Source organism: Clostridioides sp. ES-S-0006-03 (assembly GCF_020662275.1).
Taxonomy (GTDB): Bacteria; Bacillota; Clostridia; order Peptostreptococcales; family Peptostreptococcaceae; genus Clostridioides.
Window position 1 is genome coordinate 115,343 of record NZ_JADGMM010000004.1, and the last position, 57,671, is coordinate 173,013.

Sequence of the window (57,671 nt, forward strand, 5' to 3'; positions counted from 1 at the left end):
TAAAACTTTAGAACTATTTAAATAAAATTCGCAAATTCTCAAAACAAGAATTCTCAAGTTGGTAAAATTCCAGATATGAGAAAAAAATTAGTACTATAAAAAAACTATTTTCGGATTATTTTTTATGGAAAGGTTTCAATTTAGGTGTTTTAAGTGGTTCTATAAAGTTTTATGAATAAAAAGAAATTGGCATGCTAATTGCTTTAATAAATATTAACATGAACACAAATAAATATAATAATCTGAGTATTGATTATTTGAAACTTTGGACTTGATTTCTTGTCTAGAGGTTCATATTAATATTGGTGTTTAGGAAATTTTATTTTCCTGTAAATATAACTTAATAATAGGAGGTGAAATCATGTCAAAAGTAGTAATAGCTACAGAGAAAGCTCCAGGAGCAATTGGACCATATTCTCAAGCAATACAAGTTGGAAATATAGTTTCTACATCAGGTCAACTTCCAATAGACATGAAGACAGGCGAGTTAGTATCTGACCCAAAAGAAGCAACAAAAGCTTCTTTAGACAATGTAAAAGCAATACTAGAACAAGCTGGTACAACTATGGATAAAGTATTTAAAACTACAGTTTTCGTAAAAGATTTAAAAGATTTTAATGATATTAATGAAGTGTACGCTACATATTTTAAAGAAAATCCACCAGCAAGATCATGTGTACAAGTTGCTCAATTACCAAAAGATGCAGTTTTAGAAATTGAAGCAATGGCAGTATTATAATAATAAAACCAATGACAAAACTAATGAAAATTAAAAACTAATAAAAAAAGTCTACAATTAAAAAGTTTATATTAAAAAAGTCTATATAAAAATCTATCTAAATATTTAACTATTGAGCTTTTCTTATATAACATATATTTTTGTGCCAAAAATATATTTGTTATAGGAGGAAAGCTTTTTTTATTTTATTATTTGTGTATTATAATTAAAGTAATCCTAATATAAAACAATCTTTTTATAATTATTATTATGTATTTCAATGTAAATATATAAATAAGTAATGTTTTATATATATTTTAAAAATTAACTATATGTTAAAATATAGCTAAACTGATAATTTAGTAAATTAAATTCTAATGGGGGAAACTATGGTAAGTAAATTAAAAGAATTTCAACAGGAAATGATAAAATACACTGAAACAGTAGCTAGCGTGTTAGATGTAGATATTGAAATAGTTGATGATAGATTAATAAGAATTAGTGGCACAGGTCTGTATAAATCAAAAATAAATGAAAGCGTTGTTACTGAAGGTTTTCTTTATGATAAAGTTATACAGACAGGTCAGGAATTAGTCGTATTAGATATATGTGATAATCAGCTTTGTATAGAATGTTCCCATTACATGAAATGCCTAAATAAAGTAATAATAGCAGTTCCAATAAAATATAATAATCGTACTATAGGAGTAATTGGCGCTATTAGTACAGATAAAACTAAAAAAGTAGAAATAAGTGCAAAAATAGATAATTATTTGAAGTTTGTCAATCATATATGCGATTTAATTTCTATGAAGATAGAAGAACATGAAGTGTCAAAAAGTAGCAGTAGAAAAATGAACATGATGATAGAAATAATTGAAAATGTTGAAAAAGGTGTTGTTATATTAGATATAAATAGCAAAATATCTTATATAAACAATATTGCTTTGAAAAAATTAGATATTGGAAAAGATATAATAGAAAATACAGTAAAAATAGTATCTGTTGAATCTTCTTCAAATGGACATGAATTACTAGAAATTGATATTGATAACAAAATTTATAATATAAATGCCAAAATAATTCCTGTATATCCATATATAAATCAATATGACAAGATAATTATATTTGATAAGACATATATAAACCATAAAGGACATGGGAAAGTCAATAGTGGATGGGGAAATAGTGATATAGAGTCTATAATTGGGAACTCAGAATCAATGGTGAAAGTTAAAGAGAGAACTAAGAAATTAGCAAAGTCAAATTCAACAGTTCTTATAACTGGTGAAAGTGGTACAGGGAAAGAGCTAATTGCTAGAGCTATACATGCTGAAGGAAGTAGATGGAATAAGCCATTTATTGCTATAAACTGTGCTGCTATTCCAGAAAACCTTCTTGAAAGTGAGTTATTTGGCTATATAAAAGGTGCATTTAGTGGGGCTAGTAGTGGAGGTAAGGTTGGTAAGTTTGAACTTGCAAATGAAGGGGTCATATTTCTTGACGAAATGGGAGACTTATCTATGCCTTTACAAGCAAAGTTACTTAGAGTTTTGCAGGAAAGAAAATTTGCAAGAATTGGTTCAAATAAACTTATAGATTTAGATATAAGAGTAATTGCTGCAACGAATAAAAACTTACTTAAGTTGGTGAATGAAGGTAAGTTTAGAGATGATTTGTACTATAGGTTAAACGTAATTCCTATAAATTTGCCACCTCTTAGGGAAAGAAAAGATGATATTGAAACTATAATGATGAAATTTGTTTCCAAGTATTCTTTAGAATTAGATATAAAATTGAATCAAATAGAAAAAAATGTAATGAATATGTTGGTTAATTATAATTGGCCGGGAAATATAAGAGAATTAGAAAACGCAGTTGAATATATGATGAATTTAGTTGGAGAAGATGGAATAATCTATAAAGATATGCTTCCATTAGATATTTTGAACTATTATAATATTGAAGGGAATAGTTTTAAGAGTAATAATGAGGTAACAAAGTTTGAAGATGATATAGTCAGGGGAATAGTAGAAAACCAAGAAAAAATACTTTCAATTAAAGAATTGGAGTTAACTTACATACATAAGTTGTTAAATAAATATGGAAGAGATACAAAGACAAAAAAGAAAATAGCAAAAGATTTAGGGATAGGTTTAGCTACATTATACAGAAAACTAGAAGAGGAACAACAATAAATTAAACATAGAAAATAGTTTTAAATGTATGGCAATGTGATTTGTAGGTCAATAAAAATAAAGCCTCTATAATAGAAGTGTCACTAGAAGAGACTAATATAGTAATAATACTATATAAAAATAAAATTATAAGCTTGTAAGATATTGAGTCAGTATAAATAATAGAAAATAAAAGTTTGAGCTTATAAAGTACAAATATGTAAAACATAAAAATAACAGTATTATAGAAAGCTAAAATAAAAACATAAAATATAGAAGGTTATAACAATATAAATATAGAAGGTAAAAATAGTAATATACAAGACAAAATAACAGACATATAGAAAAGTAAAAGCATAATAAAGGAAAATAAAAACAAAGAAACGGTTTCTCGAAATGATAATTCTCGTATTGATAAAAATTTCCCAATATGAGAATTTTTTCTTTTATAAATCTTATTTTTCACACTCAGATTTTACAACGTTTAAATAAATTTGAAAAAAGTATGTAATTCCAACATAAAAAAAATGTTTTTAGAATAAATAATATTGGCACAGTAATTGCTTTATATAAAGACACAAAGATAAAAAATTAATAATGACATCGAAAAATTTGAAAGGGGAATATAAAATAAATGAGAGAAATAAAATGGAAATTAAATAACTTACCTAAAGCAGAGGAAAAAGAAAAAGGAATTGAATTTTTAAAGGACGAAGAAATTGCAAAAGCTAAAGCATTTCATGAGAGTTTTCCACAATATGAAAAAACTCCTTTAGTTAAATTAGATAACTTAGCAAAATTATTAGGAGTTAGCGGAATATATGTTAAAGATGAATCTTATAGATTTGGATTAAATGCATTTAAAGTTTTGGGTGGTTCTTACTCTATGGGTAAATACTTAGCTCAAAGATTAAATAAAGATATATCAGAGTTAGGATATGAAAAATTAACTTCAAAAGAAATAAAAGACCAATTAGGAGAAATAACTTTCTTTACAGCTACAGATGGAAATCATGGTAGAGGAGTTGCTTGGACAGCTAATAAATTAGGTCAAAAATCTGTTGTATTAATGCCAAAAGGTTCTTCTGAATTTAGATTAAATAAAATCAAGGGAGAAGGTGCAGATGCTAGTATAACAGACTTAAATTATGATGATGCAGTAAGATTAGCTAATGATTATGCAGAAGCTGATGACCATGGAGTAATGGTTCAAGATACAGCATGGGACGGATATGAAGAAATACCAGCATGGATAATGCAAGGATATGGAACTATGGCTAAAGAAGCTATAGAACAATTAAAAGAATATGGAGTAGATAGACCAACGCATGTATTTGTGCAAGCAGGAGTTGGTTCGCTTGCTGGTGCAGTTCAAGGATATGTTGCTTCAATATATGACGAATGCCCAATAACAGTAGTAGTAGAAGCTGATGAGGCAGATTGTTACTATAAATCAGCAGAAGCAGGAGATGGAAAACCAAGATTTGTAGGTGGAGATATGCCAACTATAATGGCAGGTCTTGCTTGTGGAGAACCAAATACTATAGGATTTGAAGTATTAAAAAATTATTCATCAGCATTCGTTTCAGCACCAGACTGGGTTTCTGCTAAAGGTATGAGAGTTTTAGGGAATCCTCTAAGAGGAGATGAAAAAGTAATCTCTGGAGAATCTGGAGCAGTTACAACTGGAGCATTAGTTTCAATACTTGAAAGTGAAGATTTAAAAGATTTAAGAGAGGCTTTGAAATTAGATGAAAACTCTAAAGTATTATTAATAAGTACAGAAGGAGACACTGACCCAGACAAATATAAAGATATAGTTTGGAATGGAGAATACCAAAGTAAATAAAAAATTTAAAATAAAAAATAAATAAAAGTTTAATAAGTTAAATATTAATAAGTAAATAAGTAAAATACCAATAAATAAAGTGAAGCATCAATAAATTAAAAATTATATGGGGGAATATCAAAATGTTAAATGAAATAAGAAAAAAACAATTAACTGAAGTATGCCAAGATTTAATAAGAAATGCTAGTTATTCAGGTCAAGAAGAAAATGTAGTAAAGGCAATTGAAGAAAATTTTGCTATGCTAGGTTTTGACAGCTGGTCAAGAGATAGATATGGAAATATAATAGGATGCATAAAAGGAAACAAACCAGGGAAAAAAATATTATTTGATGGGCATATAGATACAGTTCCAGTTCCAGATGCAAGTAAGTGGAGTGTTCCTCCTTTTGAAGCAAGAATAGTAGATGGGAAAATATATGGTAGAGGAACTTCTGATATGAAGGGTCAAGTAAGTGCTATGATGGCGGCTGTTTCATACTTTGCAGAAGATACTAATAAGGACTTCGAAGGTGAATTATATGTAGCAGGAGTTGTTCATGAAGAAATATTTGAAGGAGTTTCAGCTAGAGAAATAAGTAAAGCTGTTAAACCTGATTATGTTGTAATCGGAGAATCTTCAGAACTAAACTTAAAGATTGGTCAAAGAGGTAGAGGAGAAATAGTTGTAGAAACTTTTGGTAAACCAGCTCACTCTGCTAACCCAGAAAAAGGTGTAAATGCAGTTTATAAAATGGCTAATGTAATTCAAAGAATACAACAATTAGTACCTCCAACTCATCCAGTTTTAGGTGATGGAATATTAGTTTTAACAGATATAAAATCTTCTCCATATCCAGGTGCATCAGTGGTGCCAGATTATTGTAAAGCTACTTTTGATAGAAGATTATTAGTTGGAGAAACAAGAGAAGGAGTACTAGCTCCAATACAAGCATTATTAGATGAAATGATGAAAGAAGACTCAGAATTAAATGCAAAAGTTTCTTATGCATCTGAAAAAGCTGAATGTTATACAGGGAATACTATAGAAAGTGAAAGATTCTTCCCAGGTTGGTTATACGATGAAGATGATGAATTTGTTCAAGCAGCATACAAAGGATTAAAAGAAGCTGGAATAGATTCAGAAATAACTCAATACTCATTCTGTACAAATGGAAGCCATTATGCAGGTGAGGCTGGAATAAGAACTATAGGATTTGGTCCTTCTAGAGAAAATCTTGCTCATACAATAGATGAACATATAGAGTTAGACCAATTATTCAAAGGTGCAGAAGGATATTATGGAATATTAAAATCAGTTTATAAAAAATAATTAGGAGATGGTTTTGTGAGAACTTTAATAAAACATGGGCTTATAGTAGATGGAAATAAAACACCAGCATATGAAGGGGATATTTTAATAGAAAACGAAAAAATATTAAAAATATCACAGGATTTAAACGAAGAAGCTGACAAAGTTATAGATGCAAAAGGTAGAGTTATATGTCCAGGTTTCATAGATACTCATAGCCATTCAGACCTAGTGATTTTGGTTAATCCATATAATGAGGTAAAGATTAGACAGGGAATTACAACAGAAGTGTTGGGCCAAGATGGAATATCTATGGCCCCTCTACCTCAAGAGCATATATCTTCTTGGAGAAAAAATTTAGCAGGCCTAGATGGTGAAAGTGATGAAATTGATTGGAAATATGAAACAACAGAAAACTATTTAAAAATGATGGATGAAAATGGGGTAGGGTTAAATGAAACTTATTTAGTACCTCATGGAAATGTAAGAATGGAAGCAATGGGGCTTGAAGATAGACCTGCCACTAAAGAGGAAATTCAAAAGATGTGTGAAATCACAGAAAGAGAATTAAGGGCAGGAGCTATAGGATTATCAACTGGACTTATATATATACCTTGTGCGTATTCATTGACAGAAGAAATTATAGAGATGTGTAAAGTAGTAGCAAAATACGATGGAGTATTTGTGGTTCATCAAAGAAGTGAAGCAGATACAATTTTAACATCAATGGAAGAAATTATAGAAATTGGAAAGCAATCAGGAGTAAAAGTTCACTTCTCACACTTTAAGGTTTGTGGTAAATCAAATTGGAAGTATATACCTCAAGTTATAGAACTTTTAGAAAAAGCAGAAAAAGAAGGTATAAGAGTATCATTTGACCAATATCCTTATGCAGCTGGAAGTACAATGCTTGGAGTAGTTTTACCTCCATGGGCACATTCGGGAGGAACTGATAAATTAATAGAAAGATTAAGTGATGAAAACGAAAGAGCAAAAATGAAAAAAGATATAGCAAATGGAATCGAAGGTTGGGATAACTTTATAGAATTTGCTGGAATAGACCAAATTTTTGTAACAAGTGTAAAGACAGAAAAAAATCAAGATACAATTGGTAAGAGCCTGCTAGAAATTGGAAAGATGAGAGGTAAAGACCCATTAGATGCAACGTTTGATTTATTAAAAGAAGAAGAAAATGCAGTTGGAATGGTAGATTTCTATGGATTGGAAGAACATATAATAGGTTTTATGAAAAGAGACGAGCAAAATGTATGTACAGATGGTCTTTTAGCAGGTAAGCCACATCCAAGAGCATATGGTTCTTTCCCTAAAATACTAGGAAGATATGTTAGAGAATTAAATGTACTAACAGTTGAAGAAGCTGTTTATAAAATGACTAAAAAAGCAGCAGTAAGCTTTAGTATAAAAGATAGAGGTGAACTAAAAGAAGGATATTTTGCAGACTTAGTTATATTTGACAAGGATACTGTTAGTGGATGTGATGATTTTATCAATTCCATGCAATATCCGACAGGTATAGATTATGTAATTATAAATGGAAATTGTGTTGTTGAAGAAGGAAAATACAATAAAATTAAAGCAGGAAAAGTACTTAAAAATTAAATCTTAGCTTTAAGGAGGAATAAATTTATGATTTTAGTGGGGAATGGGAGGCTAATAAGCCAAGATTCTTTAAATCCCTATATGGAAGATGGATGTGTTGTAATAAATGACAATCTGATTGAAGATATAGGTACTACTGAGGAAATGAAAGCGAAATATCCAGGACATGAATTTATAGATGCAGGCAAGAAGATAATCATGCCTGGTCTAATAAATTCACATATGCATATATACAGTTCATTTGCTAGAGGTATGGCAGTTCCAGGAAAACCATCTGAAAATTTTTTAGAAATATTAAACAATTTATGGTGGAGACTTGATAAACAACTTACACTAGAAGATACAAAATACAGTGCATATGCAACTTATATAGAATGTATAAAAAATGGTGTCACAACAGTTTATGACCATCATGCAAGTCCAAATGCAATTGAAGGTAGTTTATTTACAATATCAGATGTTGCAAAAGATTTGGGAATAAGAACATGCCTTTGTTATGAGGTATCTGATAGAGATGGTGGAGATACAATACAACAAGGTATCAATGAAAATGTAAATTTCATAAAATATGCTCAAAAAGATGATACAGACATGATAAAGGGAATGTTTGGTCTTCATGCTGCATTTACATTGTCTGATGATACATTAAATAAGTGTGCCTCAGAAATGGCTGGTCTTGATACAGGTTATCATGTACATGTTGCTGAAGGATTAGCAGACTTACAATATAATGTAGATAAATATGGAAAAAGAGTTTTAGAAAGATTTAATGATTTTGGTGTTCTAAAAGAAAAGACTATAGCAGTTCATTGTATATATATAAGTACAGATGAAATCAATCTTTTAAATAAAACAAATACATTTGTAGTTCATAATCCAGAATCTAATATGGGAAATGCAGTTGGATGTTCTCCTGCAATAGAATTACTAAAAAGAGGTGTTACAGTAGGTCTAGGAACTGACGGATACACTAGTGATATGTTTGAATCGTTAAAGGTTGCTAATATAATTCATAAACACCACTTAAGTGACCCAAGAGTTGGATTTGGAGAATCACAAACAATGTTATTTGATAACAATAAAAAAATAGCAAAGGCTTATTATAAAAATGACCTAGGCATACTTAAAAAAGGTGCTTATGCGGATGTCATAGTAGTTGATTATACACCACATACTCCATTGACAGAAAACACAATAGGGGGACACATCATATTTGGAATGAGTGGAAGAAGCGTGGATACAACTATTATAAATGGAAAAGTACTTATGAAAGACAGAAAATTGGTAAACATTGATGAAGAAAGTATTCTAGCTAAGAGTAGAGAACTAAGTCAGAACCTATGGAATAGAATCTAAATAATTGATAATGACATACAAGTAAGAGAGAAGAATATAAGTGTTAAAAATAAAACTTAGACAAAAGTAGAATTTAAATGAAGTATATAGATAAAAAATATATGGAATAGAATATTAAACTAAATATAGAAGGGAGACCCAACATGTCTCAAAATGAAAGCCCTAAAATAGCTCCAGTAGATGAAAGGTTACCTGTATCCAAATCCTGGGTATTTTCACTACAGCACGTTTTAGCAATGTGTGCAGGAGCGGTAGCAGTTCCTATGATGATAGGAAGTGCTGCACGACTAGATCATGCTAGTATTGTTTTTTTAATAAATGCTTGCTTGTTTATGGCAGGTATAGGAACACTCATACAAAGTGTTGGTATAGGAAATATTGTAGGCGCTAAAATACCAGTAATTGAAGGAACTAGTTTTGCCGCTGTGGCAGGTATGACAGCAATAGCCTCATCATATAGTGATTCTCAAGTTGCAATACAGACAGTATTTGGCTCTGTAATAGTAGCTGGACTATTTTGTATATTACTTGCTCCAGTATTTGAAAAACTAATAAGATTCTTCCCTAGTGTAGTTACTGGAACAGTTGTTATGGTAATAGGTATTTCACTATTCCCAGTTGGGATAAAGTGGATAACTGACAACAAATTGGAAGCGGTTGAACCAAACTCATTAGCATTAGCTTTAGCAGTATTGGCGATAACTTTACTTTCATTTAAGTTCTTAAAAGGAATTTGGAATAGTACAGCGATATTGGTAGGTATAGTACTTGGTACATTACTTTCTATGGCAGTTGGAATGGCTGATTTTAGTGCAGTAAGTGGAGTTGGTTGGCTTAACTTAAATGTACCTTTAAAATTTGGAATGCCTAGATTTGAACCATCTGCAATATTATCATTATGCTTAATTATGTTAGTACTTATGACAGAATCAGTTGGTAATATGATAGCTATTCACGAAATGGTAGACAAAGAGGTAACTGGTAAAAATATTAAAAGAGGTCTATTTGGAGATGGAATATCTACAGCTTTATCTGGAATATTCAATTCATTTCCAATAACTCCATTTGGTCAAAATACAGGAATTGTTGGACTTACAGGTATAAAATCAAGATTTATTGCAGTTTATGCAGGGGTAATATTGCTAGTACTTGGTTTCTTACCAAAGTTTGCAGCAATAATAGGAGCAATACCTAAGCCTGTTCTTGGTGGAGTAGGATTTGCAATGTTTGGAATGGTAATGGTTGGAGGAGTAAAAACTCTAAGTAAAGTAAAATTTGATGGAACTAAAAATGGAGTGATAGTAGCAGTTAGTGTTGGGTTATCTATGATACCACTGACAAATCCTGATTTCTATCATAATTTTCCAACTTGGGTGCAAACGATATTCCACAGTGGAATAACAACAGGAAGTTTATCAGCAGTACTTTTGAATATCTTCTTCAATGAATTAGGTTCAAAAAAGGAAAAAACTTCTAAGACTGAAGAAGCAAAATAAGAAGAAATAAATGAAAAGCAACATAGACAAAAGAGTATCTAAGCTAAATATTAAAAAATATATTTAATTAAGGGAGAGATAATAATATGGCTAATTTAAAAGTTAATTTATATGGAATGGAATTCTTAAATCCAGTTATGACAGCGGCAGGTCCTGGAGCAAAAGATGGTGATCTCTGTCAAGAGGCAGCAAAAGGTGGAGCAGGAGCTATATGTACAAAAACTATATCTGTGTTACCAGCAGATGTACCAAGACCATGTATGGCAAAAACTAACAGTGGTTTCTTAAATACAGAATTATGGTCAGAGCTTCCAAAAGAACAATGGATAGAAGAAGAATACAAAAAAGTAAAAGCAGCAGGTCTTCCAGTAATAGTAAGTATGGGATATTCAGCAGAACAAATAGCTGAGGTTGCACCTTTAGTAAAACCTTACGCAGATGCAGTTGAATTATCAACTCATTATGTAGGCACAGATGTTGCTCCAATAGTAAATGCTTTAAAAGCTGCAAAAGCTGTTTTAGATGTACCAGTATTTATGAAAATGAGTCCTCATACTGATATTCAAACTATTGCAAAAGCTGTTGAAGAAGCAGGAGCAGATGGACTTGTAATGATAAACTCATTTGGACCATGTATGGCAATAGATGTAAACACAGGATACCCTATAATGGGAAGTAAAGCAGGATATGGATGGTTATCAGGAGCTCCTATAAGACCATTAGCAATAAGATGTATATATGAAGCTTCTCAAGTTGTAAATATACCAATTATAGGTGTTGGTGGAATAACTTGTGGAAAAGATGTAGCTGAAATGATGATGGCAGGAGCAAGTGCTGTTCAAGTATGTACAGAAGCAATCCTTAAAGGGCCTTCTATATATGGAAAAATTGCTAAAGAATTAAATGATTTCTTAGATGAAAATGGATATGCTGATGTTAATGAAATCAAAGGATTAACTCATAAGAAAATGGCAGCTAGAGGATTTAGAACTCATGCAGTGGCTCCAGTTGTAGATGATAATAAGTGTATCAAATGTAAACAATGTGTAACAAGCTGTGTATATGAAGCTTTAGAAGTGACAGATAAATTAAATATAGATGTGGATAAGTGCTTTGGTTGTGGATTATGTGTAACTAGATGTCCAAAAGGTGCTTTAAGTATTTGCTACAATCAAGTAGAAGCTGTTAATGAATAATAATTATATAGAATTTTAGTAATTAACTTAGAGTAATAAATATATTAAGATAATAAAATATATTAGATAAGCAAGTTTATACATTAATAATACAACGTGAAGTTAATAATCTTATGACGTTGATTTAACTAAACATTAGTTTAATTAAATATCATTTTAATTAAATATTAATTTAATTAAATAATGGTTTAATCTAAATATAAATTTACTGTGTATAAGTGCTCTAATCAAATTACTTTAAGTTAATTTCTTCAGATAAAATAAATTGATACGTTATAAGTAAGGTGGAGTCTATATGGGAATTGTTTTAAAAGGTGGGAAAGTAGTAACAAGTGAAAAAACTTACTGTGCAGATGTAAGAATAGAAAATGAGAAAATAGTTGATATAGGTGTTGATATATCAAAAGAAAATGATGAAGTAGTTGATGTTAGTGATTCTTATATTATACCAGGAGGTATAGATACACACACTCACTTTGATTTAGATACAGGAACTACTAAGACAGCAGATAATTTTGAAACAGGAACAAAAGCTGCAATAGCTGGAGGTACTACTACTATCTTAGATTTTGCTACACAATCTAGAGGTTGTTCTTTAAAAGAAGGATTAGATGAATGGCATGAAAAAGCTAGAGATAAATCTTATTCAGACTATGGTTTTCACATGGCTATAACAGATTGGAATGCTTCAGTTTGTAATGAAATGGAAGACATGGTGAAAGAGGGAGTATCTTCATTTAAATTGTATATGGCATATAAAGGAAGCCTTCAAGTTGATGATGGTGTCATCTTTGAAGCTTTGAGAAAAGCAGAAGAGGTAGGAGGGATTATTGGATTCCATTGTGAAAATGGGGATATAATATGTGAACTTGTGGATAAAGCAAAAGCAGAAAATAATCTATCTCCAAAATATCATCAATTAACTAGACCAGCTATATTAGAAGCAGAAGCAACTTCAAGACTGATGAAGATAGCAGAAGTGGCAAATTCTAAGGTGTACGTTGTTCACCTAAGTTGTAAAGAATCTTTGGAAGAAGTTCTAAAAGCTAAACAAAGAGGAGTAGATGTGATAGTTGAAACTTGTCCTCAATACCTTCTATTAAGTGATGAATTATATGATTTAGAAGGATTTGAAAGTGCTAAATATGTAATGTCACCACCTTTAAGGGATAAAGAAAATAATGAAATTTTATGGAATGCTATTTTAAATAATCAAATAGATACTATAGGTACAGACCACTGTTCTTTTAATTATAGGGGGCAAAAGGAACTTGGAATAAACGATTTCAGTAAAATTCCTAATGGTTCGCCAGGGGTGGAACATAGGATGAGTCTTTTATACACATATGGAGTCTGTAAAAATAAAATATCTATCAACAAGATGGTAGAAGTAACATCGACTAATGCCGCCAAATTATTTGGAATGTATCCTGAAAAAGGAACTATAGAAATAGGTAGTGATGCAGATATATTAGTTTTAAATCCAAATAAAAAATATAAAATAGAAGCAAAAAAACAATTACAAAATGTAGATTATACGCCTTATGAAGGTTATGAAGTAAATTGTCAAATAGAACATGTTTATTTAAGAGGAAAAGAAGTTGTTAGAGAGGGAGAATTAATTTGTAATACTCCAAGTGGGAGATATATAAAAAGGCGTCTAACAGAGGGGGCTAGAGAATGGTAGAATTTATATTAAATGGAGAGAAAGTTGTTGCAAAAGAAGGCAAAAAACTTTTAGACTTCCTTAGAGAAGATATGAATATAACTTCAGTTAAAAATGGATGTTCAGAAGGTGCTTGCGGAACTTGTATGGTCATAATAGATGGTAAAGCAACTAAAGCATGTGTATTTAAAACTGATAAATTAGCTGGGAAAAATATAACAACTATAGAAGGATTATCAGAAAGAGAAAGAGATGTTTTTGCATATTCTTTTGCCAGCCAAGGAGCTGTTCAATGTGGATTTTGCATCCCAGGTATGGTAATTAGTTCAAAAGCGCTTATAGACGTTAATAATAATCCTACTGAAGATGACATAAAAAAAGCTTTAAAAGGTAATATATGTAGATGTACAGGTTATGTAAAAATAATTAAAGCTGTGAGTTTGGCAGCAAAGATATTTAGAGAAGATATAGATGTGCCAAAAGTAAACTGCAAAGGTCTAGTTGGTGAAAGTCTTCATAGAGTTGATGCAGTAGGCAAAACACTTGGATACTCTGAATATGTAGATGATATAAGATTAGAAGGTATGATTTATGGTTCAGCAGTTAGAGCCAAATATCCAAGAGCATTAGTTAAAAAGATAGATATAGAAGAAGCAAAAGCTTACCCAGGAGTTGTTGCAGTTCTTACAGCTAAAGATATTCCAGGAACTATAAAAGTAGGTCACTTAAAGAAAGATTGGGATACTTTAATTCCAGAAGGTGAAATAACTAGATACTTAGGAGATGGAATAGTTTTAGTAGCAGCAGAAACTAGAGAAGCATTAGAAGAAGCGAAAAAACTAGTTAAGATAGATTATGAAGAATTGACACCTTTAAGTACTACAGCAGAGGCTCTTAAAGAAGATGCTCCAAATATACATGAAACAGGTAATGTACTTGTTAAGGAACATTTAGTAAGAGGAAATGCTGAAGAAAAAATAAGGAACTCAAAATACGTTGTAACTAAAAAATACACTACACCTGCAACAGAACATGCATTTTTAGAACCTGAATGTGCAGTAGCAGGTCCTTATGAAGAAGATGGAGTAATAATTTACTCAACAGACCAAGGTGTGTTTGCTACTCAACATGAATGTGCAGATATGTTAGGATTACCACATGAAAAAGTAAGAGTGATAAATAAGATGGTAGGAGGCGGATTTGGTGGAAAAGAAGATATGAGTGTTCAACACCATGCAGCCTTACTTGCATACCACACAAAGAGATTTGTAAAAGTACAGCTTACTAGAAAAGAAAGTATAATTGTTCATCCAAAAAGACATGCTACAGAAATGGAATTTACAACAGCATGTGATGAAAATGGATATCTAACAGGTATGAAAGCAACTATAATATCTGATACAGGTGCTTATGCATCTCTTGGAGGACCAGTATTGCAAAGATTATGTACTCATGCAGCAGGACCATACAATTATCAGGATATTGATATAACTGGAACAGCAGTATATACTAATAATCCTCCTGGAGGAGCATTTAGAGGTTTTGGAGTTACACAAAGTTGTTTTGCTACAGAATGTAATCTAAATTTACTTGCTGAAATGGCTGGAATATCACCTTGGGAAATAAGATATAAAAATGCAATAAGACCTGGTCAAGTTTTACCAAATGGTCAATTTGCAGATGAAGGAACAGCAATGGCAGAAACATTAGAAGCTGTAAAAGAAGAGTATGAAAAACACCCACGTGCAGGTATAGCTTGTGCAATGAAAAATAGTGGTGTAGGAGTTGGGATACCTGATGTGGGAAGATGTAGACTGGTAATAAAAGATGGTAAAGTTCATATAAGAACAAGTGCCTCTTGTATAGGTCAAGGTCTTGGTACGGTTATGACTCAAGTAGTTTGTGAAACTGCAAATTTACTACCTGAAAACATAGTGCATGAAGTTCCAGATACTCACTTGACACCAGATTCTGGTAATACTACAGCTTCAAGACAGACAGTATTTACAGGGGAGGCTACTAAGGTTGCATCAATTAAATTAAAAGAAGCTTTAGCAACTGGAAAAGCATTATCTGATTTAGAGGGAGAAGAATTTTACGGAGAATATGCAAGTGTTACAGACAAAATGGGTTCTGATAAAGAAAATCCAGTAAGCCATGTAGCTTATGGATATGCAACACAAGTTGTAATGCTAGATGAAAATGGAAAATTAGAAAAAGTAGTAGCAGCACATGACGTAGGAAGAGCTATAAACCCAATCAGTTTAGAGGGGCAAATAGAAGGTGGAGTTGTTATGGGTCTTGGATATGCCTTAACAGAGGATTACCCAGTAGTAAACTCTGTACCTACAGCTAAATTTGGTACATTAGGCTTATTTAAATCTACAGATATACCAGAAATACAAGCCGTAATAGTTGAAAAAAACAAAGATTTATTGGCATATGGTGCAAAAGGAGTAGGAGAGATTTGTACAGTTCCCACTGCACCAGCAGTGCAAAATGCCTATTATGTATTTGATAAAGAGTTTAGAACTGAACTACCACTTCAAAATACGCCATATAGTAAAAAAAAATAACAAAAAAATAAATATTAAATAAAAAAAATCAATTAAATTGTAAATAAAAAAAACCCTTTTGCATAAGGTATATTTTAAATGATAGAATATACATATACAGGAGGGTTTTTCTTTTATAAAATAAGTTTAATAAAATTGAGAGGTGAGCAAAATGAATTTTAATAATAGTCTAGAGTTAACTCAGTCTCAGAAGCTAATCATGACTACACAACTTAAGCAATCATTATCAATATTAAATATGAGTAAGTTGGAGTTAGAAGAAGAGATTAAAAGGGAAGCAGAGAATAACCCATTAGTCGAAGTTGAGAAAAGTGGGGAGATAAATTGGGAAGAATATATAAAAGATATGGAAAAATCAAGACGTTTAGATAGAACAGAAATAAGTTATAACCCTGACAATGAAGTTAATCTAGAAAATTTAGTTAAATATTCGTCAAATTTATATGAGGATTTGAAGTTTCAGATAAGCTTATATAAGCTAACAGATAAACAAATGGAAGTCTGTGAGTATATAATTGATAGCTTAGATGAGGACGGATATTTGAGAACTGAGGAAAAAGTAATTGTTGATACTTTAAAGATAGATGAAGAACTTTTTGAAAAATGCTTGATTAGTGTTCAGCAGTTGGAACCTAGTGGAGTAGGTGCAAGAAGTCTTTCAGAATGTCTGATGATTCAAATGGCAAGCTTAGGAATATATAATGAAATTTTAGAGGAAATCGTTACAAAAGACTTAAATTTAATTGCAAATAATAAATATAAAGAGATAAGCAAGAAGTACAATATGTCACTACAAAAATGTGTTGAACTAATAAATATAATTAAAACATTAGACCCTAAGCCAGGAAGAACCTGTTCAGTAGAAAAAAGTGTATATATACAACCAGATGTAACAGTTGAAAAAATTGATGATGAATTTATTGTGTATTTAAATGAAAAAGACTCCTATCAAATAAAAATAAACAGTTATTATAAAGACATACTAAAAAATTCACAGTCTGACGAAAGTGCAAAAGAATTTATAAAAGAAAGACTAAATTCGGCAACAGGGCTTATGAAAAATATAGAAAGTAGAAAGACTACAGTACTTAAAATTGCAGAAGAAATAGTAAAAGCTCAAGATGAGTTTTTGAGAAAAGGAACAAAATATATAAAGCCCTTAAAAATGAAAGACATAGCAGAAAAATTAGATTTTCATGAATCTACTATAAGTAGAGGTGTAAATGGGAAATATATGCTGACACCTTTTGGAGTATATGAATTTAGGTACTTTTTCAGTAGTGCTATTGAAACTGAAAATCATGAAATGGCATCTAGTACAAGCATAAAAAAAATTATAAAGGAAACAATAAAAGACGAAAATAAAAAGAAACCTTTAAGTGATGACCATATATCTAAGCTATTAAAAGAAAAAGGAATCAATGTTGCAAGAAGAACAGTTGCCAAGTATCGTGAAGAATTAGGAATTTTGTCTTCAAGTAAGAGAAAAGAATATTAGTGAAAAGAGAAAGAAGTATCAGTAAAATGAGGGGAAATGCTAATTAAAATACAAATGAGCATTATACAAATGAATTTAAGTATTGGAAAGAAAAGTATTAGAAAGAAAATTAAATATTAGGAAAAATCAGGAATTAGAACGATAACTAGAGTCAAAAAAATACAGAGATAAATAAACTGTTATTGTTAATTTTAAGAGCATAAAAATAAAAACATAAAGTATAAAAACAAAGACATATAGAATCTAGCAGAGTAGAACATACAAGATTGAGTCAAAAATATTAGAATAAAAACCAAAAAATATATGGAAAAAATATTATATAAAAAATAAAAAATACTGTACTTTGAAAATGGTGGAGAAATTGCTATAAAACAAAAAAATAAAAAAGTTTTTGAAAAACTATTGAAATCTATACGCAAATCCTATAAAATAAAATTATCTTGTGGGACTTAAATAAACACTAGGGACAAAAAAAGTCCCTAAAGGAAAGCAATAAGGAGTATGTTATGAAGAACTTATTAGAAATTCAAAAGAAACTAATTCCACAGGCAATTGAACTTATGGAAAGAAGATACTCTATTTTAAGACAAATATCTTTAAGTGAACCAATAGGTAGAAGAACTTTATCAAATGTATTAGAAATTAGTGAAAGAATAATTAGGTCAGAAACAGAGTTTTTAAAAGAACAAGGACTTATAGATGTTGCTGTATCTGGAATGACTATCACTAAAGAAGGTTCTGATTTATTAGATAAACTTAAAGACATCATGAGTGACATCATGGGATTGTCTAAGTTACAAGATAGGGTCAGAGAAAAGCTTGGAATAAAAAAGGTAATACTAGTTCCTGGAAGCTGTGATGAAAATGGAAGCTTATTAAAAGATGTAACTAGATATGGATGCGAGTATTTCTTAGGTATTTTAAAAGATGGAGATATAGTTTCAATAACAGGGGGAAGCACTATGTTAGAGTTTTCAAATGTTATTAAAACTGATAAGAGATATCCAAATTCTACAATAGTGCCAGCTAGAGGAAGTATGGGAACTGATGTAGAGATGCAGTCTAATAGTATAGTTGCTTCAGTAAGTAAGAAATTACACTCTAATTGCAAACTTTTACATATACCAGATGAATTGGACGAGAGTGCAATGAAAACTCTTAGCCAAGTGCCAGAGATTAAGACAACTTTGGAGTATATTAAAAGAACAGACATTTTAGTTTTCAGCATAGGTAGAGCAGATGTCATGGCAAAGAGAAGAAAACTTCCAGAAGATAAAGTTAACGAGATATTATCTAAAAATGCAGTTGGAGAAGCATTTGGATATTATTTCAACAAAGATGGAGAAATAGTTTATAAATTAAATACTGTTGGAATTGATTTAGAGACAGTTAAAGAAGTAAAAGAAACTATTGCAATCTTTGCAGGAACAGAAAAAGTAGAAGCCTTATTAGCCATATCAAATATGCATAAAAACATGGTTCTTGTAACAGATGAAGAAAGTGCTTATAAGATATTGTCATTATTATAAAAGTCGAAAACTAGCACAGAGCTAGACAACATACATTTACTTTATAGGAGGTAGCGAAAATGGTTAAAGTAGCTATAAATGGATTTGGAAGAATAGGAAGATTAGCATTAAGAAAAATGATGGAGCAACAAGATAAGTTTGAAGTTGTTGCAATAAACGACTTAACAGATGCTAAAATGTTAGCTCATTTATTTAAATATGATACAGCTCAAGGAAGATTTAACGGTGAAATAGAAGTTAAAGAAGGTGCTTTTATAGTAAACGGAAAAGAAATAAAAGTAACAGCAGAAAGAAATCCTGCTGACCTACCATGGGCTGAATTAGGAGTAGATATAGTATTAGAATGTACAGGATTCTTTACTTCTAAAGATAAAGCAGAAGCTCATATACAAGCAGGAGCTAAAAAAGTTGTTATATCTGCACCAGCAACTGGAGATTTAAAAACAATAGTATTCAACACAAACAGTGACATATTAGATGGTTCTGAAACAGTTATATCAGGAGCTTCTTGTACAACTAACTGTTTAGCTCCAATGGCTAAAGTATTAAATGATAAATATGGTATAGAAAAAGGATTAATGACTACTATACATGCATATACTAATGACCAAAATACTTTAGATGGTCCTCATCCAAAAGGTGATTTAAGAAGAGCTAGAGCTGCTGCTGGAAACATAGTTCCAAACACTACAGGAGCTGCAAAAGCAATCGGTTTAGTAATACCTGCATTAAAAGGAAAATTAGATGGAGCAGCACAAAGAGTACCAGTTGTAACTGGTTCAATAACTGAATTAGTTTGTACATTAGGAAAAAATGTTACAGTTGAAGAAATAAATGCAGCTATGAAAGAAGCTTCAAACGAATCTTTCGGATACACTGAAGAAATGTTAGTATCTTCTGATATAATCGGAATAAGCTACGGTTCATTATTTGACGCTACTCAAACAAAAGTTATGGAAGTAGATGGAAAACAATTAGTTAAAGTTGTTTCTTGGTATGATAATGAAATGTCTTATACTTCTCAATTAATAAGAACTTTAGGATACTTTGCACAATTAGCAAAATAGTCAGCTTTTAGAAAATAGAAAAGTAGATTGACAAAGTCCGAGTTTGTAGTTTAACACTACGGACTCTGGACTTTTTTTAAGAAAAAATATATAAAATACACCTAAATAATGTTACATACTATATATAAAAATATGATAATATGATATATTTAATAGGGTAAAAGTATGTACTATATTATACTTGGCAATAAAAAATTACTTTATTAAAAGGAGAGATATTTATGTCAATGCTAAACAAAAAAACTATAGAAGATATTGATGTGTGCGGGAAAAAAGTATTAGTGAGATGTGACTTTAATGTACCATTACAAGATGGTTTAATTACTGATGAAAATAGATTAAACGGAGCTTTACCAACAATTCAATATTTAATTTCTAAAGGAGCAAAAGTTATATTATGTTCTCATTTAGGAAAACCAAAGGGAGAAGCTAAACCAGAATTATCTTTAGCACCAGTTGCAAAGAGATTATCTGAAATGTTAGGTAAAGAAGTTGTATTTGCAGCAGATGATAATGTAGTAGGAGAAAATGCAAAAAAAGCTACTGAAAAAATGGAAAACGGAGATGTAGTGTTATTAGAAAATACTAGATATAGAAAAGAAGAAACTAAAAATGAAGAAAACTACTCTAAAGAATTAGCTTCACTTGCTGAAATATTTGTAAATGATGCATTTGGAACTGCTCATAGAGCGCATTGTTCAACAGTTGGAGCAGGAGAATTTTTACAAGAGAGAGTTTGCGGATACTTAATTCAAAAAGAATTAAAATTCTTAGGAGAAGCTGTTGCCAATCCTGTAAGACCATTTACAGCTATACTTGGGGGAGCTAAAGTTTCTGATAAATTAGCTGTTATAAATGAACTATTAGAAAAAGTTGATAATCTAATAATAGGTGGAGGAATGGCTTATACATTCTTAAAAGCTCAAGGTTATGAAGTAGGAACATCTTTACTTGAAATAGATAAAGTAGAATATGCAAAAGAAATGATGGAAAAAGCTAAGGCAAAAGGCGTTAACTTATTATTGCCAGTAGATGTTGTTATGGCAGACCACTTTGCACCAGATGCAACTCCAATAGTAACAGAAGATGCTAATGTAAAAGAAGATTATATGGGACTAGATATGGGACCTAAGACTATAGCAAACTTTGTAAAAGCCATAAAAGAATCAAAAACTGTAGTATGGAACGGACCAATGGGAGTATTTGAATTTGAAAACTTTGCAAATGGAACACTATCAGTAGCTAAAGCCATGGCAGAATTAACTGACGCAACTACTGTAATTGGTGGTGGTGATAGTGCAGCAGCAGTTAATCAATTAGGATTTGGTGATAAGATGACTCACGTATCAACAGGTGGAGGAGCATCACTAGAATTTTTAGAAGGTAAAGAATTACCAGGTATTGCAGCATTAGATAATAAATAAACTACTATATAGAGGAGATTGTAAAATGAGAAAACCTATAATTGCAGGAAATTGGAAAATGCATAAAACAATAAAAGAAGCTTTAGAATTTGTAAATGAAGTTAAAGGAAAAGTTAATGCTGATAAGGCAGAAGCTGTTATATGTGCACCATTTACTTTATTGAAGGATTTAAAAGAAGCTACTAAGGGTACAAATATAAAGATAGGTGCTCAAAACATGCACTTTGAAGAAAAAGGAGCATTTACAGGAGAAGTTTCACCTCTTATGTTAAAAGAAATAGATATGGACTATGTTATAATAGGACATTCAGAAAGAAGACAGTATTTCAATGAAACTGATGAAACTGTAAACAAAAAAGTTTTAAAAGCTTTAGAAGTAGAAATAGACCCAATACTATGTGTTGGTGAAACTTTAGAGCAAAGAGAAGCTGGAAAAACTAAAGATGTTTGTAAAGTTCAAGTTGAAAAAGCTTTAGAAAATGTTCTTAAAGATGATTTAGCAAAAGTAGTTGTTGCATATGAGCCAATCTGGGCTATTGGAACTGGTAAAACTGCAACTGCTGAAGATGCTAATGATGTTATATCTTATATAAGAGAAGTTATAAAAGGATTATATGGAGAATTAGCTAATGAAGTTAGAATACAATACGGTGGAAGTGTTAAACCTTCAAATGTAGCTGAAATAATGGGTCAAAGTGATATAGATGGAGCTTTAGTAGGTGGAGCTAGTTTAGCTGCTAATGACTATTTAGACCTTGTTAATTTCTAAGGAGTGAAATGATGAAAAAACCAGTTGCTTTAATTATTATGGACGGATTTGGATATAATAAGGAAGTTAAGGGAAATGCAATTGCTGAGTCCAAAACTCCTAATTTAGACAGAATAATGAAAGAATATCCAAACACATTAATAAATGCTAGTGGTCTTGATGTTGGTCTACCTGATGGTCAAATGGGAAATTCAGAAGTTGGCCATACTAATATAGGTGCAGGTAGAATTGTATATCAAGATTTAACTAGAATAACAAAATCTATAAAAGATGGTGATTTTTTTAATAATAAAGTTTTATGTGAAGCTATGGACAATGCAAAAGAACATTCTCTTCATGTAATGGGTCTTTTGTCTGATGGTGGAGTACATTCACATATAGACCATCTTAAAGCTATAATCAAAATGGCAAAAGATAAAGGTGTAGAAAAAGTATATGTTCATGCATTTACTGATGGTAGAGATACGGACCCTCAAAGCGCATTGGAATATGCTAAGGAAGTACAAGCTAGTATGAATGAAATTGGAGTAGGTGAATTTGCTACAGTTTCTGGTAGATACTATGCAATGGATAGAGATAAGAGATGGGAAAGAGTAGAGCTTGCATACAATGCCATGGCTAGAGGTATTGGCGAAAAAGCAACTTCTATTGAAGAAGCTATTCAAAACTCTTATGATAATGGAAAAAATGATGAATTTATAATGCCAACAGTTATTGTTAAAGATGATAAAGCAGTTGGAAGTATAAAAGAAAATGATTCAATTATATTCTTCAATTTCAGACCAGATAGAGCAAGACAAATAACAAGAGCTTTAGTAAGTGAAGAGTTTGATGGATTTAAAAGAGAAGAAATTAAAAACTTCTTTGTATGTTTAACAGAGTACGATATAACTATAAAAGAAGTGCATATAGCATTTGGACCACAATCTTTAACTAATACTCTGGGTGAATATCTTGCGAAAAATGGAAAAACTCAATTAAGAGCTGCTGAAACTGAAAAATATGCGCATGTTACTTTCTTCTTCAATGGTGGAGTAGAAGAGCCAAACAAAGGTGAAGAGAGATTATTAATACCTTCTCCAAAGGTTGCAACTTACGACTTACAACCAGAGATGTCTGCATATGAATTAACAGACAAAGCTTTAGAAAAACTAGGAGAAGATAAGTTTGACTTTATAGTTTTAAACTTTGCAAACCCTGACATGGTAGGTCATACAGGAAATATTGAAGCAGCTATAAAGGCTGTTGAGACTGTAGATACTTGTGTAGGAAAATTAGTAGATAAAATAATAGAGCTAGGTGGAAGCGCAATAATAACTGCTGACCACGGAAATGCTGAATACATGTTAGACCCACAAACAGGAAAGACTGTAACAGCCCACTCTATTAATCCAGTACCATTTGTGGTTGTTGGACAAGAATTTGAAGGTGCAAAATTATTAGACGCAGGAAGATTATCTGATATAGCGCCAACTGTTTTAGATATGATGAAGTTAGAAAAACCAGAAGAAATGACTGGTCATTCACTTATTTCAAAATAGTTAAGCTTAATAAGTATTATCTATTAATCTAGTGCCATTTGAAATTTTTGCTAAAGAATTTGAATATGCAAAATTAGGTGCTAGAAATTGAATTAATAAGTTTATAAATTGAATTGATAAGTAGAATAGTAACTTACAATAAAGTAAACTTAAAAGTATTTCAGTCTAAGTGAATTTTATAAAGTTTAAGTAAAATGATGTAAAAAATAATAATTAATATATATTATAAAATCAAAAATTATTAGAATCATTAGTTGTAAATTTTGTGTTTCATGTTTTAAGTTTATCTGTATATTTATGTATTGAAGATTGATTTTGGCTAATAGATAAGTTAAAAATTATAAAAAATAAAATAAAAATAGAAACTTTTACAAATTTACCCATCAAATAAATTTGTATCTAATTTTCAAAAATAACTTTCTGTACTATAATATAATAAGTAGATTAAAACTAGTAGACGGATGTTTACAGTAAATGAAAATTTAACTAATAGAAAAATCGAAGGGAGATATACAAATGTCAGTTATTGAATTAGTATATGCTAGAGAAGTATTAGACTCAAGAGGAAATCCAACTGTAGAAGTTGAAGTAGTATTAGAAGATGGAGCAATGGGAAGAGCAATAGTTCCATCAGGTGCATCTACAGGAGCTTTTGAAGCTGTTGAATTAAGAGATGGAGACAAAGGAAGATACTTAGGAAAAGGTGTAGAAACAGCTGTTGCTAACGTAAATGAAATAATAGCACCAGAAATCGAAGGAATGGATGCATTTGACCAACCAGCTATAGATGCAATGATGATAGAATTAGATGGAACTCCAAACAAAGGTAAATTAGGAGCTAATGCTATATTAGGTGTTTCAATGGCAGTAGCTAGAGCAGCTGCTGATGAAATAGGTTTACCATTATTCCAATACTTAGGTGGAGTAAATGCTAAGCAATTACCTGTTCCAATGATGAACATATTAAATGGTGGAGAACATGCTGATAATAACGTTGATGTTCAAGAGTTCATGATATTACCAGTAGGAGCTTGTTGCTTTAAAGAAGGTTTAAGAATGGGAGCAGAAGTATTCCATTCATTAAAGAAAGTTTTAGGAGAAAAAGGATTAGCTTGTGGTGTAGGTGACGAAGGTGGATTCGCTCCAAACTTAGGTTCAAACAGAGAAGCTTTAGAATTAATAGTTGAAGCTATAACAAAAGCTGGATATAAGCCAGGAGAAGATGTTATGTTAGGACTTGATGTTGCTGCTACAGAAATGTACAATAAAGAAACTAAAAAATACGTTTTAGCTGGAGAAGGAAAAGAATTAACTGCTGCTGAAATGGTTGCTTTATATGAAGATTGGTCAAACAACTTCCCAATAATAACTATAGAAGATGGTTTAGATGAAGAAGATTGGGATGGATGGAAATTATTAACTGAAAAATTAGGAAACAAATTACAATTAGTTGGAGATGACTTATTTGTTACTAATACAGAAAGATTAGAAAAAGGAATTGAAAATGGAGTAGCTAACTCTATATTAGTTAAAGTTAACCAAATAGGTACAATAACTGAAACTCTAGATGCAATAGAAATGGCTAAGAGAGCAGGGTACACTGCTGTTATATCTCATAGATCAGGAGAAACTGAAGATTCTACTATAGCAGATTTAGCTGTTGCAGTAAATGCTGGACAAATAAAAACTGGTGCTCCATCAAGAACTGATAGAGTTGCTAAATACAACCAATTATTAAGAATAGAAGAAATGGTTGGAGAGCAAGCTAGATACTGTGGATTAAAATCTTTCTATAACTTAAAAAAATAGTTTTTAAGGATTAAAAAGATAGTATAAAAGATTTTAAGTTTATCTTATAAGAGATAAATGGGATAAGTGTTAATTGATTTTTCAAAGCACTTATCCCTTTTTATATGTAAGCCATTTTTATTAGGAAAATAAATAAAAGCTTTGAAATAATTGCTATAATTAAAAACTATAGATATATTTTGATGGCTTTTGATATCAGTTTTGTTTGTGATTTATAACATAATAGTCTTGAAATGACTATATTATTGTGATACACTAAAGAGTAATGAAATTTAAGTAATAGAAAGATAGGAGGGGCAAGAATGGGCAACATTTTAATGGGTGTGCAAGTAGTACTAGGGATTTTACTAGTAATTAGCATAATGCCTCAAGATTCTAAGAATGCTTTACCTTCAGAGTTTGGTGGAGAAGGAAGTCAAGCTTACTTTAAACCAAAAGGAAAACAAGCATTTCTTGCTAGAGTTACAAAGATAACAGCAGTATTATTTTTTATAAATGCATTGGCACTACTTATAGTTAAGAAGTAGTGGTATTGTTGAATAACTGGCCATTATTTAATTAGTGCATTTTGGTTACATTTAAAAATTAAATTTAGTTTTTAATAAAAGTACGTCAACATAAAAAAGTACGTAAAGTAAAAGCTGGACTAATGATTTTATATTATTGGTCCAGTTTTTATTTTATGAATTGAGTCAGATATTTATAAAATAAATTTTTGATATATCTATTTTTGTTATATAGTTTTTAATATCTAGCTTTTGATATATCTAATTTTTAATCATTCTAGTATGCACAATCAACTTGATAATTTGCAAAATAGATACCATACTAAGCATCATTATTAAAAAAAAGTAGGAACTGTTAGTATATTGTGTATTTGTTAATATAAACTTTAATAAAAGAGTGTTGATTATTATTGTTAAAAGACCCATTAATTTACCAAATAAATTATAGTTCTTTTTTAAAATAGTGTTTTGAATTAGCAGTATAATTGCAATTATAGTAAAAACGATAAGAATAGCTATTAGAGCTATTTTAAGTGATTCAATAGGATAATCTCTTTCAAAGTTTCTGTTAGTGTATGTTACCCACCTATGCATTCCCATTCTTGTATTTGCATATTTTTCAAAAACCTTACATCCTATTAGAAAAGCAATTTGAAATAGTATTGTAATACTATAGAGTGTTTTCTTCATTAGTATTTCTCCTTATTATATTAAATTATAGACAAACTAAAAATATTATATTGATTTATATTATAATGTTTACTACTAAAATATTATAATATAAATCAATATAATTTAATAGTAAGACATAAATAGAATGTTATATAGAAATTTTGTATAAAGAGTAAGATGAAGTATAGATATTTTGTATAGCCAATATTATGTATAAGCTGTAGAATTATTGAATAGAAAAAAGCTATATGATATACTTTTTAGATGAAAACTAGATAAGATGGAGGGAAAAACGTGAAAAAAAGGTTATTAAGTTTAATATTATGTATAGCTATGATTGCGACTTTATTAGTTGGGTGTTCAAACAACAATTCAAATGAAGCAAGTAATAAAGATGCTAATGCGGAAAAGGTTACAGCTGACCCAGTTGATACAACAAAAGTATTTGTATCACCTAAGTGGGTAAAAAGTGTTATTGATGGAAATCAACCAGAGTCTAAAAATTATGTTATTGCAGAAGGCTCATGGGGAGCAACTGAACAAAATGAAGGCTACTTGAAACAGCATATACCAGGAGCTATTCATATTGATACAGACTCTTTAGAATATGATAATGATGAAGGAGTAAAAGACTTTGATAACTACAATATCAAACCAGCAGATGTAGTTGAAAAAGTATTACTTAGCAATGGTATTACATCAGATACAACTGTTATACTATATGGTTCTGATTCAGGAGTAGATAGAATAGCATTCATTTGTCTTTGGGCTGGTGTTAAAAATGTTAAAGTTATGGATGGGAGTATTGAAGCATGGAAAAATGCAAAATATGATGTAGAAAAAGGAGCAGTAGAGCCAAAATCTCAAAAAGAGTTTGGTGTAAAAGTTCCAGCTCATCCAGAATATGTAATGGATATAAAAGATGTAGAAAATAAATTAAAAAATGACCCTAACTTTAGACTAGTAAGTATAAGAAGCTTAGAAGAGTTCTCTGGAAAAACAAGTGGTTACAATTATATTGATAAAGCTGGAGAGCCAAAGGGTGCTGTATGGGGGCGTGCAGGTACTGATGCAAGCAGTATGCAAGATTATATGAATGAAGATGGAAGCTATGTAGATTTTGATAAAGTATTAGGTTATTTTAAAGATATTGATGTGACAAAAGATACAAATACAACATTTTATTGTGGAACTGGATGGAGAGCAACTATTCCTTGGTTAATGTGCTATGAAAATGGATGGAAAAACATCACTTTATTTGATGGTGGATGGTGGCAATGGCAAACACAACCTAATCTGCCAGTACAAGTAGGAAATCCTAAAGAGGGGGATGTTAAGTATACAACTGTAGGTGAATTATCAACTGATAAAGCTAAAAAATAATATAAAAAAAGAGGATATGCCAATATAATTTTTATAAGTAATAAGCTATATCCTATTTTTTAAAAAACTTGAAATTTTATGAGTTTCAGTAAAGAATACAAGTTTCAATAGAGAATATGAATTTCAATATAAAAGGTGAACTATATTTATTATAGGCCACCTTTTATATATTTTTTTGAGTTATGAGTAGTACTTATTTTCTGTATATATTTATTACAATATCAATATATATTTACTATGCTATCAATATGTGTTTCTTACAATACAAGTATATATTTCTTATTATACCAAATTATACTATAGGATATTACTAAATAAGATTATTCTGTTTTAAGATAAATATTATTATAAATACTGTGATTATGGAAAATGCAGAGGTAAATACTACAATTTGTCCAGCAAGTTCACTATCAGAATTCATCTGTTGGGCCATTGTAAATGAAGAAATAGCAGTTGGAGCAGATAACATTATCATAAGTGAAGCTAATTCTACATTTCTAAATCCAAGAAAAATGCTAATTGGTAAAAATATAGCAGGTATAAGAATAAGTTTTCCGCACACTCCCAGTATAATTGGTCTTATATGTCCTTTTATAGCAGAAAAGCTGAAAGACCCACCTAGAATTATAAGTGATAGGGGAGTAGCAATTTTGGAAATATCACCAATGGTTTTATGTAAAAACTCAGGGATTTTAATATTTAAAATAAGCATTATCAATCCTATTACAGAAGCTATTATGAGAGGATTTGTTAAAACACCTTTAATCATGTGCTTTATATTTATTTTACCACCTCTAAAAATCTCAAGTATTATGACTGATAATACATTGAACATAGGAACAATAACTGCAATTAATAAAGATGTAACCCCAATATTTTTATCACCAAATAGTGAGATTGTTACAGGTATACCAAATATAACAAAATTACTGCGAAAGATACCTTGTATTAATGCACCTCTTGTTTTATTATCTTTTTCAATCTTAGGTATAATAAAAACTAAGAGTAAAAAGATTGAAAAAATACTTATAATAGCTACAGCCATAAGTTTGAGGTTAAGAGAACCATTTAAATCCGTATTGTATATATTAAAAAATAATAGTAATGGCAGGAAAGATTTGAAACAAACATTATTCATTTTATTTAAAGTATGTTCATCAAATAAACTTAATTTTTTCAGAACATACCCAAGTGACATTGTGAGAAACAAAGGAAGAACTACATTTATAGATAGAATTAAATTTTCCAAAGTTTATTCTCCATAACTTGACAATTCGATTAAATTTCCATCAGGGTCTCTTAAGTAAATAGACTTCATTTCACCAAAGGCTCCTGTGCGTTCTACAATTCCTTGCTTAATTTTAATACCATTTTGTTCTAAGTTTGTTTTTGTCATGTCAATATTAGTATTTATCTCAAAACACAAATCAGCACTACCTGTTTGTACGTTTTTGCTGTGAGGTGAAAGTTCATGACCTTTTAAATGGACATTTATTTTGAAATCTCCAGAGTAAAGTTCATATCTTTCATTTGCCATCTTTAATGTAAAACCAAGCTTTTTATAAAAATTTATGCAGTTTTCTATATTATTGGTAGTAATGACCACATGGTCTATTTTTTTTATCATAATAACTCCTCGAAATTTTATATAGATTTATTAAATGTGTTTATATCTTCTTTTAATAAGGCATAAAATAATAATTAGTTAAATATAAGAAATAACCTGAAATTAATTGATTTAATAGTTAAATAAAATATAAAAAATAATTCGAATCCATTGAATCAACAATTAATTAAAATAGAAAAATAATTTAATAGCAATTAAGCTAATCATTAATTAAGTGTAACAAATTAATGATTAGCTATAGTAAATCTAATTAATTAGAATAACTCCCTTTAAGTGTAAATATATCTAAAATATGCCCATCCATGGCTTCAAAAAACTCATTCATATAAAATCCCTTTTCAAGATTAAGAGTAGTATCAAGGGCAAACACATGTATTTCATAAACATGTGGTCTATCTGGAGGAGCCATACCACCATAAACACTAGCTTCTAATCTACCAATATCACCTAATTTACTATGCCAACTAGTAGTCCCTTGAATAAAATCAGTAGCTGTTATGCTTTCATTTTCCTTTAATTCATCTTTTGTTATATTTGCAGCTAGCCAATGTATCCATGCAAATCCACATACAGGAACTGAATCTTTGTCCTCTAAAAATACAGCAAAGGACACTGTATGTTCTGGAGCATCTTCAAATTTTAGAGGTAATGAATATGTAGGCATACCACCTTTATTAAATTGATTTCCTCTTTTTCCATATTTATCTTCTATAACACCGTTTACTATACCTGTACTAGTTACTTTCATAATAATTTGCCTCCTAAATATATAATAAATTAATAAAAATTTTCTGTAAGTTTATTATATACCAGTTGTAAATAATGGTAAATTACTTACTTTACCATTCTCTAGCATGAAATTAATTCCTATATCTTGCATTATAGCCAAAGCATCTAACATCTGCTTTCCACGAATAGGTGTAAGTGAATATTCAACTTTAAGTGGATATCCTTCATAGGTTTTTTTATCAACCATCCCAAATTCAATCAATTCTTTAAGTTGTTCAAGCAACATTTTTTGGTTGATTCCATTAATCTCTTTTTCTAGTTTTGATAGAGAAGTTGGACCTATACGTAATCTCCATAATATAATAGACTTCCATTTACCTTTTATCATATCATGTGTTAGTTCTAATGGACATGTATATTTTTCACGAAGCTTCAAGTATAGTCACCTCCAATTTATTTTGCCAAAATACGTTTTGAAGCAAGTTTATATACAAGTTCAACTTTTTTATTTGAAACATCCCATGAGTTTAATTCGTTTTTTACTAAATCTGGATGTTTTTTACTTATGTCTCTGAGAGCATTTCCAACAGATTTTCTTAAGTATTCACTGTCCTCATCTTTTAAACTAGAAAGCAATGATATAGCTACAGTGGGGTTGGTCTTAAAATAGTCTCGGATAGTCCAAACTCTAAGCCCTTCTGTTACAGCTCTCTTTATATTTGGGTTGTCAGAACTTAACCACTCTTTTATCACAGGAAGTGATTTATCATATCCAACTTCACTACAATAATAATCAAATGATTTAGCTAATATTTCTTGTACTCTCCAGTTTTCATCTTTACTCACATTGTTTTTTAAAAATAATAAGGCTTCAGAAATATGTATTGATATAAAGCCTAATATAAACACTGCTAATTCTCTTACTTGATAGTATTCTGATCTATATAAGTAAATTGATAGATAATAACACTTCTTTGAGTCATTATTTTTTACAATTTTTTTAGCAATATTTTCGATTTCTTTAAAACCATTTTCTATGGTAATAATTTTTGCAATTACTTCTTCCAAGTTTATCTCCTCCAATAAGTAGATTAGTTTAAATTTAATATATTATTTATAATAAAAAAATTTATTTAATTTATATAAAATAAAGACTTGTCAAAAAACGTTTGCAAGCCTTTAATATTAGAATAAATAAAAAACAATAAAAAATCAACCTAATTTAACATATAAATTTACTTTTATTATAAGTTTTATATTATAAAAAGTTATATTTAAAAAATTAATTGAGTTATATAAATTTAACTTAATTTGAGTATACTAATAGAATAAATTATTATATAGTAATACTTAGATGGAATGAATATTTTACCAATTCTATATGATGGTGTATAATTAGGTGATAAAGTAGCTGTAATAATGATATTTTAAGTAAATTACAATTGTGCTTATGATAACTTAAACTATTATTAGAGAATTATCATAACTTTTTTAAAGATTTATTAAGATAATTTCAATTAAATATAAAAAACATATAATAATTGATTTAACTTGAAACAATAATAAAAGAATATAAAAAACGGTGTGTGAAGATATATGAAAGGTAATATAGAAGATATACAAAGGGTAATATAATAGAAAACTAAAAAAATAATATAACAAGAAAGTAAAATAGGAGGAAAAAATGATACCAGGACTTAAAGAGAGTTTGTTAGGATTAATAAACGAAAGTGCATATAATCCTCTAAAAAAGGAAGAATTAGCAGAAATTTTTGATATACATTCATCAGAAATGCCAATGTTCTATAATTTTTTAGAAGAATTAGAGGAAGATGGATATATATGTTTTACTAAGAAAAATAAAATAGTATCATCAAATCAAATGGGATATTTTGTTGGTAAATTTACATCACATAAAAAAGGCTTTGGATTTGTAGAATCTGATGTTGAATACACACAAGATTTATTTATCTCAAGTGACAATATAAATGGAGCTATGCATAATGATAGAGTTATGGCAGAGATAGTTGTACCTGCAACTGAAGAAAAAAGAGCAGAAGGACGAATCGTAAAAATTATAAAGAGAGAAATAACTAAAATAGTAGGTACTTTTCAATCAAGTAAAACTTTTGGATTTGTAACACCAGACAATAAGAAATTTACTAAGGATGTATATATACCTAAAAGATATTTTAGTGGTGCAGTAGATAATGATAAGGTAGTTTGTGAAATTACAGTATGGCCACAAGAAGATAGAAAACCAGAAGGAAAGATTATAGAAATACTGGGTCAAAAAGGTGAAAGAGGAGTAGAAATAGACTCTATAATAAGAGAACATGGTCTTCCAGAAGAATTTCCTAAAAAGGTATTGCAAGAAGCAGAAGCTGTTGCTGTTGAAATTCCAGAAGAAGAGGTAAAAAGAAGAAGAGATTTAAGAGATTTAAATATATTTACTATAGATGGAGATGACGCAAAAGATTTAGATGATGCTATATCAATAGAGGTATTATCTAATGGAAACTTTAAATTAGGGGTTCATATAGCTGATGTTACACATTATGTAAGAGAAAAAAATAAATTAGATAAAGAAGCTTTAAAAAGGGCTACATCTGTATATTTAGTAGATAAAGTAATTCCAATGTTGCCAAAGACTCTTTCTAATGGAGTATGTAGTTTAAATCCATTTGAAGACAAATTAACTCTTTCTATATTTATGGAAATAGACCATAAGGGAAATGTAGTTAAGCATGAAATATGTGAATCTATAATAAATTCAAAGGCTAGAATGACTTATACAGAAGTATCCGATATATTAGAAAAAGATGATGAAAAGCTTAAAAAAACTTTTGAACATGTTGTAGATGATTTTAAAAATTCTGAAATTTTGGCTAGAATTCTTATGTCAAGAAGAGAAAAAAGAGGGGCTATAGACTTTAACTTCCCAGAAGCAAAGATAATTCTAAATGGAAATGGAGAAGTTGCAGATATAAAACCATATGAAAGAAGAATTTCTAATAAAATAATAGAAGAGTTTATGCTTATAAGTAATGAAACAATTGCTGAACATTTTTATTGGATGGGTATACCATTTGTGTATAGAATACATGAAACACCATCTTTAGAAAAAATGGAAGAATTGAGTAAATTTATATCTACATTTGGATATACAATAAAAGGTGATAAAGAAGAAGTACATCCAAAGGCATTACAAGGAATAATAGAGAAGATAAAAGGCAAAACAGAAGAGGGAGCAATCAGTACCATAATGCTTCGTTCTTTAAAACAGGCTAAGTATTCACCAGAATGTAGTGGACACTTTGGGTTAGCTGCTAAATTCTATTGTCACTTTACTTCACCAATAAGAAGATATCCTGACCTTCAAATTCATAGAATAATAAAAGAGTCTTTAAATAATAAGATAAATGGAAAGAGACAAGAGCAACTTACTACTATAGTAGATTATGCATCTGTTCAATCATCTGAAAAAGAGAGAAAAGCAGAATTGGCTGAAAGAGATGTACATGACTTCTATAAGGCTCTTTATATGAAGGATAAAGTTGGTCAAGAGTTTGAAGGTGTTGTATCTAGTGTAACTTCATTTGGAATATTTGTTGAGCTAGATAATACTATAGAAGGATTGATAAGACTTGCAAATATGAATGATGACTATTATATCTATGATGAAAGTTCTTATAGTGTGTTAGGTGAGAGAACCAAGAAGTCATATAAAATAGGTGACCTTGTTAAGATAAAAGTTGAAGGTGTAAATGTAGACTTTAAAGAAATTGACTTTGAGATAGTTGAAAAGATTGAAGAATAAACAAAATATAAAGAATAAGGTTTAATATTTGAAAATAAGAGTAAACAGGAAAAAATTAATATCTTAAAATAAGAAAATACAGAAATATTTAAAAGTAGACATGAACATTTGTAGTGTTTATGGTATGACTAAATGTAGAATATTTGATAAAAAGGAGATGTTTAGACCATATTTAGCATTTGGCAAAAAATATATATTAAAAAATAGATTTTTATAGGAAATAAGTGTATCATTTAGAACTTGAGATACACTTATTTTTTATTTTATATAATTTTGACACGACAACACATGTATTTTACTAAAAAGATAGAACTAGTTTATGCAATATTAGTGCATGTGTGTGCGTAATAAAATTCTTTGGTTCCACATCAGAAATATTACCTCATGTATACTTTGATTTTTAAGATGTAATGACATTTTTTTTAGTGAATTTTCTTGTCAATACCTTTTGTTATGAGTTAAAATTATAAAAATACTACTTAGGAGGGAAGTAATTATGGGCATGATAGGAAGTTACTTTAGAATAAGTGAAGAAAATATTTTGAAATTACAACAATCAACAGATAACTTAGAGGATTTTATGTTTGAAGATGTACAGGAAGATAGCAGTATTAATATTGATAAAGCATGGCATGCAATTCAGTTTACTCTAACTGGTTGTCCTTTTGGTGGAGATAATGCTAATATTTTTAGTAAATTAGTGTTGAGTGGAAACACATTTATGGAAATTGAAGGAGAATTTTATCCTATGTTAATTACAGCTAATGATGTAAAAAAACTATCAGAGGCAATGAACAATTTGGAAGAAGAAGAATTTAGAAAAAAATTTAGTGTCAGTGAAATGCTAGAAAATGAAATTTATCCTGTTATGGATGATGAAGATGAGGATGAATTTTTTGAATATGTATGGGCTAATTTAATTGAACTTAAAAAATTTATGCAAGTAGCTTCTAATGAGGGACAAGCTGTAATATTTTGTATAATGTAATGATTATTATAAAGCTATTTATCATAAGATTGTAAGTTTTATAAAGTTGTTTACTATAAAGTTGTAAATTTTAATAAAGTTAGATATGAGTAAATGATGCCTTTATAAACGTACATATTGAAACAGCAGTAGAATGTAATCCAATTATAGTAATTTTAAAAGAACTTTTTAAATAGTAATATTATCTTTAGACACTTCAATTATTTTTAAATCACTATAGTACAGAAGTCATTAGTATATAAGCGTATTTATTTTATTTATTAAGAGAAATTAGAATCTTTAGAAAAAATTTAGAAATTTCTAAATAATATCTTAAGTTTTAGAATTTATTATGGAAATATAATAAAAAATTAATAAAAATAAAATACTATAAAATGATTTATGGGGGTGTACTTATATATGGAAATGAAAATATCAGTGTCTAATCTCAGTAAGAGGTTTGGTTCAAAATTGGCTCTTGAAAATGTAAACATTGAAATTGATAGTGGAATGTTTGGACTTTTGGGAAGAAATGGAGCAGGAAAAACAACATTTATGCGAATTCTAGCTACTTTATTGTCAAAAACTGATGGCTCAATAGATATGTGTGGAATTCCTATAGAAAAAACGAAAGAAATTAGAGATATGGTTGGTTACCTTCCTCAAGATTTTTCAATGTATCCAAATATGACAGTGTATGAAGCAATGGATTATCTAGCTGTTTTATCAAATATACCATCAGGAAAAAGAAGAAAAATTATCAATAAGTTATTAAGTAAAGTAAATTTAACTAATCATCAAAGAGTAAAAGTAAAATCTTTGTCTGGAGGTATGAATAGAAGACTTGGAATTGCCCAAGCGCTGATTCACAATCCTAAAGTTTTAATCGTAGATGAACCAACAGCAGGACTTGACCCAGAAGAGCGTATACGATTTAGAAATTTATTATGTGAGATTGCCAATGATAGAATAGTTATATTATCAACACATATTGTAGGAGACATAGAAGCAACATGTGAAAATATAGCTATATTAGATAATGGAAAAGTTATATATAATGGAACAACTGAGGCATTAACAAAACTTGCTTATGGAAAAGTATATAGTGTTGAAGTAGATAAAAAGGACATAGAAAATATAAAAAATAGATTTGTAGTTATAGGTATGTTGACTCAAGGTGGAAAAGCTACACTTAGAATCATATCAGAAGAAAAACCTTTTGAAACAGCAGTAGAATGTAATCCAACTATCGAAGATGGCTATATGCTTATGATGGGAGGAAATAAGATATGAATCTATTTATAAAAGAGTGTAAAAACATATTAAAAAGCACAGTCTATTATGTTTTTATTGTAGTATTAGTAGTTTTCTATATTTCACAACTTGGAAGCTCAGTTTCAGAAGATGTAAGCAAAAATATTCCTAATGAAGGGAATCCATTAGTTGCTCCTCAAAGAGTAGAAAACATTGATGAATACTACTTAAAACACAATCAATATCCATATGGTCAAAAAGAATCTTTGAAGTCTGATAAAGTAATTCCAAGTGCAACTATAAGTTTAATTAGAGAATATCAAGAAAATTCATATACAACATATCCAATGGGAATTATTAAGCATATAAAATTAAATGAAAGCAAAACCCAAACTATAGAGAAGTATATTGAGGAGATAACTGGTAACAGTATTGACAAAGTAAACTCAATTTGGGAAAGTGGAGAAAATATAGAAATAAATTCTTCTAAATTATCATTTGAAAAATTTGAAGAAATAATGCAAAGCGTAGATGAAATTTTAGGTGGTGGGTCTGCGTATGCCATTGATAAATTACAAAGATTTGGTATAGTTCCAATTACTTATGAAGAAGCTATGCAAAATTATAACTATACAATACAAAAAGATAAAGTAACTAATGGTTATGCAAGAATTTTTTGTGACTATATTGGTATAATTTTAAGTATATTTCCAGTATTTGTAGCAGTTTTTATGTCAATGAAAGATAGACGTTCAAGAATGAGCGAAATTGTCTATTCAAAACAAGCATCAACATCTAAAATAATTTTATCAAGATATTTTGCTCTTGTATTTATGATGATGTTGCCAGTTTTAATTTTAGGTATAAAAGAATTACTTCCTTTAATTTCATTTGCTAAAGATGAAGGAATTTCTGTTGATAATTTAGCATTTATAAAATATACACTGTGGTGGTTATTGCCAACTCTTATGATAGTTACAGCTGTAGGAGTGAGTCTGACTGTTTTAACAGACACACCAGTAGCAATTATTGTTCAATTAATTTGGTGGTTTTACAGTATAAACTCTATAGGTCTTGAAGGAGATTATCCATCAATGGGACTAATGATAAGACATAATAATGTACTAAATGGAACTATTATAGCAGAAAACTTTAATACTATTATGAGTAATAGACTTTTAATAGGATTAGGAGCATTAATAATTGTCTTGATAACTACATTTTTATATGAACAAAAAAGAAGGGGGAATCTTAATGTTGGTTCAAGGTTTTCAAAATTATTTAGTTTTAATAAAAGAAAACTTCAAATTAAGCACTCTAATTAATCTAATATGTTCAATTGGTATGTTATGTTTGATTCCATTTATACAAGGGGTAGCAAATTTAGATAGTATTTCAGCAGCTATATGTCTTGAAAACTATGTTGTAATAGTAGGAATAATAATGATAGTTCCTATATTTTACTTAGAACAATCAAAGGAAATTGATGAGATAGTATCATCAAAATCAGTATCTCAAGTAGTTATACAATTAATAAGAATAATAATGTCAATTATAAGTATACTTGTGTTAATTGCTGGATTTGTACTGATGTTAAAACATCTTGGAGGCAATTTTCCTATATTTAAATATATTGTGGGGAGTTTTGCATCAGCTATGTTTATAGGAAGTTTAGGTATGTTATTTTCTAATTTATTTAACAATACTATTATAGGATATATGGTATCTATAGGATATTTAATTTTAAATATGATGACTAAAGATAAGTATGTTGGAAATTTCTTTATAATGTCTATGAGTCGAGGTAGCTTTGATGAAAAGTATTGGTTGATATGTGGAAGTATTGTGCTTATAGTTGTATCTCTTTTGATAAAGCCAATAAAGAGAAAGATTGGTTAGTTAGATTAAAATTGTTTATTGTAGGTAAATCAAATAGAGTAATAATAGGCATTTTTAGGTTAATAATCAGAACTATAATAAAAGTTATTAGATTTATAATATATGCTATCAATAATTTTATTTAATTGGATTTATTGATAATTGAATGATTTAACGCAGATAAGATTTGAATTAGAGCATCAGATAAAAAGAATATATTTTTAAATATGAATTTATATTTATAAAAGAGGCTATTAGTAGATTTGAGGCTGTAAGTAGATTTGTGTAGAAACAAATTTACCTACAGCTTTTTTATATTTACACTGATGTCTTTATATTATAAAATATATCTATTTACTAAATTTTATCTAAAGATGTCAAAAGTATATTTTATATTAACTTTACATGAATAGTTTTATAAAATTTTCATAAAATTTCTATTTTTGCTTAGAAACCTTATTATTCATATTATCATTAGTAGGCATGGCTCCAAAGCTTAGTTTTTCGTACATTACTTGAGTAGGAGCTAACCAAACTGTACCATTTCCAGTAAATGTATTTAAGAAACCTTCACCATTTAAAGCAGAACCAATTAAAGATTTATCTGACTTTGTAACAGAAAAATTAACTCCAGATGTTCTGGCTATTGCAAAGTTACCATCTACTTTTAATTCTTCTCCATTGCTCAATTCATATTCTACAATTTCACTTTGAGGCACAACACATTCTAGAACAACTACACCAGTACCACTTAACTCTATTTGGAAGAAACCTTCACCACCAAGTAAAGCAGAAGAGAAGTTCTTTTGCGTAAATGCCTTTACTTCTATAGTGTCAGAGCAACAATAGAATAGACCTTTATCGACGATTATAGAATCATTATCAAGGCTCATAAATAAATAATGTCTAAAAGAAGGCTCTAAGTAAACTTCGCCAGTACCCTTATATGTAGGTTTCATCATTGATTCATTAGTAAGTGCTCCTGATATTCCTTTTTTGAAAAGACCTCCAACACCACCAATTTTAGTTTCAGAAGATATCTTTCCTTTATAATAGTACAGTGCACCAGCTTCTGTTTTTATTGATGAATTATTTAATTTTATCTTAATTTGTCTAGCCTTCAAGCCAGCTTCTCTAGCAAAATATAATCCCATTGCCATCATTGGGCTAGAAGCACCTTCAAGTTTTTCAAATTCTAATATTTCAAATTCACTTCTACCATCTGATGTATTTTCTAAAATTTTTACTTTTTTGCTTAAATCCATACAAATTTCTCCCTACTATATTAAAATTTATCTCTAAAATATTATAAGATATAACTATATATTACATTTTTTTTGAAAAATTAGCTACTTTATCATCAAAGTTTTACATAGATATTAAGAAATTTTAAGAATATTTATAATTGAAGTATATTGTTTGAGTATGTATTTTGAGTAGTATTTATAATTTGTGGGTATTATATTTTGTGAGAGTGTTAAAATTATTTAAAAGAGAAAAGAGAAAAGAGAAAAGAGAAAAGAGAAAAGAGAAAAGAGAAAAGAGAAAAGAGAAAAGAGAAAAGAGAAAAGAGAAAAGAGAAAAGAGAAAAATAGGTATTGGAGTATTAAAATTTTTGTTTTGAGTTTGATAGATTATTTTTAGTAATTTATTTTGACTTTGCATTAAATAGAGTAGATGCAATTTCTTACAATATGTTGTTATATTATTTAATATATATTGCTTAATTAGTTTAATGTATGAGTTGTCATATTGACTAAAGTACTTGAATATGTTATCATACAGGGTAGTCAAAAGATTTGTAGATATAAAATAATTAGTAAATTTTTAGTATATATTAAAGAAATTTCTAGCAAAGAAGGTGAGATTTATATGGCTGGTAAAAAAATATTAGCAACAAACAAAAGAGCAAGACATGAATATTTTATAGAGGAAACCTATGAGTGTGGAATTGAATTAAAAGGAACAGAAGTAAAATCAATAAGACAGGGTAAAGTCAACCTAAGTGATGGATTTGCATCTGTAGATAACAGTGAAGTATTTTTAAAACAAGTTCATATAAGTCCATATGAGCAAGGAAATATATTTAATGTTGACCCTCTAAGAGTGAGAAAGTTATTGCTTCACAAGCATGAGATAAGAAAACTTATTGGAGCAACTACTATAAAGGGGTATTCACTTATACCACTTAGTTTATATTTAAAAAATGGTAAAGTTAAAGTAGAGATTGCTTTAGCAAAAGGTAAGAAGTTATATGACAAGCGTCAAGATATGGCTAAGAAAGATGCCCAAAGACGTATAGAAAGAGAAATGACAGGGAAATATTAAACTAGTTAAAATTGTATTTTTTAGAATAAAATTCTTTATTATCTAGAACATAACATTGATTTTTATTCTTAAAAGTATTATATTATATATACATTAAAAATTTAATAAGAATGGTGATAAAGTTTGCGAAGAGTCTAATGGACTATAAACTACTCAAGGGGGCGTAAAGGTTTCGACGTGGGTTTGGAACTTGAGGCTGCGTGTCGTGTTACTCTGGGTCACGTAAAAACTGGGGAACTTTAAAATAAACGCAGACGATAATTTCGCGATAGCAGCCTAGTTGCTGCTCGTCCCTCTTAGCCCTCCTGCCGGCTAAGACTGGACGTCATTATGCAGGGAACTACTTTGAGGGTGTCTCGACTTAGGGTAGATTAATTGGGACTGGCTAAGCATAGAGCCTGCCACTTGGCGTTATGTAAGGTGAGATATTAGTAAAGTTGGCTACACATGTAGATGCAGCGAGGAAAAGATTTGCGGACAGGGGTTCGACTCCCCTCGTCTCCACCAATTTTTAAAAAAGAATGATGAAATACTTGGAAATACTAGTCTTTGTTGACTAGTATTTTTTATTTTGATGATAAAATCCACCAACCATACCCCAACCACAGAAAATGAGGTTTTTTTGAGGGTATATTGGGGTGCATTTAGGGTGTATAATTATACCTTCAAATTATATAGGGATTGTTAACTTGATAGAGTGATTAAAAATATCATGGTACATATAAATAGTGGAGTGAAAATGATATGAGGATTTTAAATTTTCTAAATAATTGATATAATTAATAATACATAGGTTGCTGCTATATATGCTTAAAAATAATATAATTAATAGAACAAAATTTTATTAAATCTATTTAGGATCATAGAAAAATCAAGGAGGAAAAATTTTTGAATTTAACAAACTATGGGGGACTGTTGGAGAAATCTAAAAAAGTTGAATATGATAAGTCTGTAATGAAATCTGAGCAGAGTGCAAATGCTTTATTCAATTTTATGAAAAAGTTAGAATATCTAAAATATATTTTAGAAAATAGAGCTTTTATACCTAGATATAATGAGGAGGATATATATTATCTAGGCATTGAAAATATGGATAAAATGTCATTTCCAATGACTTGTTTTTGTGATATATGTATTCAAAAAATAGTTCATCATTGTATGAATTATGGTAATATTGGCATTGGTATGTATAAAGAGTGGGGGATAAGTAAGGGTTTACAAGCAATACAATATTTGAATGAAAATTCTGTGCTTGCAAAAGATTTGATTGAATTGTTTAATTTGTCGTTAATAAATCTTAATGATAATCAAGAATCTGAAGATATGACAAAGTATAAAAACTATTTATTAGGTCATATAATGTTTATAAAGCCATTACAAGGAGAAATGTTTATGAATGAGGAGTATAGAATAATGAATTTTCATGATGAAAAAGAATGGAGATATGTACCAGCATTTGATGAAGACGTAGATCTAGATATAATTACACAAAAAGAATCACTGAATCAAAATGCATATAATTTATACTCTCAAGTTTTAAAAGAAAATAAAAATACTTGGCTAAAATTCGATTATAATGATATAAAATATTTGTTTGTTGCAAGTGAAATGGATAGAGATGAAGTTATAAAATTTATAAGCAGTAAAATTAATATTGATGAGTTTGAAAAATACATTTTAATATCAAAAATTATAGTATTAGATTCTATAGAGGAGGATATGTAGTTTTATGTTTGCTAATTTTAATAAAACTTTCAAAAAAGAAAAATTCAGAATACCAAACTCTGTATTAGCTGAGATAAGTAAAAGGTCATTACCTAAAGGTATCAATTATATTCATGTAGATAATGGTGTATGTGTTGTAGATGAAGATTTTAGTAACATTGAGCTAAAGTTAGAAAATCCATCAGGATTTGAAGGAAATACTACTCAAGAACTATTAGAATACTCATATAGAAATCAAGAACCAATTAAAATAAAAGATGGAAGGATAAAATTAGACGAAAATATATTAAAGCTAAATAATCTTGTATGTTTACCTTTTGAAAAGGAAGAGAAAGCAAAAAATTTCTTTTTAATACCATCACAATTTAGAGAATTCAAAATATTTATTGAAAGTAATAATTATAAGAAAAAAATCTTAATGAAAAGGCAAAAATACAATGATAAAGAAAAGCAAGTATTTAAAAATATAAATGATGATTCTTTTGTAATTTCCTATATAATAGATAATTCTATGAATAATATAACCTTTGATATTAATATAAATTTAGATAAAAGTAAAGATTCAAAAGAAGCAATAATGAATTTAAATATATATAAAGATTTCTTGAATGGAATAATTAATATAAATGATTTTGTTTTGGAGGCAAAAGTAAAGATAAACAAAAAAGAAATTAGGGCTGTTAAAAGTATGATTAGTTTTTATGAGAGAATTTTGGAATTAGAGAAGATTATAAATATAAATATTAAGCCCTTACATACAATTTATTCAAATGATTTAATAAATATTGAAAAGTTATATAGAAGTTTCTTCGAGAATAAACCATACAAAGAATATATAAATCTGAATGAAATAGAAATGACTTTTGATAAAAAAATTGATGAAAATGAGCTAGATAAGAAATTAAATGAAGATACTAACTCAATAATACAATTTTGTAATACTGAAGGAATTAATCTTCTAAAAACAGATTTAGAATTTGACTCAATAACTTGTTTTGGCAATATTTCTATAGAAGATGTAGAACTTATATCAGAAGATGAAGTTTATATTTATAAAATAAAAATAAAAAATTATAGAGATAAAAGAATATATAAATCAACAATTCACTTTAAAAATGAATTAGAACGTGAAAAATATCTAAATAGTGATGTTGATGTCACTAAAGAATTATCAGAAGCAAAAACAATAAAAGAAGTATAAATTTACACTTGTATTTAAAGGGTTGGTAAAAAAATATTATTATGTAAAATATATTACCAGGTTTTGAATAGTTTCAAATTTTATTTATTTAAAATTATTTCTATATCATGTTACAATATTCTATTAAGACTTATACAGTTTTGGTAGTAACATGATTCTAAAAAAGCATAGTTATATAGTATCTTTTTTAATATTAACAATGAAATAATTTTACATAAATATTTAGGAAAATGATTTCTTTGCCAGATTATATGGTAAAAAAATACATATGCATTTATAATTAATTTATAATATGTAAAAAAATTAAATGATAAAATTATTTGTGTGAGGAGAATCTTATGGGGCTAGAACTAGTATCATTATCTAGAAGTATAGAAAATGTTTTTAAGTCTTTAATGCAAAGTGGAAGGCCAGATGTATATGATGAACATGATAAAGTAATAACATCAGAGGTATATGTTGATTTATTTGAAAATGATTATATGCTAAGGCAAGTGTTAGATAATAATCATATTATTTTAAAAGGTAGAAGAGGAACTGGGAAATCTACTATTTTTGTTAAGGCAGAAGATTATATTAAGAAAAATAAAAAAAACACTTTACCTATATATATAAACTTACAATCTTGTTATGAAGAAATAAAAACATATTGTGCAGATCAAGATCATAATGAATTAGTGAAAATGAGAACATATAGAAATTTTTTAAATGAAATTTTTAAATCAATAAAATTGTGTATTACTGATTATGATATAAATGATAATGAAATGGATGATTTATTTTTTAGGATTGAAAATGGAGAGTACATAGATGTTGATTTTAAAAAGGAGTATGAAATAGAAGAATTTAAGAGTATAAATAACAAAAAAGATTTAGGTGGGAAAGTAGCATTAAAAGAAATAGCATTAACTGGGAGTTATAATAAAGGGAATAATAATGAATATCGAGCTAAAAAAATACAAAAAGAAATTCGTATATATTCAGTTAGTTCAATATTAAATAATATAAAGGAGATATTAAAAAAAAATGGAATAAATAAAGTATATTTATTTTTGGATGACTTTAGTGAATTAAATAAAGATAGACAAAAAGTAATTGTAGATTCATTAATATCTCCGATTATAGCTTCTTACAATGATTATTTTAATGTTAAAATAGCAGCCTATCCTGGAAGAATATATGTAGGTAATTCTGATTCTACTAAGCTAATTCCAGTTTCTTTAGATTTTTATGATGCTTTTGAAAGGAATACTAAGAACTATACAGGAATAGAAAAAGATTCAATGGATTATATAAAAAGAACTTTAGAAAAGAGATTAAAGATATATACTAATGGTCAAATATCAATAGAAGATATATTTGATTTATCAAAAGCAAGTATGGATACATATTTGAAGTTGTTATTTGAGTGTACTGCTGCTATACCTAGAACATTAGGGTTTATATTGAATTATTGTTATTTAGGTTCAATAAATAATGGTGATCCAATTACTATTGATAATATTAAAAGTTCAACATTGAAATATTATGAGGATAATATATATCCAGATTTTATAAATGATATAAGATTTAAACAATCATTTTATGATGATAAAAATTTATTAGATCAAGTTGCACAAAAGAATTTAATAGATGAAATAGTTAAGTATTTATATACTGTAAAGAGAAATATTATAAAAAATTACCAAGAGGGTAAAATTGATAATGATTTATTCAAAGAAACTATAGAAAGTCATAAAAATGGTAATAGCTTTTGGTTTCCTACATCTTATTTTTATATAAGTAAAGATTATGAATATCTTTTAAAAACCTTAGAACTATCATATTTAGTAAATAAGGTTAATGAAGGTAGTATAAGAGGTGCAGGTGACAAGGGATCTTATTATAGCTTGAATTATGGTTTATGTATAGCTAAGAAAATAGATTTTGGTAGACCAGAATTGAGAAGAAAGTATGATTATTGGAGACAAGCAGAATTTGATTTGACAAATTTTATACCTAAAGTATTAAGTAATATAGAAGTTATAGAATGTATAAATTGTAGTAGAATATATAGTGAATTAGAGTATAATATTTACAAAGAAAATAAGTACTGTTTTAAATGTACAAGTAAAAACTCAGTTATTAAAAAAAATAAGTTTGAAAGTAAACTACAAGAAAAAATAGATGAATGGAGAGATAAAAGTTTGCCTGATGTTCATATAGAGATACTTAGAATACTATACAATAACAAAGATAAAAGATTATCAGCACAAGAAATAGGAACATTGATTGATAAACATAACCTAACTGTTACAAACGCTGCAAGAACATTAAAAAATAAAGAATACATAGATTATATTAATAAGGGTAAACGCTATTATTTTATTACCGAAAAATCAATTGCAGAATTTTTTTCTGAGTCAATAGAAATAGAGCTATATAAAGATGCTTTGATTGAAAAATAAGAATATTAAAATTATTATAAAACAAATCAACAAATGTGTATAACTAGTCATGTTAAATTTTATATGTGAATAGAGGGCATAGTTTTTATAGAGTCTAAGATGACACTACTACAAAGGTTATATAAAAAAATCAGATTAGAGTTTTCTAAGTAAATAGGTAAAAGCTTGGAAGAAAGTATGGATTATTTATATACTTCTGAAACATATAAACTTATAAGTGATGGCATATCAGATATGCACTGTAAGGATCATATATTTAGCTCAAGAATTAATACTGGGAAATGGATTAATGTACCATAAAGGTTACCCAAGATAAATAGTTAAAAAACTAGATACGAATTAAGGATACAAGATAATATAAAATTAATTTGTATCCTTATTTTGATTTTGTAATTAACTATATGAAATTGTAATATTTATATGTATTTGATTTTTACAATGAAAATATTTTATCCAACTTTTCTACAGCTTCAACCTTCTTATCTTCCATAACTTGAGTATATATATTTAAAGTTATTGATATATCATAATGACCCATTAAAACTTGTACAGTTTTAGGAGGGACATCATTCTCAAAAAGTCTAGTTGCATAAGTTTTCCTAAGACCATGAAACTTTATAGGTTCTATATCTAAGCTGTTTAATATAGATTTTAAATTCCTTAAAGGTCTTTTATCATCTATAGGGACACCTAATTCATTGCAAAATACATAATTATCATTTCTATATAATTCTCCAGCCTTTAATATATCTGTATTTTGATTTACTTTATGTTCTTTCAATTTATTTAAGACATCCTTTGGAATAGGCACAGTTCTGTAAGAATTTGATGTCTTTGGTTCTTGTTCTAATACTTTAAGCTCTCTATTTCCATTTTTATCTATAAAATATGTTCTTTGAAGAGTTCTTTTAACTGTTAAATTAGACTTTTTAAAATCAATATCAAACCATTTAAGTCCTAATAATTCTCCTAATCTAAGTCCAGTACCAAGAGCAAGTAAAAATAATACCTCTAATTTATGACCCTCTATAGCTTTTATAAAACTCTTTTGTTGTTCAAGAGTCAATATTTCAAGCTTATTTTCCTTTTTCTCAACTGGTATATTTACCATAGTACAATAATTACGTTGTATAAGACCTTGTTTTTCAGCTTCTGATAAGCAGGTTTTCAGTTTAGTGTTTATTTGTCTTATAGTAGGTATACTTTTATTAGAATCAAGCAATCTATTGTAATATTTTTGTATGTGAGATACTCTTAAGTCTTTTAATTTAACATTGCCTAAATCAGTATCTTTAATATAATTACGATAGATGCTTTCATATCTTTCAAATGACTTGGGTTTTAAATCTTTTATTCTATATTCAAACAACCAATTGTAAAACCAATGCTCTAAAGTTATTTTATTATCTGAAATATCAGAGCTTAAATAATATTGTTTTTTATAAGCATCTAATTTATCTTTAACTTCCTTTTGAGTCTTACCATAAAATTCTTTTCTTATTGGTTTACCATCTTCATTATAGCCAATCATTATACGGGAACACCAGCCATCTTTATATTTTCCGATAGAGCCTTCTCCATTAGCTCTTTTAGTTGCCATTTTTAAACAGCTCCTTATATGATTTATAGTTATATCCATCAAAGAATGTAATACATTTCTCTAATAAGAATTTCATAACTTCATCAGCTTCTAGTGTTTCATAGAAGTTTAGCATTAATGTGTTGTATTCTTGTTTATGTTTAGCTGGTATTGACAGAACTCCTATATCATTGCTTATAAGTATTAAGTTTGAGGTAAGTCGAGCAGTTCTTTTGTTACCATCATAGAAGAATTGACAATAGGACAACCATAAATTTATTATTATAGCCTTTTCTAAGGGGTTAGTTATTTTATTTATGATACTTATGTCACTTATAAATAAATTATTTAATAGAGTGGCTTCTATGCACTCATATTGAGTAGTACCAGCTATACCTATGTTACCGTTTCTAAAATCTCCAACAATCAGAGCTTCATCTTTTGCAACTATTTTATGTATAGAGCAAATTGTATCTTTATTTAAAGATAAGTTTTCTTTGTTACTTAATTTTATTACATAATCCCATGATGATTTGATATTTAGTATTTGATTTTGGTCACTTAATTTATGTCCACCTACTGTTATACCATCAAGTAATGTTTGTACTTCTGGGAATGTGAAGGGGTTATTTTCTAGGTTACCCATATCATATACAAATTCACTTATCATTCTTCTAATGTATGTTAAAGTATATTTTTTATCTCCATGAGGTAGATTAGTAGGGAATTTATGTGTGTATTTTGGTATATACGATTTATTCATGATTTTAGCTCCTTTCATATCTAATTTTTATTTATTAACTATGAATGTATAAAAGTTAATAGGTAAACCCATATTTTGAAAATGTGTAATATTAATATTCTTCATCCTCATCTTCAATAAGACTATTAGAGTTTTCTTGTATAAAATTTTCAACAAGACCATTTATCACCCAATTTAGATTTTTGGAGAAGTCTTTGAAGTCAGAGAAGTTTAGGTTAATTGGTTTTATTGTATCTGCATTATCTGTAATTTCAAACTTTTTCTTATAGTCTGTTTTTATATCATAACCATAATTTTCTAATATGTGAACTACTAAATCCAACTCTTTATCAAATACTTTTAAATTAATATTATTATTTGTTAAAGTATCTAAATCATTTTCTTCAACAATGAGTTTATTTATGGCAGTTGATAAAGCGGTAGATATTTTTCTTATCATATCTAGACTAGGTATTCTTTGATTTTGCTCATATTTAGCTATAGCATGAACTGAACAACCAATCTTGTTGGCTAGCTCACCCCTTGACATATTTATCGATTTCCTATATTGTTTAATCTTTTCTCCGATTGTATTATTCATCATAATTTCACCTTAAATATATCATCAAACAATGATTGTACTTAAACATGTAAAGGAGTTATTTTCTAGATTATCCATATAATATACTAAATCACTCATAATTCTTTTAATGTATGTTAGAGTATATCTTTTATCTCCATGAAATAAATTAGTAGGGTATTTATATGTGTATTTTAGCATCTATGATTTATTTATAATTTTAACTCCATTTGTAGTTCTTTATCATTGCTTTAGATAGTATTGATATTATTTTATATTTTAGTTAGTAGTTTTTTTATTTCTTTAAGTGTATTTTCAAGCTTTTTATTTTTTTCCTTTAATTCATTATTTTCTTGTAATAATTTAAAGTAATCATTATTTTTAATAGTCATATTTTCTTTTTGAGATATTAATTTTTTTAGTCGAATATTACTTCCATTATCTGTTGAGTCATTAAAGTAATCATAGATTGTTTCTATATTTTCTTCTGATAAACCAATATCTAATAATTCATCAATTGATTGTTTTGTAAGAACATCATTTTTAATAATTTCTTTTATGTCATCAGGATGTAATGAAAAATCTAATTCAGTATTAGACATACAATCTGAAAGTATCCAATTATAAACTTGATTTTCATTTAGTTCTAATTTTTCACCAAGTTTATAATATTGGTCTTTATCAGACCAAGCGCCTAGCAATAAACTTGAGGTAATCCTAATATCATCATCTTCCATAAGATTTGAAATAGCATTTAAAAATTCATCAAAAGAATAGTATTCTTCTGGGAATAAAGACTGTAAAAAGTATAAAACATCTTCATTAGTCATTACTTCATTTTCAATATCAAAATAAAAGATAGTCTTTTCAATTTTCAAAGCTTTAGCGAGTTTTGATAAGGTATCTATACTAGGTATTCTTTTATCATTTTCATAATTTATTAGAGCATTTCTTGAGATGCCACTAATTTCAGCAAGTTGAATCTGTGTTAGTTCTTTTTGTTTTCTTATCTTTTTTAAGTTTTTTCCAATTTGCAATATTATCACCTCGTATAAAGTATATCCCAAAAGTACACAAATGAGAACAGAAAAATAATATATTCTTATTGACAGCACACATATGTCGACATTATAATTAAAATGTAAAGTTTACGAATGTAAACTAGGAAAAAGGAGGAAAAAGTATGGGAATCAATTTAAAAATATTTAGGATTAAAAAAGGTTTAAAGCAACAAGAACTGGCAGATAGAGTTGGTATATCAAGATATTATTTGTCAAACTTGGAAACAGGTAAGGCTAATAATCCAAGCAATGATTTGATGATTAAACTATCTAGAGCTTTAGATACAACAGTAGAAGAATTATTTTTTAGTAAGGAGGATTAAAATATGAAAGAGAATAATAATTTAGAAGTTTTAAAGACATTACAAGCTACTTTAAACATTATTGTAAAGAATGAAGAAGAAGCACAAGAAAAAAAGCAAGGATATAAAATTATTGAAAATGCCAAAAGAAATAAAGCTGAACTTATAACATGTAAGGAAGCATCGAAGCTTTATCCTATAGGAGAATCAAAATTTAGGCAGTTATGTCATTCTAGAAACAAAGGATTTCCTTGTATATGGATAAATAATCGAGTATACATAATAAAAAATAAATTAGATGATTGGTTTATTGAAAATGCAAATGGTATCAAGTTATAGTCTTAAAGTAGGTGTTTGTAATTGAGCAATAAAGGGTGGATAAAGCTTTATAGGGAGTTGCTGGATAAATCAATTTGGAAAGACATTAAACCAGAAAGAAAAGTAATATTAATAACTATATTGCTTATGGCTAGTCATAAAGAAAACCATGTTTTTATAGATAATAAAAGGATAAAAATAAAATCTGGACAATTTATTTCTTCATATAGCAAAATAGCTGAAAGATGTGGTAAAGGAGTTAGTTATCAAATGGTTAGAAGTTGTTTGTTGGTTTTTAAAAATGCTGGTTTTCTAACATACGAAACAACAAACAAGTATGTAGTCATAACTATTGAAAACTGGGAGCTTTATCAAGAGAACATAGAAAATCAACAACCTAATCAACAGACTATTAACAATCAATCAACAACAATCAAGAATATAAAGAATGAAAATAATATTATATATAGTGAAATCATAAGCAAATTTAACTCAACTTGTATTGAACTTTCAAAGGTCAAGAAACTAACAGATACAAGAAAGAGGAGAATAAATTCAAGAATAAGAGAATATGATAAAGAAACTGTATTAGATGTTATAAATATAGTTAGTAAGACAAGTTTTCTAAATGGAAACAATAATACAGGATGGAAAGCAAACTTTGATTGGATAATGAATTCAAGTAATTTTACTAAGATACTAGAAGGAAATTATCATAGCAAGGAAACTGACCTAAATAAAGATGAAAAGGTATATAATCCAGATGACTCACAATTAAAGTGGTAGGGAGGTTATATTATAAACAATTCAAACAACTTAATTAAAAATACAGAAGCAGAACAATCAATATTAGGAAGCATTTTATTAGACTCAACAATAGTAGAAGAGTTAGAGCAAATGTTAAATGAAGACATGTTTTATCATGAGGAACATAAATACATATTTAAGGCTATAAAAGAAATAAATAAGAGAAATGAAGTAATAGATATAATAACTCTTACAGACGAATTAAAGAGAAAAGGTCATTTGAATAATATTGGAGGTATAAGCTATATTACCAGTTTGTCAACAATAGTCCCAACAGTATCAAATTTTATGAGTTATGTCAGTATAGTTATTGAAAAATATAAAAATAGAAATATAATTGATAAATTCAATAAATTCAGTCTTGGCGAAATAGATGATAATACTCTTATATATCAGTTAGAAAATGATATAAATAAAGCTAATCAAAAACTAATAAAAAAGGATTCAAGTATAACAGCAATATCAGAGAGAGCTTTCGAATATATAAATGATGAAATAAATGAAGGTATTAAGACTGGAATAAAGTTCTTAGATGAGACTATAGGAGGTTTATATGGGGGTGAACTAACTACAATAGCAGCTAAAAGTGGAAGAGGTAAAACAGCATTGGCGTTACAAATACTTAGAAATGTAATATTTCAAGGTAAGAAAGTACTTTTTATAAGTGGAGAAATGAGCGATATACAGATTTTGTTTAGAAATATAGCCTCACTAACTGGAATATCAGTTGTAAAAATGAAAAACAGAAATCTAAATGATGATGAAATAGTCAAATATATACAAGCTTTAAGCATAATAAATCAAGAAAATAACCTTTATATAAATGACTCTGTAAATACAATATCAGGAATAAAGAGAGAAATAAAGAGTATTAAGCCTAGCTTAGTCATAATTGATTATTTGCAAATTCTGGATTATGAAGGTAAAGAAGTAGGAGAAGCTAAATTTGCTGACTTATCAAGGCAAATAAAAAAGATTACTTTAGATTTTAATATACCAGTTATTCAGCTTGCTCAATTAAATGATGAATTGAAAGATGAAAGACCTAAAGGTGATAGAGTGATGAGAAGCTCAAAGCAGATATATATGGATTCTAATTCAGTTATATATATTCATAGACCTACAGAAAAAGAAGCTCTTAATTATTGTAAGACAATGGGAATTGAGGATATAAGAGAGCTGAGACGAAGAGAAAAAGGTTTTGGTGCTAATTTAAGTGAGATTATTGTTGCTAAAAATAGAGATGGTGAGTCAGGATTTAGACCATATTGGTATATAGGAAATTTGTTTTCTTTTGAAGAATGTAAGAAGATACAAGAGATATAAAAAAGAAGTATGACTTATTAAGTAATAGATAAATTATGTTTCAAGAAGTATTGAATGGTAAATATATAAAACTTAATTAGATGTAATAGAAATTTAAAATATATTGAGTTTAGATTTAAATGCTTATTAGAAAAAGGTAGTTGCCATATAAATATAACAACTACCTTTATAAATTAGGTACTTAATGTACACTAACCTAGCAATTTAAGTATATATTAAGTACCTGATGAAAGTCAAGGAGGTACTAAAATGTATGATGAAATTATAGAAATATATTTTGATTATTGGATAAATGAACATATGTATAGAGGTATTTTAGAAAAAGATGAGTATTATATTGAATGTTGGAAAGAGGTTAAAAAAATTAATGAGTTATTGGAAACAAATTTGGAAGATGATAAGAAATATCTGTTGGTTGAATTAAATGATTTGTTTAATTCATTAATAGAATTTGAAAGGGAACTTAGTTATAAATTAGGATTTAAAACAGGAGCAAAATTTATAATAGAATTAATGGATTAATTTACTTATGCTTGTAAGTTAATTCTATAATGCTAAATTAAAGAGGACATTAAAAGTGTCCTCTTTAATTTAGCATTATATTAGTATACTATATACAATATATTTTTTATATTTGAAATTTAAGATTTTTTTGAATTCATCATAGTCACTATAATATTTATATGTTATTAACTCTTTATACTATACAAAATTATAATTATATTAGATAAGTTTTGTATAGTTGGAGTAGATGTATTCAGAATAAATATATCCATTACATAACAAACAAAATTATATATATTTATACTTTATATATAATTATAATTTACTATTATATAAAATAATGGTTTTTTTTACATAAAGGGATCTCAAAGAAATAAATAGCATTTATAATATAAGTGTAGTATAAAAGAGTATATTAGAAGGAGTTTTAAAATTATGTCAAATGATTGTTTGATAGATGAATTAAAGAAATTAAAAGAATCATCAAAGGAAGCAGTAGAAAATATTTCAGATTTTAGTAGTTTTAAAAAATATATACATGTTAAAAGAAAAGTAGAAAATGAATTACTTAATATTATAAAATATACAGCTGATTCTAATAAAGCTGAGTTGATATTGGTATGTGGTGGAGTAGGAGATGGCAAATCGCATTTAATATCATATTTAAATAACAAATATCCAGAAATTATGTCAAAATTTATAATTCATAATGATGCTACAGAAAGTTTTGAACCAAATAAAACATCAATAGATACACTTAATGATGTACTTGATGATTTTTCAGATAAGAAAATAGATAATTCAGATAAAAAGTTAGTATTAGCAATAAATTTAGGGGCACTTAGTAATTTTCTTGAATCAGAATATGTTAATAAATTTATTAAATTAAAAGAGTTTGTTGAAAATAAAGGAATACTTGATATATCTATATCAGATGATGATTATGATAAAAGTTCGAATTTTCATTTTGTTAATTTTAGTGATTATCATATATATACTTTGAATGCAGATAAACCTAAATCTAAATATATAGAATCTATAATTAATAAAATAATAGAAAAAGATAATCAAAATATATTTATAAATAGTTATAAAACAAATTGTACACATTGTATTGTTAATTATAAATGTCCAATTAAGAATAATTATGAAATGTTAATGAGAGACTCAGTGAGAGAAACCTTGGTGGACATATTGATAGAATCTACAGTTAAATATAAAATTATAATTTCAACAAGGTCTCTTTTGAATTTTATATATGACTTTATTGTTAATGTCGATTTAGATAATAAAAATAATAAAGACTTAATTAAGTTTATAGAAGAACTAAATTATGAAGCATTCATAAAATATATATTTGTATCTAATTTATATAATCATAGTGAGTTATCTCATATTTTAAATGCAGTAAATAAAATTGACCCTATAAATATCACATCAGAAAACCTAGACAATATAATCATTAAGCTTAGTAATACAAAAGATATGACAATACTATTTAATCAATATCTGAATTTTAGTAAAAACAGTTATCTAGAAAGTTTTATGACAAATAGAGAAATAATAGAGTCAGCTTTGAATTCTTCAGAGAATGAAATGAGTAGGAAAATATTAAAATACAACATAATAAATACATTTATAAGACTACATATATTTATACCTAAGAATAATTTACAGTTAAGAGACGAGATATATATAAGTTACATGAGAAATTTATACCATTTTAACAAAGGAGAAAAAACTTATTTAAGTAATTTATATGATGATATTAAAGAAGCTTTGTATAGTTGGAATGGAAGTGTTCAGGATGACAGAATAAATATGTCCATTGGAAAAAATCAGATGAGATATAAAATAAGTCAAAGGCTAAATATAATTCCAGATTTAAGCAAATTAAGAAAATGTAGTGAGGAAGAATTACACAAGTTTAAGCCAAGTTTAGAGATAGGGTATAAAAATGATGAAAAAGAAAATCAAGATACTTGTACAGTAGATATAGACTTTAATTTATATAAGTTATTAATGAGAGTAAAATATGGATATACGCCAAACAATAATGATAAATATACTTACATAAATTTCGTAGTATTTATGAATAAGATACATAAATTAGGAAATCAAAACAGAGAACTATATATAGAAGATAGATTAGGAGATACTGTGTCTAAATATAAATTAACATATGATAAAGAATTCGATAAATTCAAATTTATAAGAGTAAATGGGGTGAAGGCATGCAACTTATAATAAATAAAGAATACTTTAAACAAAATTATATGATAGATAAAGGTATCGCGAGACATAATAGTGTCAAAAACATAGTTATACTCCCATATACAACTACAAATAAAGAAAAATCGAAACTTAAAGAAAAGGTAGAAAGATTTGAGTATTGTGTTGGAGAATTCTGTAGGTTGGTATATAACAAGAAAATGAACATAAAAGAAAGACAGTTAAAAGATATAAAGTTACTTATAAAAGACATAAATGTGAATTCTTCTGATGATAGTGTACAACTTGAGAGTATAATAAGAGAATTATTTTTGGATGAAGAAGAAAATATGTATATATTTCATCCAAAGCTTTTAAATTATATACATATGCCATCTGATAGTTATTATAAAAAATTATCTAGATTTTTATATGATGTTTTATTAAATAGTACAGATAATATAACTATAAAAAATAAAATAAATAAATGTTTTGAATATGAACCTGATAATATTATGGAACTTATTATATTAAAAAATCTTCCTGAACTTGAAAATGAAGAGACATCTGAATCAATTTATAAATGTATATGTAAAAATGTATCTAAATTATTCCAAGAAGATTTAGAATTTATGCTTAATTATCCAGAATTAATTATAAACGAGTTTGAAAGATTATTAAAGTACTATTATTTTTTCTATGTATCACAATTATCAATAAAATTATCTAACTTTTTTGATGGAGATAAAGATAGAACTGAAAAAGTATATTTTATTTTAAGTTGGGAAAAAGCATCTAAAACAAGGATAAGTTATAAAATGGGATGGAAAAAGTTAGAAAGTCATATTAGAATGTTATTTAGTCATGTTCATACATTGGAGATATTAAATACTAATAATGACATCAGTAAGTATGATTATGTAGATTTAAATAAAATTATAAAAAATTTATCAGAAAATGAAAGACTTAGGTTATATGAAAATATAATAGATATAAAAGATACTTATGTCAAGTCAATTACTGATGTACAATGGGATGATTATGATGAACAAACTCCAAGTTATAAGAATGATAACATAAAAAAAGAAATATATGATTTACATAAAAGAATAGATTATCAGTTCAAGAAATCTTCAAGAGAGGCCAACTATAAGAGGTATAAAAATTTATTTGAAGAGTATTGTAAATTAAATTTTTTAAAAAAAGCAGGGCCATTGGGAAATGTATTGAAAATTAATCAAGAAGAACTGTTATTTATGACAAAATTATGTATGAAAAATAAGCCAAAGATAAAATTAAAGGAATTATTTGAAGAATATGAAAAAAGAGGAATTTATTTTGATAGAGATTCTCAAAGCAAAGTAGTAGAGTTATTTGAAAAATTAAATATAATAGAAAAAAAGAGTGATAGTGGGGATGCACAATATGTCAGATCAATTTTATAGATATCTAGCTAAAAATCTAGTTAAATATTTCGAATCTAGAGAAATAAAAAGTGGTGATAAATTTAATATACAGTTTGAAAGAGAAGAACAAGTTAAAATTATGTATGATGTTTTAGAGAAAGAAAGTAATAGTAGACCATTTACATATAATATAATGAATGGATCAAAATATCAGACTTTTAGTATGAATGTCAGTGGTATTCAATTAATAGTTGCTTCAAATAATAATACAACCAATGATTTTTTAATTAGACTTAGAAATCTTATAGGAAATGTAGCTAGTGATGAATTTAAAGATTCAGCCATATTATTTATACATAATATGACATTAGATAGTTTAATAAGAGGAACAGAAAGTTTGCAAAAAGAAGGTATGCCATTTCATACAAAAACTTTAGAAAAGGACATACAAAATAAATTAGAAAATGATAAATTAAAAGAAGATATTAAACATATACTTTATTTTGTACTTGATAGAATGAATAAAAGCATATTAGAAGATAATTCATCAATATTTCAATATGAAAATATATTAGATATATTAAATAAAGGAAGAATTGAAAAGAGCGAATATAGTAAATTTGGATTATTTTATGATGATAATATGTTAGACAACAAAAGTAGCAAGGCAATAAAAGAAAGACTATTAGATAATGAAAAGCTGTTTTCTATTGTAAAC

The 57,671-nt window shown here is 28.1% G+C and carries 49 protein-coding genes and 1 other RNA gene (1 of these 50 cut by a window edge); 39 read left to right on the forward strand and 11 right to left on the reverse strand.

Going from position 1 to position 57,671, the window contains the following annotated elements; all coding sequences use genetic code 11:
* Positions 1-361: 361 nt before the first annotated feature.
* From IR151_RS06765 to secG, 18 genes are all read left to right on the forward strand, one after another.
* Positions 362-739 carry a RidA family protein gene (locus IR151_RS06765; protein ID WP_227433761.1) on the forward strand — a complete coding sequence of 126 codons (378 nt, stop codon included), beginning with the start codon at positions 362-364 and terminating at the stop codon, positions 737-739.
* Between the two features lie 368 nt (positions 740-1,107).
* A complete protein-coding gene (locus tag IR151_RS06770) occupies positions 1,108-2,916 on the forward strand; it encodes a sigma 54-interacting transcriptional regulator (RefSeq protein WP_227433762.1) in 1,809 nt (602 codons plus the stop codon).
* 613 nt (positions 2,917-3,529) lie between these two features.
* Positions 3,530-4,744 carry a diaminopropionate ammonia-lyase gene (gene dpaL, locus IR151_RS06775; protein WP_227433763.1) on the forward strand — a complete coding sequence of 405 codons (1,215 nt, stop codon included), beginning with the start codon at positions 3,530-3,532 and terminating at the stop codon, positions 4,742-4,744.
* Between the two features lie 122 nt (positions 4,745-4,866).
* A complete protein-coding gene (locus IR151_RS06780) occupies positions 4,867-6,054 on the forward strand; it encodes a YgeY family selenium metabolism-linked hydrolase (RefSeq protein ID WP_227433764.1) in 1,188 nt (395 codons plus the stop codon).
* A gap of 15 nt (positions 6,055-6,069) precedes the next feature.
* Positions 6,070-7,653 carry an N-acyl-D-amino-acid deacylase family protein gene (locus IR151_RS06785; RefSeq protein WP_227433765.1) on the forward strand — a complete coding sequence of 528 codons (1,584 nt, stop codon included), beginning with the start codon at positions 6,070-6,072 and terminating at the stop codon, positions 7,651-7,653.
* 27 nt (positions 7,654-7,680) lie between these two features.
* Complete coding sequence (gene ssnA / locus IR151_RS06790; RefSeq protein ID WP_227433766.1) at positions 7,681-9,009, forward strand: putative aminohydrolase SsnA; 1,329 nt, start codon at positions 7,681-7,683, stop codon at positions 9,007-9,009.
* 143 nt (positions 9,010-9,152) lie between these two features.
* Positions 9,153-10,505, forward strand: coding sequence for a nucleobase:cation symporter-2 family protein (locus IR151_RS06795; protein ID WP_227433767.1), 1,353 nt, complete (start codon positions 9,153-9,155; stop codon positions 10,503-10,505).
* Between the two features lie 86 nt (positions 10,506-10,591).
* Entirely contained in the window at positions 10,592-11,701 is a 1,110-nt protein-coding gene (locus IR151_RS06800; protein WP_227433768.1) for a 4Fe-4S binding protein, read from the forward strand.
* Between the two features lie 295 nt (positions 11,702-11,996).
* Positions 11,997-13,388 carry a dihydropyrimidinase gene (hydA, locus tag IR151_RS06805; protein ID WP_227433769.1) on the forward strand — a complete coding sequence of 464 codons (1,392 nt, stop codon included), beginning with the start codon at positions 11,997-11,999 and terminating at the stop codon, positions 13,386-13,388.
* Positions 13,382-15,943: a selenium-dependent xanthine dehydrogenase gene (gene xdh / locus IR151_RS06810; RefSeq protein ID WP_227433770.1), complete on the forward strand. Its 2,562-nt coding sequence runs from the start codon at positions 13,382-13,384 to the stop codon at positions 15,941-15,943. Before hydA ends, xdh begins: the two co-directional genes overlap by 7 nt.
* A gap of 151 nt (positions 15,944-16,094) precedes the next feature.
* Entirely contained in the window at positions 16,095-17,441 is a 1,347-nt protein-coding gene (gene rpoN / locus IR151_RS06815; RefSeq protein ID WP_227433771.1) for an RNA polymerase factor sigma-54, read from the forward strand.
* Positions 17,442-17,947: 506 nt separating this feature from the next.
* Positions 17,948-18,970, forward strand: coding sequence for a sugar-binding transcriptional regulator (locus IR151_RS06820; protein WP_227433772.1), 1,023 nt, complete (start codon positions 17,948-17,950; stop codon positions 18,968-18,970).
* A 59-nt stretch (positions 18,971-19,029) separates the two neighbouring features.
* Complete coding sequence (gene gap / locus IR151_RS06825; RefSeq protein ID WP_227433773.1) at positions 19,030-20,037, forward strand: type I glyceraldehyde-3-phosphate dehydrogenase; 1,008 nt, start codon at positions 19,030-19,032, stop codon at positions 20,035-20,037.
* Positions 20,038-20,258: 221 nt separating this feature from the next.
* A complete protein-coding gene (locus tag IR151_RS06830; RefSeq protein WP_227433774.1) occupies positions 20,259-21,461 on the forward strand; it encodes a phosphoglycerate kinase in 1,203 nt (400 codons plus the stop codon).
* Between the two features lie 25 nt (positions 21,462-21,486).
* Complete coding sequence (tpiA, locus tag IR151_RS06835; protein ID WP_227433775.1) at positions 21,487-22,230, forward strand: triose-phosphate isomerase; 744 nt, start codon at positions 21,487-21,489, stop codon at positions 22,228-22,230.
* Positions 22,231-22,241: 11 nt separating this feature from the next.
* On the forward strand, positions 22,242-23,771 hold the full coding sequence (gene gpmI / locus IR151_RS06840; RefSeq protein WP_413926637.1) for a 2,3-bisphosphoglycerate-independent phosphoglycerate mutase: 1,530 nt from the start codon (positions 22,242-22,244) through the stop codon (positions 23,769-23,771).
* 516 nt (positions 23,772-24,287) lie between these two features.
* Positions 24,288-25,580, forward strand: a complete 1,293-nt coding sequence (gene eno, locus IR151_RS06845) for a phosphopyruvate hydratase (protein ID WP_227433777.1) — start codon at positions 24,288-24,290, stop codon at positions 25,578-25,580.
* A 302-nt stretch (positions 25,581-25,882) separates the two neighbouring features.
* Positions 25,883-26,107, forward strand: coding sequence for a preprotein translocase subunit SecG (gene secG, locus IR151_RS06850; protein WP_227433778.1), 225 nt, complete (start codon positions 25,883-25,885; stop codon positions 26,105-26,107).
* Between the two features lie 240 nt (positions 26,108-26,347).
* Here the strand turns inward: secG and IR151_RS06855 are convergent, their stop codons facing one another.
* Entirely contained in the window at positions 26,348-26,776 is a 429-nt protein-coding gene (locus tag IR151_RS06855) for a hypothetical protein (RefSeq protein WP_227433779.1), read from the reverse strand.
* Positions 26,777-27,052: 276 nt separating this feature from the next.
* Between IR151_RS06855 and IR151_RS06860 the strand changes: the two genes are divergently transcribed.
* Positions 27,053-28,141 carry a sulfurtransferase gene (locus tag IR151_RS06860; RefSeq protein ID WP_227433780.1) on the forward strand — a complete coding sequence of 363 codons (1,089 nt, stop codon included), beginning with the start codon at positions 27,053-27,055 and terminating at the stop codon, positions 28,139-28,141.
* Between the two features lie 310 nt (positions 28,142-28,451).
* Here IR151_RS06860 and IR151_RS06865 read toward each other — a convergent pair whose 3' ends face one another.
* From IR151_RS06865 to IR151_RS06885, 5 genes are all read right to left on the reverse strand, one after another.
* The gene (locus IR151_RS06865; RefSeq protein ID WP_413926640.1) at positions 28,452-29,339 is read right to left on the reverse strand and encodes an AEC family transporter; all 888 of its coding nucleotides are present in this window, start codon (positions 29,337-29,339) and stop codon (positions 28,452-28,454) included.
* A 54-nt stretch (positions 29,340-29,393) separates the two neighbouring features.
* Positions 29,394-29,768 (reverse strand): VOC family protein, encoded by a 375-nt coding sequence (locus tag IR151_RS06870; protein ID WP_227433782.1) that lies wholly within the window; start codon positions 29,766-29,768, stop codon positions 29,394-29,396.
* A 250-nt stretch (positions 29,769-30,018) separates the two neighbouring features.
* Positions 30,019-30,516 carry a YbhB/YbcL family Raf kinase inhibitor-like protein gene (locus IR151_RS06875; protein ID WP_227433783.1) on the reverse strand — a complete coding sequence of 166 codons (498 nt, stop codon included), beginning with the start codon at positions 30,514-30,516 and terminating at the stop codon, positions 30,019-30,021.
* Positions 30,517-30,570: 54 nt separating this feature from the next.
* Complete coding sequence (locus IR151_RS06880; protein ID WP_227433784.1) at positions 30,571-30,933, reverse strand: winged helix-turn-helix transcriptional regulator; 363 nt, start codon at positions 30,931-30,933, stop codon at positions 30,571-30,573.
* Between the two features lie 17 nt (positions 30,934-30,950).
* Positions 30,951-31,565 carry a DNA alkylation repair protein gene (locus IR151_RS06885; RefSeq protein ID WP_227433785.1) on the reverse strand — a complete coding sequence of 205 codons (615 nt, stop codon included), beginning with the start codon at positions 31,563-31,565 and terminating at the stop codon, positions 30,951-30,953.
* A 616-nt stretch (positions 31,566-32,181) separates the two neighbouring features.
* Here IR151_RS06885 and rnr point away from each other — a divergent pair.
* The 5 genes from rnr to IR151_RS06910 all read left to right on the forward strand — a co-directional run bounded on the left by rnr (position 32,182) and on the right by IR151_RS06910 (position 38,437).
* The gene (gene rnr / locus IR151_RS06890) at positions 32,182-34,317 is read left to right on the forward strand and encodes a ribonuclease R (protein WP_227433786.1); all 2,136 of its coding nucleotides are present in this window, start codon (positions 32,182-32,184) and stop codon (positions 34,315-34,317) included.
* 496 nt (positions 34,318-34,813) lie between these two features.
* On the forward strand, positions 34,814-35,305 hold the full coding sequence (locus IR151_RS06895; RefSeq protein ID WP_227433787.1) for a YfbM family protein: 492 nt from the start codon (positions 34,814-34,816) through the stop codon (positions 35,303-35,305).
* Positions 35,306-35,704: 399 nt separating this feature from the next.
* Complete coding sequence (locus IR151_RS06900) at positions 35,705-36,577, forward strand: ABC transporter ATP-binding protein (protein WP_227433788.1); 873 nt, start codon at positions 35,705-35,707, stop codon at positions 36,575-36,577.
* Complete coding sequence (locus IR151_RS06905) at positions 36,574-37,863, forward strand: ABC transporter permease (RefSeq protein WP_227433789.1); 1,290 nt, start codon at positions 36,574-36,576, stop codon at positions 37,861-37,863. Before IR151_RS06900 ends, IR151_RS06905 begins: the two co-directional genes overlap by 4 nt.
* Positions 37,793-38,437: an ABC transporter permease gene (locus IR151_RS06910; protein ID WP_227433790.1), complete on the forward strand. Its 645-nt coding sequence runs from the start codon at positions 37,793-37,795 to the stop codon at positions 38,435-38,437. The genes IR151_RS06905 and IR151_RS06910 overlap by 71 nt, the downstream gene beginning before the upstream one ends.
* A 416-nt stretch (positions 38,438-38,853) precedes the next feature.
* Here the strand turns inward: IR151_RS06910 and IR151_RS06915 are convergent, their stop codons facing one another.
* Positions 38,854-39,681 (reverse strand): AIM24 family protein, encoded by an 828-nt coding sequence (locus IR151_RS06915; RefSeq protein ID WP_227433791.1) that lies wholly within the window; start codon positions 39,679-39,681, stop codon positions 38,854-38,856.
* Positions 39,682-39,884: 203 nt separating this feature from the next.
* Between IR151_RS06915 and IR151_RS06920 the strand changes: the two genes are divergently transcribed.
* The 7 genes from IR151_RS06920 to IR151_RS20420 all read left to right on the forward strand — a co-directional run bounded on the left by IR151_RS06920 (position 39,885) and on the right by IR151_RS20420 (position 46,417).
* The gene (locus tag IR151_RS06920; protein WP_227433792.1) at positions 39,885-40,040 is read left to right on the forward strand and encodes a hypothetical protein; all 156 of its coding nucleotides are present in this window, start codon (positions 39,885-39,887) and stop codon (positions 40,038-40,040) included.
* A 248-nt stretch (positions 40,041-40,288) separates the two neighbouring features.
* Positions 40,289-40,744 carry an SsrA-binding protein SmpB gene (gene smpB, locus IR151_RS06925; RefSeq protein WP_054275121.1) on the forward strand — a complete coding sequence of 152 codons (456 nt, stop codon included), beginning with the start codon at positions 40,289-40,291 and terminating at the stop codon, positions 40,742-40,744.
* A 157-nt stretch (positions 40,745-40,901) separates the two neighbouring features.
* Positions 40,902-41,251, forward strand: a transfer-messenger RNA (tmRNA) gene (gene ssrA / locus IR151_RS06930).
* A gap of 381 nt (positions 41,252-41,632) precedes the next feature.
* Positions 41,633-42,469 (forward strand): abortive infection system antitoxin AbiGi family protein, encoded by an 837-nt coding sequence (locus tag IR151_RS06935; protein WP_227433793.1) that lies wholly within the window; start codon positions 41,633-41,635, stop codon positions 42,467-42,469.
* Between the two features lie 4 nt (positions 42,470-42,473).
* On the forward strand, positions 42,474-43,670 hold the full coding sequence (locus tag IR151_RS06940; RefSeq protein WP_227433794.1) for an abortive infection system toxin AbiGii family protein: 1,197 nt from the start codon (positions 42,474-42,476) through the stop codon (positions 43,668-43,670).
* Positions 43,671-44,008: 338 nt separating this feature from the next.
* Complete coding sequence (locus IR151_RS06945; RefSeq protein WP_227433795.1) at positions 44,009-46,117, forward strand: hypothetical protein; 2,109 nt, start codon at positions 44,009-44,011, stop codon at positions 46,115-46,117.
* Positions 46,118-46,294: 177 nt separating this feature from the next.
* A complete protein-coding gene (locus IR151_RS20420; RefSeq protein WP_413927353.1) occupies positions 46,295-46,417 on the forward strand; it encodes a hypothetical protein in 123 nt (40 codons plus the stop codon).
* 133 nt (positions 46,418-46,550) lie between these two features.
* Here IR151_RS20420 and IR151_RS06955 read toward each other — a convergent pair whose 3' ends face one another.
* The 4 genes from IR151_RS06955 to IR151_RS06970 form a co-directional block, all read right to left on the reverse strand.
* A complete protein-coding gene (locus IR151_RS06955; RefSeq protein ID WP_227433796.1) occupies positions 46,551-47,717 on the reverse strand; it encodes a site-specific integrase in 1,167 nt (388 codons plus the stop codon).
* Positions 47,707-48,459 (reverse strand): Fic family protein, encoded by a 753-nt coding sequence (locus tag IR151_RS06960; RefSeq protein WP_227433797.1) that lies wholly within the window; start codon positions 48,457-48,459, stop codon positions 47,707-47,709. The genes IR151_RS06955 and IR151_RS06960 overlap by 11 nt, the downstream gene beginning before the upstream one ends.
* Before the next feature lie 91 nt (positions 48,460-48,550).
* Positions 48,551-49,039 carry a helix-turn-helix domain-containing protein gene (locus IR151_RS06965; protein ID WP_227433798.1) on the reverse strand — a complete coding sequence of 163 codons (489 nt, stop codon included), beginning with the start codon at positions 49,037-49,039 and terminating at the stop codon, positions 48,551-48,553.
* 251 nt (positions 49,040-49,290) lie between these two features.
* On the reverse strand, positions 49,291-50,064 hold the full coding sequence (locus tag IR151_RS06970; protein ID WP_227433799.1) for a helix-turn-helix transcriptional regulator: 774 nt from the start codon (positions 50,062-50,064) through the stop codon (positions 49,291-49,293).
* A 137-nt stretch (positions 50,065-50,201) separates the two neighbouring features.
* Between IR151_RS06970 and IR151_RS06975 the strand changes: the two genes are divergently transcribed.
* The 8 genes from IR151_RS06975 to dptH all read left to right on the forward strand — a co-directional run.
* Complete coding sequence (locus tag IR151_RS06975) at positions 50,202-50,402, forward strand: helix-turn-helix transcriptional regulator (RefSeq protein ID WP_003433759.1); 201 nt, start codon at positions 50,202-50,204, stop codon at positions 50,400-50,402.
* Between the two features lie 3 nt (positions 50,403-50,405).
* Positions 50,406-50,720 carry a hypothetical protein gene (locus IR151_RS06980; protein ID WP_022617514.1) on the forward strand — a complete coding sequence of 105 codons (315 nt, stop codon included), beginning with the start codon at positions 50,406-50,408 and terminating at the stop codon, positions 50,718-50,720.
* Positions 50,721-50,741: 21 nt separating this feature from the next.
* Complete coding sequence (locus IR151_RS06985) at positions 50,742-51,485, forward strand: hypothetical protein (protein WP_227433800.1); 744 nt, start codon at positions 50,742-50,744, stop codon at positions 51,483-51,485.
* 33 nt (positions 51,486-51,518) lie between these two features.
* Positions 51,519-52,832 (forward strand): DnaB-like helicase C-terminal domain-containing protein, encoded by a 1,314-nt coding sequence (locus tag IR151_RS06990; RefSeq protein WP_227433991.1) that lies wholly within the window; start codon positions 51,519-51,521, stop codon positions 52,830-52,832.
* 249 nt (positions 52,833-53,081) lie between these two features.
* Positions 53,082-53,354 (forward strand): DUF6809 family protein, encoded by a 273-nt coding sequence (locus IR151_RS06995; protein WP_227433801.1) that lies wholly within the window; start codon positions 53,082-53,084, stop codon positions 53,352-53,354.
* Positions 53,355-53,771: 417 nt separating this feature from the next.
* Entirely contained in the window at positions 53,772-55,583 is a 1,812-nt protein-coding gene (dptF, locus tag IR151_RS07000; protein ID WP_227433802.1) for a DNA phosphorothioation-dependent restriction protein DptF, read from the forward strand.
* On the forward strand, positions 55,571-56,992 hold the full coding sequence (dptG, locus tag IR151_RS07005; protein ID WP_227433803.1) for a DNA phosphorothioation-dependent restriction protein DptG: 1,422 nt from the start codon (positions 55,571-55,573) through the stop codon (positions 56,990-56,992). Before dptF ends, dptG begins: the two co-directional genes overlap by 13 nt.
* Positions 56,973-57,671, forward strand: partial view of a DNA phosphorothioation-dependent restriction protein DptH gene (gene dptH, locus IR151_RS07010; protein ID WP_227433804.1) — the start only. The gene runs 3,273 nt beyond the window's last position; only the first 699 of its 3,972 coding nucleotides appear in the window; it begins with the start codon at positions 56,973-56,975; its stop codon lies off the right edge, out of view. The genes dptG and dptH overlap by 20 nt, the downstream gene beginning before the upstream one ends.

What these genes read in the sequence shown, in the direction of transcription:
- IR151_RS06895 (WP_227433787.1), top strand. Translation starts at nt 34,814, where the DNA reads ATGGGCATGATAGGAAGTTACTTTAGAATAAGTGAAGAAAATATTTTG.
- IR151_RS06830 (WP_227433774.1), top strand. Translation starts at nt 20,259, where the DNA reads ATGTCAATGCTAAACAAAAAAACTATAGAAGATATTGATGTGTGCGGG.
- IR151_RS06975 (WP_003433759.1), top strand. Translation starts at nt 50,202, where the DNA reads ATGGGAATCAATTTAAAAATATTTAGGATTAAAAAAGGTTTAAAGCAA.
- IR151_RS06965 (WP_227433798.1), bottom strand. Translation starts at nt 49,039, where the DNA reads ATGAATAATACAATCGGAGAAAAGATTAAACAATATAGGAAATCGATA.
- IR151_RS06855 (WP_227433779.1), bottom strand. Translation starts at nt 26,776, where the DNA reads ATGAAGAAAACACTCTATAGTATTACAATACTATTTCAAATTGCTTTT.
- IR151_RS06765 (WP_227433761.1), top strand. Translation starts at nt 362, where the DNA reads ATGTCAAAAGTAGTAATAGCTACAGAGAAAGCTCCAGGAGCAATTGGA.
- IR151_RS06870 (WP_227433782.1), bottom strand. Translation starts at nt 29,768, where the DNA reads ATGATAAAAAAAATAGACCATGTGGTCATTACTACCAATAATATAGAA.
- IR151_RS06780 (WP_227433764.1), top strand. Translation starts at nt 4,867, where the DNA reads ATGTTAAATGAAATAAGAAAAAAACAATTAACTGAAGTATGCCAAGAT.
- secG (WP_227433778.1), top strand. Translation starts at nt 25,883, where the DNA reads ATGGGCAACATTTTAATGGGTGTGCAAGTAGTACTAGGGATTTTACTA.
- IR151_RS06915 (WP_227433791.1), bottom strand. Translation starts at nt 39,681, where the DNA reads ATGGATTTAAGCAAAAAAGTAAAAATTTTAGAAAATACATCAGATGGT.
- IR151_RS20420 (WP_413927353.1), top strand. Translation starts at nt 46,295, where the DNA reads ATGGATTATTTATATACTTCTGAAACATATAAACTTATAAGTGATGGC.
- xdh (WP_227433770.1), top strand. Translation starts at nt 13,382, where the DNA reads ATGGTAGAATTTATATTAAATGGAGAGAAAGTTGTTGCAAAAGAAGGC.
- IR151_RS06945 (WP_227433795.1), top strand. Translation starts at nt 44,009, where the DNA reads ATGGGGCTAGAACTAGTATCATTATCTAGAAGTATAGAAAATGTTTTT.
- ssnA (WP_227433766.1), top strand. Translation starts at nt 7,681, where the DNA reads ATGATTTTAGTGGGGAATGGGAGGCTAATAAGCCAAGATTCTTTAAAT.
- dptF (WP_227433802.1), top strand. Translation starts at nt 53,772, where the DNA reads ATGTCAAATGATTGTTTGATAGATGAATTAAAGAAATTAAAAGAATCA.
- tpiA (WP_227433775.1), top strand. Translation starts at nt 21,487, where the DNA reads ATGAGAAAACCTATAATTGCAGGAAATTGGAAAATGCATAAAACAATA.
- IR151_RS06900 (WP_227433788.1), top strand. Translation starts at nt 35,705, where the DNA reads ATGGAAATGAAAATATCAGTGTCTAATCTCAGTAAGAGGTTTGGTTCA.
- IR151_RS06910 (WP_227433790.1), top strand. Translation starts at nt 37,793, where the DNA reads ATGTTGGTTCAAGGTTTTCAAAATTATTTAGTTTTAATAAAAGAAAAC.
- IR151_RS06960 (WP_227433797.1), bottom strand. Translation starts at nt 48,459, where the DNA reads ATGAATAAATCGTATATACCAAAATACACACATAAATTCCCTACTAAT.
- IR151_RS06955 (WP_227433796.1), bottom strand. Translation starts at nt 47,717, where the DNA reads ATGGCAACTAAAAGAGCTAATGGAGAAGGCTCTATCGGAAAATATAAA.
- rnr (WP_227433786.1), top strand. Translation starts at nt 32,182, where the DNA reads ATGATACCAGGACTTAAAGAGAGTTTGTTAGGATTAATAAACGAAAGT.
- gap (WP_227433773.1), top strand. Translation starts at nt 19,030, where the DNA reads ATGGTTAAAGTAGCTATAAATGGATTTGGAAGAATAGGAAGATTAGCA.
- IR151_RS06980 (WP_022617514.1), top strand. Translation starts at nt 50,406, where the DNA reads ATGAAAGAGAATAATAATTTAGAAGTTTTAAAGACATTACAAGCTACT.
- hydA (WP_227433769.1), top strand. Translation starts at nt 11,997, where the DNA reads ATGGGAATTGTTTTAAAAGGTGGGAAAGTAGTAACAAGTGAAAAAACT.
- IR151_RS06940 (WP_227433794.1), top strand. Translation starts at nt 42,474, where the DNA reads ATGTTTGCTAATTTTAATAAAACTTTCAAAAAAGAAAAATTCAGAATA.
- gpmI (WP_413926637.1), top strand. Translation starts at nt 22,242, where the DNA reads ATGAAAAAACCAGTTGCTTTAATTATTATGGACGGATTTGGATATAAT.
- IR151_RS06800 (WP_227433768.1), top strand. Translation starts at nt 10,592, where the DNA reads ATGGCTAATTTAAAAGTTAATTTATATGGAATGGAATTCTTAAATCCA.
- smpB (WP_054275121.1), top strand. Translation starts at nt 40,289, where the DNA reads ATGGCTGGTAAAAAAATATTAGCAACAAACAAAAGAGCAAGACATGAA.
- IR151_RS06865 (WP_413926640.1), bottom strand. Translation starts at nt 29,339, where the DNA reads ATGTCACTTGGGTATGTTCTGAAAAAATTAAGTTTATTTGATGAACAT.
- IR151_RS06795 (WP_227433767.1), top strand. Translation starts at nt 9,153, where the DNA reads ATGTCTCAAAATGAAAGCCCTAAAATAGCTCCAGTAGATGAAAGGTTA.
- IR151_RS06770 (WP_227433762.1), top strand. Translation starts at nt 1,108, where the DNA reads ATGGTAAGTAAATTAAAAGAATTTCAACAGGAAATGATAAAATACACT.
- IR151_RS06875 (WP_227433783.1), bottom strand. Translation starts at nt 30,516, where the DNA reads ATGAAAGTAACTAGTACAGGTATAGTAAACGGTGTTATAGAAGATAAA.
- IR151_RS06995 (WP_227433801.1), top strand. Translation starts at nt 53,082, where the DNA reads ATGTATGATGAAATTATAGAAATATATTTTGATTATTGGATAAATGAA.
- dpaL (WP_227433763.1), top strand. Translation starts at nt 3,530, where the DNA reads ATGAGAGAAATAAAATGGAAATTAAATAACTTACCTAAAGCAGAGGAA.
- dptG (WP_227433803.1), top strand. Translation starts at nt 55,571, where the DNA reads ATGCAACTTATAATAAATAAAGAATACTTTAAACAAAATTATATGATA.
- IR151_RS06820 (WP_227433772.1), top strand. Translation starts at nt 17,948, where the DNA reads ATGAAGAACTTATTAGAAATTCAAAAGAAACTAATTCCACAGGCAATT.
- IR151_RS06905 (WP_227433789.1), top strand. Translation starts at nt 36,574, where the DNA reads ATGAATCTATTTATAAAAGAGTGTAAAAACATATTAAAAAGCACAGTC.
- eno (WP_227433777.1), top strand. Translation starts at nt 24,288, where the DNA reads ATGTCAGTTATTGAATTAGTATATGCTAGAGAAGTATTAGACTCAAGA.
- rpoN (WP_227433771.1), top strand. Translation starts at nt 16,095, where the DNA reads ATGAATTTTAATAATAGTCTAGAGTTAACTCAGTCTCAGAAGCTAATC.